At 40.8% G+C, this 57671-nt stretch carries 44 protein-coding genes, 2 pseudogenes and 1 riboswitch; of the genes and pseudogenes, 10 read left to right on the top strand and 36 right to left on the bottom strand.

Going from position 1 to position 57671, the window contains the following annotated elements:
* Positions 1-233: 233 nt before the first annotated feature.
* Positions 234-1631 (bottom strand): sodium-dependent transporter, encoded by a 1398-nt coding sequence (locus OCV60_RS06715; RefSeq protein WP_021944091.1) that lies wholly within the window; start codon positions 1629-1631, stop codon positions 234-236.
* 189 nt (positions 1632-1820) lie between these two features.
* The gene (locus OCV60_RS06710; RefSeq protein WP_262529865.1) at positions 1821-3209 is read right to left on the bottom strand and encodes an MATE family efflux transporter; all 1389 of its coding nucleotides are present in this window, start codon (positions 3207-3209) and stop codon (positions 1821-1823) included.
* Positions 3210-3487: 278 nt separating this feature from the next.
* Here OCV60_RS06710 and OCV60_RS06705 point away from each other — a divergent pair.
* Positions 3488-5185, top strand: a pseudogene (locus tag OCV60_RS06705) (polysaccharide deacetylase family protein).
* A gap of 337 nt (positions 5186-5522) precedes the next feature.
* Here OCV60_RS06705 and OCV60_RS06700 read toward each other — a convergent pair.
* The 5 genes from OCV60_RS06700 to OCV60_RS06680 all read right to left on the bottom strand — a co-directional run bounded on the left by OCV60_RS06700 (position 5523) and on the right by OCV60_RS06680 (position 10067).
* Complete coding sequence (locus tag OCV60_RS06700; RefSeq protein ID WP_021944088.1) at positions 5523-6395, bottom strand: phosphoribosylaminoimidazolesuccinocarboxamide synthase; 873 nt, start codon at positions 6393-6395, stop codon at positions 5523-5525.
* A 105-nt stretch (positions 6396-6500) separates the two neighbouring features.
* On the bottom strand, positions 6501-7418 hold the full coding sequence (locus OCV60_RS06695; RefSeq protein ID WP_021944087.1) for a SufB/SufD family protein: 918 nt from the start codon (positions 7416-7418) through the stop codon (positions 6501-6503).
* A gap of 18 nt (positions 7419-7436) precedes the next feature.
* Positions 7437-8162 (bottom strand): ABC transporter ATP-binding protein, encoded by a 726-nt coding sequence (locus OCV60_RS06690; protein WP_117785816.1) that lies wholly within the window; start codon positions 8160-8162, stop codon positions 7437-7439.
* Positions 8163-8389: 227 nt separating this feature from the next.
* Positions 8390-8770, bottom strand: coding sequence for a hypothetical protein (locus tag OCV60_RS06685; RefSeq protein ID WP_117785817.1), 381 nt, complete (start codon positions 8768-8770; stop codon positions 8390-8392).
* Between the two features lie 157 nt (positions 8771-8927).
* Positions 8928-10067 (bottom strand): serine/threonine protein kinase, encoded by a 1140-nt coding sequence (locus tag OCV60_RS06680; RefSeq protein WP_021944085.1) that lies wholly within the window; start codon positions 10065-10067, stop codon positions 8928-8930.
* 103 nt (positions 10068-10170) lie between these two features.
* Here OCV60_RS06680 and OCV60_RS06675 point away from each other — a divergent pair, with 103 nt between their 5' ends.
* Positions 10171-10614, top strand: coding sequence for a hypothetical protein (locus OCV60_RS06675; RefSeq protein WP_021944084.1), 444 nt, complete (start codon positions 10171-10173; stop codon positions 10612-10614).
* Between the two features lie 15 nt (positions 10615-10629).
* Positions 10630-11268 (top strand): lactate utilization protein, encoded by a 639-nt coding sequence (locus OCV60_RS06670; protein ID WP_117807283.1) that lies wholly within the window; start codon positions 10630-10632, stop codon positions 11266-11268.
* Positions 11269-11428: 160 nt separating this feature from the next.
* Here the strand turns inward: OCV60_RS06670 and OCV60_RS06665 are convergent, their stop codons facing one another.
* The 3 genes from OCV60_RS06665 to OCV60_RS06655 form a co-directional block, all read right to left on the bottom strand.
* Entirely contained in the window at positions 11429-11863 is a 435-nt protein-coding gene (locus tag OCV60_RS06665; protein ID WP_117822011.1) for an Hsp20/alpha crystallin family protein, read from the bottom strand.
* Positions 11864-12040: 177 nt separating this feature from the next.
* Positions 12041-12964 (bottom strand): ketopantoate reductase family protein, encoded by a 924-nt coding sequence (locus OCV60_RS06660; protein ID WP_262529862.1) that lies wholly within the window; start codon positions 12962-12964, stop codon positions 12041-12043.
* Positions 12965-13180: 216 nt separating this feature from the next.
* On the bottom strand, positions 13181-14104 hold the full coding sequence (locus OCV60_RS06655) for a LysR family transcriptional regulator (protein WP_262529861.1): 924 nt from the start codon (positions 14102-14104) through the stop codon (positions 13181-13183).
* 125 nt (positions 14105-14229) lie between these two features.
* Between OCV60_RS06655 and OCV60_RS06650 the strand changes: the two genes are divergently transcribed.
* The 3 genes from OCV60_RS06650 (at position 14230) to thiC (ending at position 17925) form a co-directional block, all read left to right on the top strand.
* On the top strand, positions 14230-14997 hold the full coding sequence (locus OCV60_RS06650) for a DUF4866 domain-containing protein (RefSeq protein ID WP_262529859.1): 768 nt from the start codon (positions 14230-14232) through the stop codon (positions 14995-14997).
* Positions 14981-16324, top strand: a complete 1344-nt coding sequence (locus OCV60_RS06645; protein WP_262529857.1) for a threonine/serine exporter family protein — start codon at positions 14981-14983, stop codon at positions 16322-16324. The genes OCV60_RS06650 and OCV60_RS06645 overlap by 17 nt, the downstream gene beginning before the upstream one ends.
* A 91-nt stretch (positions 16325-16415) precedes the next feature.
* Positions 16416-16525, top strand: a riboswitch (TPP riboswitch).
* Between the two features lie 89 nt (positions 16526-16614).
* Positions 16615-17925, top strand: coding sequence for a phosphomethylpyrimidine synthase ThiC (gene thiC / locus OCV60_RS06640; protein WP_262529856.1), 1311 nt, complete (start codon positions 16615-16617; stop codon positions 17923-17925).
* Positions 17926-18410: 485 nt separating this feature from the next.
* Here the strand turns inward: thiC and hydE are convergent, their stop codons facing one another.
* Positions 18411-19463, bottom strand: a complete 1053-nt coding sequence (hydE, locus tag OCV60_RS06635; protein WP_021944076.1) for a [FeFe] hydrogenase H-cluster radical SAM maturase HydE — start codon at positions 19461-19463, stop codon at positions 18411-18413.
* A 259-nt stretch (positions 19464-19722) separates the two neighbouring features.
* Between hydE and alr the strand changes: the two genes are divergently transcribed.
* Positions 19723-20844: an alanine racemase gene (gene alr / locus OCV60_RS06630; RefSeq protein ID WP_021944075.1), complete on the top strand. Its 1122-nt coding sequence runs from the start codon at positions 19723-19725 to the stop codon at positions 20842-20844.
* A gap of 324 nt (positions 20845-21168) precedes the next feature.
* Here alr and OCV60_RS06625 read toward each other — a convergent pair whose 3' ends face one another.
* Complete coding sequence (locus tag OCV60_RS06625) at positions 21169-23010, bottom strand: B12-binding domain-containing radical SAM protein (protein ID WP_021944074.1); 1842 nt, start codon at positions 23008-23010, stop codon at positions 21169-21171.
* Between the two features lie 221 nt (positions 23011-23231).
* On the opposite strand from OCV60_RS06625, the gene OCV60_RS06620 reads away from it, so the two are divergent.
* Positions 23232-24053 carry a hypothetical protein gene (locus tag OCV60_RS06620; protein ID WP_021944073.1) on the top strand — a complete coding sequence of 274 codons (822 nt, stop codon included), beginning with the start codon at positions 23232-23234 and terminating at the stop codon, positions 24051-24053.
* A 167-nt stretch (positions 24054-24220) separates the two neighbouring features.
* Here OCV60_RS06620 and OCV60_RS06615 read toward each other — a convergent pair whose 3' ends face one another.
* The 6 genes from OCV60_RS06615 to OCV60_RS06590 form a co-directional block, all read right to left on the bottom strand.
* A complete protein-coding gene (locus OCV60_RS06615) occupies positions 24221-25219 on the bottom strand; it encodes a glycoside hydrolase family 25 protein (RefSeq protein ID WP_243863341.1) in 999 nt (332 codons plus the stop codon).
* Positions 25209-26951: an alpha/beta hydrolase fold domain-containing protein gene (locus OCV60_RS06610; RefSeq protein WP_021944071.1), complete on the bottom strand. Its 1743-nt coding sequence runs from the start codon at positions 26949-26951 to the stop codon at positions 25209-25211. The genes OCV60_RS06615 and OCV60_RS06610 overlap by 11 nt, the downstream gene beginning before the upstream one ends.
* An 84-nt stretch (positions 26952-27035) precedes the next feature.
* Entirely contained in the window at positions 27036-28475 is a 1440-nt protein-coding gene (locus OCV60_RS06605) for a DUF6034 family protein (RefSeq protein WP_021944070.1), read from the bottom strand.
* Between the two features lie 89 nt (positions 28476-28564).
* On the bottom strand, positions 28565-29998 hold the full coding sequence (locus tag OCV60_RS06600) for a hypothetical protein (RefSeq protein ID WP_021944069.1): 1434 nt from the start codon (positions 29996-29998) through the stop codon (positions 28565-28567).
* 253 nt (positions 29999-30251) lie between these two features.
* Positions 30252-31808, bottom strand: a complete 1557-nt coding sequence (locus tag OCV60_RS06595) for a DUF6034 family protein (protein ID WP_021944068.1) — start codon at positions 31806-31808, stop codon at positions 30252-30254.
* A gap of 93 nt (positions 31809-31901) precedes the next feature.
* Positions 31902-33506 (bottom strand): DUF6034 family protein, encoded by a 1605-nt coding sequence (locus tag OCV60_RS06590; protein ID WP_021944067.1) that lies wholly within the window; start codon positions 33504-33506, stop codon positions 31902-31904.
* A 314-nt stretch (positions 33507-33820) separates the two neighbouring features.
* Here OCV60_RS06590 and panD point away from each other — a divergent pair, with 314 nt between their 5' ends.
* On the top strand, positions 33821-34204 hold the full coding sequence (gene panD / locus OCV60_RS06585; protein ID WP_117785827.1) for an aspartate 1-decarboxylase: 384 nt from the start codon (positions 33821-33823) through the stop codon (positions 34202-34204).
* 301 nt (positions 34205-34505) lie between these two features.
* Here the strand turns inward: panD and OCV60_RS06580 are convergent, their stop codons facing one another.
* The 7 genes from OCV60_RS06580 to OCV60_RS06550 all read right to left on the bottom strand — a co-directional run bounded on the left by OCV60_RS06580 (position 34506) and on the right by OCV60_RS06550 (position 49960).
* On the bottom strand, positions 34506-35297 hold the full coding sequence (locus tag OCV60_RS06580; protein ID WP_021944064.1) for a hypothetical protein: 792 nt from the start codon (positions 35295-35297) through the stop codon (positions 34506-34508).
* Positions 35294-36820, bottom strand: coding sequence for a hypothetical protein (locus OCV60_RS06575; protein ID WP_021944063.1), 1527 nt, complete (start codon positions 36818-36820; stop codon positions 35294-35296). The genes OCV60_RS06580 and OCV60_RS06575 overlap by 4 nt, the downstream gene beginning before the upstream one ends.
* A 17-nt stretch (positions 36821-36837) precedes the next feature.
* Positions 36838-41013, bottom strand: coding sequence for a vWA domain-containing protein (locus tag OCV60_RS06570; RefSeq protein WP_262529850.1), 4176 nt, complete (start codon positions 41011-41013; stop codon positions 36838-36840).
* Entirely contained in the window at positions 41004-43784 is a 2781-nt protein-coding gene (locus OCV60_RS06565) for a glycoside hydrolase family 3 protein (protein ID WP_021944061.1), read from the bottom strand. The genes OCV60_RS06570 and OCV60_RS06565 overlap by 10 nt, the downstream gene beginning before the upstream one ends.
* Positions 43785-44130: 346 nt before the next feature.
* A complete protein-coding gene (locus tag OCV60_RS06560) occupies positions 44131-46710 on the bottom strand; it encodes a purple acid phosphatase family protein (RefSeq protein ID WP_021944060.1) in 2580 nt (859 codons plus the stop codon).
* 27 nt (positions 46711-46737) lie between these two features.
* Positions 46738-47946, bottom strand: coding sequence for a YibE/F family protein (locus OCV60_RS06555; protein WP_021944059.1), 1209 nt, complete (start codon positions 47944-47946; stop codon positions 46738-46740).
* Between the two features lie 304 nt (positions 47947-48250).
* Positions 48251-49960, bottom strand: a complete 1710-nt coding sequence (locus tag OCV60_RS06550; RefSeq protein WP_243000549.1) for a diguanylate cyclase domain-containing protein — start codon at positions 49958-49960, stop codon at positions 48251-48253.
* 231 nt (positions 49961-50191) lie between these two features.
* On the opposite strand from OCV60_RS06550, the gene OCV60_RS06545 reads away from it, so the two are divergent.
* A complete protein-coding gene (locus OCV60_RS06545; RefSeq protein ID WP_262529846.1) occupies positions 50192-51127 on the top strand; it encodes an AEC family transporter in 936 nt (311 codons plus the stop codon).
* A gap of 304 nt (positions 51128-51431) precedes the next feature.
* Here OCV60_RS06545 and OCV60_RS13035 read toward each other — a convergent pair.
* From OCV60_RS13035 to OCV60_RS06490, 11 genes and pseudogenes are all read right to left on the bottom strand, one after another.
* Positions 51432-51661 (bottom strand): annotated as a pseudogene (locus OCV60_RS13035) (DUF4143 domain-containing protein); the annotation flags it as partial.
* A gap of 72 nt (positions 51662-51733) precedes the next feature.
* Positions 51734-52189: a GNAT family N-acetyltransferase gene (locus OCV60_RS06535; protein WP_021944056.1), complete on the bottom strand. Its 456-nt coding sequence runs from the start codon at positions 52187-52189 to the stop codon at positions 51734-51736.
* 92 nt (positions 52190-52281) lie between these two features.
* Positions 52282-52875, bottom strand: a complete 594-nt coding sequence (locus OCV60_RS06530; protein ID WP_008401980.1) for a DUF3267 domain-containing protein — start codon at positions 52873-52875, stop codon at positions 52282-52284.
* A gap of 11 nt (positions 52876-52886) precedes the next feature.
* Positions 52887-53237 (bottom strand): GNAT family N-acetyltransferase, encoded by a 351-nt coding sequence (locus OCV60_RS06525; RefSeq protein ID WP_021944055.1) that lies wholly within the window; start codon positions 53235-53237, stop codon positions 52887-52889.
* 27 nt (positions 53238-53264) lie between these two features.
* A complete protein-coding gene (locus OCV60_RS06520; RefSeq protein ID WP_021944054.1) occupies positions 53265-53630 on the bottom strand; it encodes a cupin domain-containing protein in 366 nt (121 codons plus the stop codon).
* A 66-nt stretch (positions 53631-53696) separates the two neighbouring features.
* Positions 53697-54473, bottom strand: a complete 777-nt coding sequence (locus tag OCV60_RS06515; RefSeq protein ID WP_021944053.1) for a hypothetical protein — start codon at positions 54471-54473, stop codon at positions 53697-53699.
* 72 nt (positions 54474-54545) lie between these two features.
* Positions 54546-54878 (bottom strand): DUF3784 domain-containing protein, encoded by a 333-nt coding sequence (locus OCV60_RS06510; RefSeq protein WP_117785879.1) that lies wholly within the window; start codon positions 54876-54878, stop codon positions 54546-54548.
* 167 nt (positions 54879-55045) lie between these two features.
* Positions 55046-55630 (bottom strand): hypothetical protein, encoded by a 585-nt coding sequence (locus OCV60_RS06505; protein WP_004851524.1) that lies wholly within the window; start codon positions 55628-55630, stop codon positions 55046-55048.
* 290 nt (positions 55631-55920) lie between these two features.
* Positions 55921-56394 (bottom strand): GNAT family N-acetyltransferase, encoded by a 474-nt coding sequence (locus OCV60_RS06500; RefSeq protein ID WP_004611537.1) that lies wholly within the window; start codon positions 56392-56394, stop codon positions 55921-55923.
* Positions 56395-56491: 97 nt separating this feature from the next.
* A complete protein-coding gene (locus OCV60_RS06495; RefSeq protein ID WP_117785878.1) occupies positions 56492-56908 on the bottom strand; it encodes a YjdF family protein in 417 nt (138 codons plus the stop codon).
* Between the two features lie 201 nt (positions 56909-57109).
* On the bottom strand, positions 57110-57671 hold a 562-nt coding region (locus OCV60_RS06490), incomplete at its 5' end, for a DUF4143 domain-containing protein (RefSeq protein WP_262529840.1).

Raw genomic sequence — 57671 nt, 5'->3', positions numbered from 1 at the left:
TCTGTTTCCTTATTATAGCGGAATACTGTTATTTATGCCATGACCTGTTTTTTTCTTATCTGTATTTTTCTATCATTTGAGGTCTGTCTGCCACAGATTCTTCAATATATTTCATATTGCAAAACCGACCGTCGATGCAAGATTTAATATCCGGCTTCCGACGATCGGTCTATATTAGATAATATTCATTTGAAAACTTAATATTGCTGACAAATTATTTATATTTTACAGTTTTAAATAAATGTCAATAAACCTATCGACTTTAAGAACAGGATAAACAACAGGATCGGTGTTATGAATTTCACCATAACCACATACATACCTTTTCTGCTGAATTTTTCTCCGTTCTTCTGCACTTCTTCGATAACCGTCTGCGGTTTGGAGATCCATCCGATCAGGATACAGGTTCCGATTGCTACGATCGGCATCATAATGTTATTACTGATGTAATCCATGATATCAAGGATCTGTGCGATCGATCCGTTTGGAAGCTTTACTTCAAAGTACAGCTTGTTATATCCAAGACATACGATCGTTCCAACAATGATCGCGACAATCAACTCAATAATACCGGCCTTTGCTCTGCTTGTATGGAATTCATCCATGATACTTGCCACGATTGCTTCCATGACAGACACTGCACTGGTAAATGCCGCAAATAATACCATTGCGAAGAACAGACAACCGATCACATTTCCCACCTTACCCATCTGGGCAAATACTTTCGGAAGTGATACGAACATCAAACTTGGACCCTGTGCCATTCCCTCTGTTCCTGAGAATACATATACAGCAGGAATGATCATAACGCCTGCAAGAAATGCTACAACCGTATCAAAAATCTCAATCTGTCCAACTGATTTATTCAGAGCTGCATCATCTTTTACATAAGAACCGTAAGCGATCATAATACCCATGGCAACAGACAGACTGAAGAATAACTGTCCCATTGCATCCAATAATACCGTAAAGAAGCTTTTCACAGTAAGTCCGTCCAGATTCGGAATCAGATATAATTTCAAACCTTCTACACCGGTTCTGACAATTCCATCATCTCCGGTCTTTTTGATCGTTATGGAGAAGATCGCGATTCCTATAACCAGAAGGATCAGCAACGGCATGATGATCTTGGAAAAAGATTCAATTCCTTTATTAACACCACGAAATACGATAAATGCCGTAACAGCAAGAAATATCAACATCAAAATGACCGGTTCGATATCTGATGTAATAAAACCTGTAAAATAACCGTCCTGCGCTGCCTCTGTACCCTTACCGGTTAAAAATGCGAGGAAGTATTTGACAACCCAGCCGCCGATCGTTATGTAATATGGGAAAATAATAACCGGAACCAGACTTGCAATGATTCCAAGGAATCCCCATTTCTTATTCAGCTTCTTATAAGCGGTAAGCGGACTCTGCTTGGTCTTCCGACCGATTGATACTTCTGTCACCAAAAGTGTATATCCAAATGTCAGTGCAAGGATCAGGTATATGACCAGGAACAGTCCACCGCCATCCTTTGCTGCAAGATATGGAAAACGCCAGATATTTCCAAGTCCTACTGCGCTTCCCGCGGCCGCAAGGACAAATCCAAGCGAGCCTGAAAAAGTATTACGTTTCTTTTCCATATTTTGTTTACCCCTGTCTGTATATCACAGACTCTTTCTAATTTATTTGTTATCCTCTTAGATTCTATGGAAGCTTCTCCAAATTCTCTCATAGAACAAACACCTTTTTAATATAGCATACCAAACAATCTTCTGTCATCTGAAAAATTCTACTTTTTTACGAACTTACTCATATTGTGCCGCATACGGTCAGATTACCTTTTTGCCGATCCATCTGCCGCTTAGGTACCGCCGGATGAACAGCACGCCACGTACGAACTGATCCATGATCATAGCGACCCAGACACCAAATACACCCATACCCATATATTTGCCGAGCACATAACTGAACACGATACGGCAGATCCACATCGTACAGATGGATACGATCATGCTATACTTAACATCACCGGCTGCACGGAATGTACATGGAAGCGTAAATGCTACCGGCCAGATCGTAGATGCCGCAATACCATGAAGCATCAGGATCTTCTCGGCAGCAGACTGCGCTTCGTAAGATAGTCCATACGCTTTCATGACCAGAGGAAGAACCGCAAATGTAAACAATACCGTAACTATGATACACATATATGCCATGACCAGAACTTTGATCGTATAATATTTTGCCTGCTCGTAATCTCCTGCTCCCACGCATCTTGATACTACTGTGACCATGGCAAGGGAAGCCGCCATACCAGCCATCAACTGGAATCCGGCAATCACATTACCGACTGCATTTGCAGCGATCGCATATGTGCCAAATGTTGAGACCAGGCTGAGCACAAGGATCTTACCAAGCTGGAACATACTGTTTTCCAGTCCGTTTGGAATACCTACCAACAGAATGCTTTTCAACATATGCCAGTTCGCCCGATAATGCAGACTTTTCTTTATATAAATACGTGTACTGTCCTGCTTCGCCTGTGCACTTTTCTTCGGGATCAGCAATATGATCATGATAACCGCTGCTGCCAGTCTGGAAACCAGAGTAGGAATCGCAACGCCTTCCGTTCCGCATTTGCATACATAGATCAAAATGGCATTTCCCACTACATTGATCCCGTTCATGATCAAAGATACCCGCATGGATATATTAGAATTACCGATGGAACGGAAAATAGCCGCACCGGCATTATAAAGTGCCAGAAACGGAATCGATGCATTTACGATCATCATATAAGTATCTGCATGACCATATACATCTGCTTCGATCTGACCAAACACATGATTTAGGATCAGTCCCTTGCCCGCATACATGAGCGCCATGACTCCGAGCGACAGGAGCATCGAAAACCACACAAGCTGTGTAGCTGCCTCTCCCGCCTTTTCTTTATTCTTCTGTCCAAGATACTGTCCGACCGTAACCGCACCCCCGGTCGCAAGTGCTGCAAAAAGGTTGATGATTAACTGAAAACAACTGTCTACCAGCGATACACCTGAAACAGCCGATTCCCCTACCGAAGATACCATGATCGAATCTGCAAGTCCGACTAACATCGCAAGCATCTGTTCAATGATCAATGGCACATATAATCTGACCAGATCTTTATTTGAAAATAAATATGTACTTGTATCCCGTTTTTTCTTATGTAATAACATTATACTTCTCTCTCATTTCTAACGAAAAGAATTTTTTATCTTTATCATCTTTCAAACAAGCCAATATAGCATTATAAACTTCCCCATCTGTACTTGCAAGCATTATACACCGTGCATCCACAACGATTTGTCAGAAAATACTGTTTAAAAACAAACGATGCATTTATTATCTATATTTAAGATATTTTATATAGAAAGCCATTATCTTTTGTGTTAGTATAATCCATACCCGAAAAATATTATTATGATCAGTTTGGGTATGGAAGGAGTCTGGATTTATGAAAAAATTCTTTTTATTGATTCTTGCCGCTTTGATCCTGATACCAACAGTTTTCTCTTCCGGCATCACAAGTAATGCCGCAGCAAAAAAACATACAACAGGATTTGTAAAGGAAAAAAACGGCACACACTATTATTACAAAAATGGCAAACAGGCAAAAGGGCGCTGTACTATAAATGGTCATACATACATTTTTAACAGTAAGGGTGTCATGCAGAAAAAAGGCTGGTATACGACCAAAAGGGGAAATACCTATTATCTCCGGAAAAATGGTACAGCCGTGAAGGGCAAACAGACGATCAAAGGTAAGACTTATATTTTTTCCAAAATCGGACGTATGCGAAAAGGCATGTACAAAAGTCCTTATACCGGAAAAAAATATTACCTAAATCCAAAGACAGGTGTATTACTTACCAATTCCTGGTTTACAACAAAAAAAGAAAATAAAATGTACTTCGGTTCCAGCGGTGCTGCCTACACCGGAAAGCATACGATTGGAAAACATACCTATCTGTTCTCAGACAAAGGTGCCATGAAAAAAGGCTTCCAGAAATTAAACGGTCATACCTATTATTTCCGTAAAAAAGGCGGGGCTATGGCAACCGGATTTCTCAGAATAAAAGGGAACATGTATTATTTCAACCAGAATGGTATCATGCAGACCGGTTTTCAGACCTTAAACAATAAAACATTCTACTTCAAAGAAAATGGTTGTATGTTAACCGGCTTCCAGAAATTAAACGGTCATACCTATTATTTTACCAAACGGGGTGTCATGGCAAAAGGATTTAAAAAACTGAATGGCCAAACATATTACTTCCATGATAATGGAACTATGGCTGTCGGTGTCCAGAAAGTTGGCAGCAGCAATTATTATTTTAAGGCAAACGGAACCATGGCAACCGGTTTTCAGAAGATAAATGGCAAAACCTATTATTACAAAGAAAACGGAACCATGGCATATGGGATGCAGACGATTGGAAAAGACAGATATTATTTTAAATCAGATGGTACATTACTGACCGGCAGAGTTAAGATCGGCAACTGCCTGTATGTCGCAAATGACAAGGGTGTTATCTACAGAACGGTAGATGGAAATAAGAAAATGGTTGCCTTGACCTTCGATGATGGTCCTTCTCCATACACACCACTGGTATTGGACACACTGGAAAAATATAATGCAGTTGCAACCTTCTTTGTTGTTTGAAACCGCTGCTCCACATACAGTTCTTACCTGAAACGGGAATATGCACTCGGCTGCGAGATCGGTACACATACCTATGATCACGCATGGTTAAACAGATTATCTGCAGACGGAGTCAAAGAAGAGATCAAAAAGGGATCAGATGCGATCATCCGTGAGATCGGAGTTGCTCCTACTCTGATGCGTCCGCCTGGTGGCTGCGTCAATGATACTGTACGTGAGAATGTAGGTCTTCCAATGATCATGTGGTCTGTGGATACCAGAGACTGGGAAACCAGAAGCACTCCTACTACGATCACACGAGTTGTGGATGGCGCTTATGACGGAGCGATCATTCTGATACATGACCTTCACCAGTCAACCGCTATTGCCTCACAGACATTCATTCCGAAGCTGATTGAAAATGGTTATCAGCTTGTAACTGTCAGCGAAATGGCTGAGCTTCGTGGTGTAACAATGAAAGCCGGGCAGTCTTATAATTCATTCAGATAAAATAAACAATACCGATAAAATGGAAAGAAGTCCAGATACAGCATTTCTGCCATATCTGAACTTTTACCAAAACAAGATGGAATCTTACTACCCCATTGTAATAAGATTCCATCTTTTTATTATAATCACCATAAAACCCCTGGTAATTTTTTATCTGTTGTATTTCTTATGAGCTGACTATAGCATGCCATTTTTCAAGCGTCAACCCATAATTGTCAGATTTTACAGACATTTTATCAAATATTCAGAAAATTAATTCAGGCGGTATAAATACAATCCTGCGTACCTATACCACCTAATAAAATTAAGTACTATTCTATTCTTTTTCTATTACTTATTACTTTAAAGGCTTGCCTGTGAGAAGCTCATATGCCTGAAGATATTTGTCAATTGTTTTCTGAACGATCTCGTCAGGAAGCTCCCAGTTGTTATCCGGATTTGCCTTTAACCAGTCACGGGCAAACTGCTTATCAAAGGATGGCTGACCATGACCCGGTTCATATCCCTCCGCAGGCCAGAAACGGGAGCTGTCCGGTGTGAGCATCTCATCACCGAGAACGATATTGCCATTCTCATCCAGACCAAACTCGAACTTGGTATCTGCTATGATGATACCTCTTGATAATGCATATTCTGCACACTTCTTATATAAAGCGATCGTATAGTCACGAAGCTTTGCGCCATATTCTTCGCCCTTGCCAGGAAATCTCTTTTCCAGATATTCAACACTCTGCTCGTATGAGATATTCTCATCATGATCTCCGATCTCTGCCTTTGTGGAAGGTGTGTAGATCGGTTCCGGAAGCTTATCGGATTCTTTTAATCCTTCCGGAAGCTTGATACCGCATACTGTACCGTTTTCTTTGTAGCTTGCCCAGCCACTTCCTGTGATATAACCACGAACGATACACTCAACAGGGAGCATTTCCAGCTTCTTGCACATCATACTATTTCCGTCAAATTTCTCCTGCTGGAAAAATTCAGGCATATCCTTTACGTCAACCGAGATCATATGGTTTGGAAGAATATCTTCTGTCATATCAAACCAAAATTTGGACATCTGTGTCAGGACTGTACCCTTCTTTGTAACAATGTTCTTTAAAATGACATCAAAACAACTGATACGGTCTGTTGCTACCATGATAAGGCTGTCACCATTATCATAAATCTCACGTACTTTACCCTCTTTAATCGGTTTCATTTCCTGCATTTTTGATACCTCGCTATGATTTTATGATTTGTATTTTTTACTCTTACAAACTATCACTATCTACCTTTAATGTCAAATAGGTTATATGATTTATTGTAAACGCTTTTATTTTAAAAATCCATTGATGATCTGCTCTTCCGCTTCTGCCTCTGTCAGCCCAAGCGTCATCAGCTTGATCAGCTGCTCGCCTGCAATCTTTCCGATCGCTGCTTCATGGATCAGGTTTGCATCAATGTTATTTGCCGTCAGCTTCGGACTTGCTGATACGCTTGCGCTATCCATAATGATCGCATCACATTCACTGTGACCCTTACATTCATTATTGCCATTGATTGTGGAGAAAAATTCCTGTCTGGACTGATCTCTTGCAACGGATCTGGATACTACATTTGCACTGCAGCCTTTTCCATTCAAATCCACAACAAAATCAGTCTTTGCATACTGTTTGCCATGTGTCATGATCTTCTCCCTGATCTCTAATGATGCGTTATCCTTCAGATCTCCGCCGGTCTTTCTGACAGTCGAATCAATTCCCTTGATCTGAGTCGTCTCCATCTCCATCGAAGCACCTTCTTCCAAATGCACGATGGTTTCCGGATTCATGATATTCTCGCCATTTCCATCTCCCTCACCATAGTGTCGTTCGATGTATTTTACTTTTGCATTTTTACCAATATAAAAAGTATGGATGCCGTCATGCTTGGAGGTGTCCACACCACAGTTATGGATACCACATCCGGCTACGATCGTAACATCGCTGTCCTCTCCGATATAGAAATCATTGTATACCATATCCTGCAGGCCGCTCTTACTCAAAAGAACCGGAATATGCACACTTTCATTTTTTGTTCCCGGTTTAATGATGATATCGATTCCCGGCTTATCCTCTTTTGTTACAATATCTATATTTGCAGTTGTATTTCTGCTGTCAAGCTGTCCGTTGACACGAATATTAAATGCGCCCTCCGGTACATCATGAAGTCCTGCTACCTGCTGCAATAAACTCTTCTGAATTAAATCCATGTTCTGTTACCTCACAACTTATTTCTGTTTTTCTTCCAGCACCTTGCAAGTGGCTGATTCACCAGTCAGTCTTGGCATGATCACATCTCTGCTTCCGATTGCATCAACATGACCATTTGCGATCACAACGATCTTATCTGCTATATTAAGGATCCGCTCCTGATGGGAAATGATCAGAATCGTTCCGTTAATCTCTTCACGCATCTTTTCAAATACCTTGATCAGACTGTTAAAGCTCCACAGGTCGATGCCTGCCTCTGGCTCATCAAATAATGACAGCTTCGTACCTCTTGCAATGATCATGGCGATCTCAATACGTTTTAACTCACCACCGGAAAGACTTGCATTCACTTCACGGTTCACATAATCTCTTGCACATAATCCGACTTCGGAAAGGATCTCGCAGATCTGTGAAACATTCAGTGTTTTGCCGGATGCTATAGATACCAGATCTTTTACAGTAAGCCCTTTAAAATGAACCGGCTGCTGAAATGCATAGCTGATTCCTTTCTTTGCACGTTCCGTTATATTCAATTCCGAGATATCTTCTCCATCTAAAAGAATCTGTCCGGTTGTTGGCTTGATAATTCCGGCTATGATCTTCGCAAGTGTTGATTTACCGCCACCGTTAGGTCCGGTAATTGCTACGAAATGTTCGTTTACTGTAAGGTTAATGTCTTTTAATATTGCTTTCTCTTTTCCATCCTCATTTACAATATATGAGATGTTTTTTAACTCTAACATAGTTCCTCCATCGCTGTTTGTATTTTTTAAACACACTGTTTTATAGTATATCCTAAAATCCCCTATATTCCAATATTCTTTTAGTATTTTTTCCGGTTTCCGGCGGAAGTATGCGTGGTTTTTCTTCCTATAATCAAAAATAAGTCCATCCGGTTGTGTGGGGGGGATGACTATATTTCCCCACACACAACCGGATGGACTTATTTTTTATAGGTGTTTTATATAAATTAAGAATTTCTCTTCTTTGTTAATACGCCTGCGATTATGAATATAACACCGAATGCTACGGAGATAACGCCCCAGATTACTAAATCAGCATAGGAACCTGCACATATAAGGCCGATCAGACCACCGACTATGTAGAAGCCTGCACTTGTGAATGCACCGCCTGCTCCGGTTGACTTTCTGGTTACAATTCCAACAATTCCTGCAACAAGGAAACAAATTGCAAGTAATACACCTGCAGAGCCTCCGGATTCCCCGTTTTCTTCCAGTGCATTTGATAATCCTGCCGCACAGGACTGAAATGTTACTAAGACTGATAACACGATCGTTATGATCCCTGCTACGAGTCTGAATGTTGATAAAGGTTGCTTTGTCTTTTCCATAATAAATTCTCTCCTCTTTCTGCTGTTATAAGTGTTCTTGCTATTATATTAAAATCCCCCTGTATCAGTCATCATTCAGGGTATTTTGATATAATTACAACCACTGCATATTCTATCTTATAAAATTTTCAGAAAGAGCTGGTGTGCTGACAGCACACTATCGGAATATGTCCTCTACTATAACGAATACAAACATCACTAAAAAAAACCATGCCACCGTATATAAAAACAATCCAACCAGCTTCCATATCTTCTTCGGTGAGCGCACAAGCGGGAAATAATTCCAGACGTCCAGATAATTATTCCAAAAAAACGGAGTAATAATAAACATCATAAAATATACAAAGCGATTTACATATAACCAAGTTCCGGAGAGCGGTTCTCCATGATCTTTTACTTCTACTGTCAGACAGAAATACATCCAAAATATATAATAAATGGCTGCAACAACCATATTCAGGATTTTTCCTTCCCGAAATCCCGGTGGCAGGAAACGAGTCCATGCCGGGCGGGATTTATCATTCAAGGATACTTTATCTGTAGCTTCATCTAAAATCATGCTCTGTTGCATCGCATCGAGCATTTCCTCTGCTGTCTGATATCGTTTCTCCGGATCGATCTGGGTTGCTTTTCGGATGATCTGTGACACTTCCTGATGATCTGCGTAAATTCCATCCCGGATCAATTTTCCACACAACATATAATTTAATAACACGCCAAGTCCGTAGATATCCGTCCGCGCATCTGACTGCGAAAAACCGTATTGCTCCGGAGCTGCAAATCCTCTTGTACCGATCAACTCGGTATCCCGATTCCTTTCTGCGTCAAAAACTCTTGCAGTATTGAAATCGATCAGATATACAGATACAATACCATGTCCCTTTTTGAAATCCCCCTGAAGCATTATATTTGTCGGTTTGATATCCCGGTGTACGATCGGCGGTATATGTCTGTGCAGTTTTTCCAATGTCCGGCAAAGATATTCGATCACTCTTCCGGCAGCATCCAAATCCAGACATCCAAACTGTTCAATATATGTTTCCAGCGTGATCCCCTGTATGTATTCTTCGATCAGATATAACGTACCATCCTCTTCCATACATTCATAAATCTGCGGAACATAAGGGAGTTTTGATTGTTGCAGCCAATCATATATAGATTTATCATATTGCGTCAGCACTTTTTCTACATAAATCTGTCCGGTCTCTATATGCCGCACCAGAGAAATTCCCTTTTTATGCTCTACTTCTTCCAGTCTGCGATAAAAGGACAGACGACTTTGTATTTCTAAATTCATATCATTTTCCTATTGTTTATCTTGAAATTGCTTTATCGACAAGTATAATAAATATTATATGGTACTGATAAAAATTATCAAGGGAAAGAATGCAGGATTAATCATGGAAACGACCAGAACAACAGATCTGCTGAATGAATTATCAACCGATGATTCAAATATACATTTTAAATCATATATAACATCTCATGCAGATGATATGTCCTGTGACAATCTGCAGGATTATTTTAATCTTTACTTTAAAGATCACCCGGAGCTTCTGACCGCCGATGTCATAAAACGAAGCAATCTGGACCGCGGCTATGCTTATCAGATCTTAAACGGCAGGAAACCACATCCCGGAAAATACAAGCTGGTTCTTCTGGCATTATGCGCCGGAATGAATTTGAAAGAGATCCAACGTGCACTTACAATCTCCGGAAATGCCGTGTTGTATCCCAAATTTCCACAGGATGCTGCCCTGATCGTATGTATCAATCAGAACTGTACTTCTGCATTTGAAGTGATGAATTTCTTTGCGGAAAATAATCTGGATTTCCCTGAATAAACGGAGGTATATCAAATGGATACTTTTAGAAACATGAGAAACGACAAACTGGCGAAAGCCATGATAAACAAGCTGGCTGCCAGAAATATGGAAGGCTTCTATGTCCAGACAAAGGAAGAAGCTAAGGAGCTTGCACTGAGTCTGATCCCGGAAGGAAGCTCTGTCGGCTGGGGCGGTTCCATGACCGTAAAAGCAACCGGACTTTTAGATGCTCTTATCGAGGGAAACTACAAAGAGCTGAACCGTGATGCAGCAAAAACACCGGAGGAAAAAGACCGGATCTCCAAAGAATGTTTCTTCGCTGACTACTTCTTAACAAGCTGTAATGCAATCACCGAAGACGGCATTATGGTAAATATCGATGGCAATGGAAATCGTGTAGCTGCCATCGTCTATGGTCCTTCCCATGTTATCGTGATCACAGGAATGAACAAGGTAGTACGGACAGAAGAAGATGCTTTAAGCCGTGCAAGAAATGAAGCAGCTCCGATCAATGCACAGCGCTTCGGACTTTCAACCCCTTGCAGTACAACCGGCGAATGCGCAAACTGTCTGTCACCGGAAACAGTCTGCTGCCAGTTCTTAACCACCCGCTATTCCAAGCACAAAGGACGCATCAAGGTCATCCTTGTAAATGAAGATCTAGGATTTTAGAATAACAGACAAATTTCAGGGGCTGTTTATTATTATTGCGCAAGACACTTTCGTTCTATCCTCAACGCAACGGTACATAAGGTTGCAAAATACGCAACCTAAGTACCGGCGCTCGGACAGGCTTGCTACATAATAATAAACAGCCCCTGAAGTTTGTCCGTTATCCTTCTATCGAGATAATCTTCTTTTCTTCTACTTCCGGTTGGTCGTCGAATTTTGGTACATAGACATACAGAACACCATTTGCAAATCTTGCTTTAATATCTTGTTCACTGACTTTGTCGCCGACATAGAAGCTTCTCTTATAATGACCGGAATACCGTTCCTTTTTGATATAGCTTCCTTCCCTGTCTTCACGATCTTGTCCAGTATAGCTGGCAAGAATTGTCAGGTAACCACCTTTTAATTCTGCCTTGATGCTTTCCTTTGGAAATCCCGGCAGATCCATCTCTATCTCATATCCGTCCTTTGTTTCGAATATATCAGTTGCCATTGTAGTCATGGTACGAAGTCCGGAATGGCTGCCCCAGAAGGAATCATCAAAGAAGCCATTCATCATCTCAAAATTATCTGAAAAAATACTTGGTCTATCCATCCTAATTACCCCATTTCTATCTATATTTCTGATTCTCTTTCATCAGTCATATATTACTGTCATTTTCCTGCATTTTATTAGACTCACACAACTTTCTCTATTATATGCAGTTACTTCATACCATTATTTATAGCACGTTTTGTTAGCACTGTAAACAGTTGAGTGCTAATTCAAATATTATCTTTTTGTAAACTTCTCCTCCAGTACCCGGATACCATGATAGAACATCTCATTAATCGGAGTGGGCACGCCAAGCTCTTTTCCCATCTTTATGACATTGCCGGCAAACATCTCTACCTCGGTCAGCTTCTCCGCTTCCAGATCCTGCAGGGTTGATGGTTTGTTCTCGGGTGGAATTGTCTTTACTGTAACATCCTGCTCCGCTATTTCTTTTTCACCTATATCGATTCCCTTCTTCTGCGCGATCGCAGCCACTTCCCGCATGGCATTGTCACGGATCCAATTCGCACTGTCACTGATACGGAAAAATCCAAATGGGATACCGAGCAACGCACAAGTCATATTTTCCCCAATATTGCACATATATTTAAACCAGAGTCCCTTTAACATATCCGGATCGATCTCATATGGAATATCGGCATGATCAAATACTTCTTTTACAGCAAGTACACGATCTGACAGAACATCATTTTTATTCTCTCCGAAGTGAATCTTGCCCCAGTACGGATCAAAGTCTGCCTTTCCGTCTTTCATAACAATGGACATTCTCATATATGCATACAATACATGTTTTTCGCCAAATGCCTGAATCAACTGTTCCTCACTGTCTACACCATTTAGCAAAGACAGGATCAATGTATGTTCGCCTACCTGATGGCGGATATCTTCTATTGCCTGTGCAAATCCATAGCCCTTTACACCGATCAGTATCAGATCCGCCGGCTCACCCTGTTCTTCGGGTGTCACGATCGGGAATCTATAGTTGACGCCATTGATCGTAACTCCTCTACTTTCCAGGCGTTTTTTACGTTCACCACCTGCAATAATATAAAAATTCTCTCCAAATGCTTCATATAATCTTGGCGCAAAAAATACACCCATCGCGCCAAGTCCGATCAATGCAATTCTTTTGATCTTCATATTTCTTATTCCTCTTTTCCACTATATTGATTCTTTGTTTAACATTCTATCCTGTTTTGGTGTGATTCCACGCCATCTTTTATATGTTCTTATAAAATGACTACAGTCAAACTGTCCTCCTCACAAAACAGTCATACATTTTCTGCAAATATGCCTGGGGGATATTTAATGTATGAATGTTGAACTTGATAACTGCATACCAGACGTTTTCTGTTCTCAATCGATGCCCCGATTGAGGGTGTTTACCTTTTCGCAGTCTTCTTCCAATAATCTGCGAAATGATCTTGCGGCTGTATTCAGTGGATGCTGGCTGTCATATATCATGCAGATATGCCGGTCAGGAATTTTCTCCTTTAGGACTGCCTGTATTACCTCTCCGCGTTCGAGCGCCTCACCTGCCATGGATTCCGGTATAAATGCCAGTCCCAGCTCACAACGGACAAGCGGCAGGATCTGATCTGTTGTCGCAGCCTCCGTATCCGGTGCAAATTCTATCCCGTACGATAAAAACAGCCGTTCATAAAATCGAAATGTCATCGTTTCTCTTCCAAGACTGATCAACGGATAATTCTTTAATTCTTTTAAAGACAACGTCTTTCCCTGCAGCTCTTTAAAGGATTGTCCACCGATCAGGATCTCCCGAAACGATCTCAACATTCTGGTTTCAAGGAGCGAGTCTGCTTCCACCGGTGTCGACACAACAGCAAAATCAATCTTACCGCTCTTTACTGCATCTACTGCCTCCGGCGTGGAATGATTATAGATTCTCAGTCGAATTCCCGGATATGCAGTATGAAATGACCTTAATTTATCAAACAAATATATATTTAACGCTGTCTCGCTGGCTCCGATCGATATACTTCCATGTACCATGCCCGAATAGTCCGCCAGTTCTTCCTCTGCCGTTAATAACTGATGCATAGCTGCCGACACATACATATATAGTTTTTCTCCCTCCGGTGTAAGCTGAACGCCCCGGTTGGTTCTTACAAATAAGGTACTGTGCATCTGCTGTTCCAGACAGTTCATCGCTCTTGTAACATTTGGCTGGCTGCTTTCCAGAACCTTCGCAGCCTTTGTAAAATTATGATATTTTGCCACATAATAGAAAATTTTATAATATTCAAAGTTAATATTCATCTGTCTTCTCCGTTTCTTTTATCATGTCAAATGATTATGTCTATCATATCAATTATATCTTTTACTTATCTTTCTGCCAATAGTATAATTGTGCATAACAGAAAAAGAAAGGAAGTCGGTTAAGCATGAACGAAACTACAATTTTTCCACGAGAAAAAAAAGCAGATTTCTTATTTGAAAAAATCCTGAATGATTCATGGGCATGTGAGAAATTACAGGAAACATTTGCAAATTACCTGTGCTATAACGATGATGCTTACGACGCACCACTTCCGGCAGAAGAATTTGCACAGGCACTATTCAATTCCTATCATAACCGGGATCTGTCTGCATTTCTTATGGCGATCTGCAACAATACCCTGTTTGATCTTCTGCGCAATTCCTTTCTGATCCCATATCGATTCAACGCAGATGGCAAAACAAATCCTGTCATTATGACAGATGATAATGGTCAGTTGCTTCCTGAATACAAAACTTCGATCCGGGAAAAAGAATATCGTCATTTTCATAAGATCTATCAGACACTTAGAAACAATAAAAATATCTATCTAGCCCGCGCATACAGATACAGTCACGATTATGCCGCAAATGACATGAAACCGGAACAGAAGATTCTGGAAAAAAGTGACGGTGTACTGTTGATTTGCGAGCTTCCCGATACTGTAAAGCAAAAGGAGACAGAAGCAGAAGCATATTCTGCTGTATGGGATCTTATGATTGCACTGGAAAAGGAGCTTCCTATGTCCTACATTTTCTACGGGCAGGATTCTCTGGTGAAAAATAATTCCCGATATGATGAAATCGGCATATTTCTTCCAAATTCATTATTCCTGACGAATCTGGAACATCATATTGAAAAAGCGGAGGAGATCATCTATGCCAAAGAACAGTAATTATACAGATATCATGGAAAAAAACCATATGGAAATTCCATGGCATGATTATGTAAAAAACGATAGCAATGTCCTGATCGCCAAGGCGGGGCTGATAGAAAAAGCCTCTGTTATTGGAAGGGTCGGGTTAATTATGCTCTCCTGTGGAACAGGTGCCTGGCGTGTTCGTACTTCCATGAACCGCCTGTCCAAAGAACTGGGCGTAACCTGCACCGTTGATGTCGGATTGATGTCCATTGAATTCAACTGTTTTGATGGAACCGACTGCGTTTCACAGTCTCTGAGCATTGCGAATACCGGTGTAAACACCTCGAAGCTCTATCGGATGGAACAATTCGTTGACAATTTCCCAAAAGAAGAAGCCCATCTGACGGGCGAAGAGATTCACCGGCGTCTTGATCAGATTGAGAAGATCCATACACTTTATTCACCTGCAAAACTGGGTCTGGCTTCAGCCCTCGCCTGTTGTGCATTTACCTTCCTATTAGGCGGCGGTCCTGTTGAAATGATCCTTGCTTTTATTGCAGCCGGTGTTGGAAATGTCATCCGTACCAAAATGATCAAGCACCATTTTACCCTTTTCTTTAACATAGCAGTATCCATATCAGCCGCATGCATGACATATGCCATCTGCTTTCACCTTGCAGAAATCTTCTTCCACGTATCTGCACTCCATGAAGCTGGCTATATCTGCTCAATGCTGTTTATCATCCCCGGATTTCCATTCATAACAAGCGGCATTGACCTGGCTAAACTGGATCTTCGGTCCGGGCTTGAACGTCTGAGCTACTCTGTCATCATAGTTTTAGTAGCCACTATGTTCGCCTGGATCATGGCATTGCTGTTACATTTTCATCCTCAGGATTTCTCCGCTTTGAATCTGGCTGTAGGTACAAAGCTTATCCTGCGGATCATTACAAGCTTCTGCGGAGTCTTCGGTTTCTCCATTATGTTTAACAGCTCGGTTCCGATGGCTGCAACTGCTGCCTGTATCGGAGCAGTTGCAAATACTCTCCGGCTGGAGCTTGTCGATTATACAAGCACCCCTCCGGCTGCTGCCGCATTTGCAGGCGCATTAACCGCTGGTCTTCTTGCCTCCATTATAAAAAGAAATAACGGATATCCAAGAATCTCTCTGACCGTTCCGTCCATCGTTATCATGGTTCCGGGACTTTACCTTTACCGTGCTTTCTACAATCTTGGTATTATGTCCTTAACAGAGGCTGTTTCATGGTTTTCATCTGCGATCATGATCATTATTACCCTTCCCCTCGGTCTGATATTTGCAAGGATTCTGACAGACCGTACTTTCCGGTATTGCACCTGATCTCCGCACCGGATGCGAAATTATATTTTACTTTTATCTTGAAAAATATCATTGAATTATGTCGTATTCTGGCATATAATATTTCCAGATATTTATATATTCAGGGAGCTGACAAATTAGCCGGCTGAGAGGAGAATGAAGTTCTCGACCTGTGAACCTGATTTAGGTAATGCTAACGTAGGGATGTGTATTAGAGGTGCCCTGCGGCATCTTTTTTTATTGCTCTGTGGCAGATCGGGAGCACCACTTTCTGCCACGTAAAATAACATTGGTTGTAGTAGGAGGATAATATGGAAAATTACACAACACAAATGGACGCAGCCAGAAAAGGAATCATCACTCCGCAGATAAAGATCGTAGCGGAAAAGGAACATATGGCTGTCGAGGCGCTCAGGGATTTAGTTGCAAAGGGACAGGTTGCCATCTGTGCAAATAAGAAACATACCTGTCTAAATCCTGAAGGTGTCGGCAGTATGCTGCGTACCAAAATTAACGTAAACCTTGGAGTATCCAGAGACTGCAAGGACTATAACATTGAAATGGAAAAGGTAATGAGCGCTGTTAATATGGGCGCAGAAGCGATCATGGATCTGTCCAGTCATGGAAATACACAGCCATTCCGTCAGAAGCTGACAAGCGAATGTCCTGCTATGATCGGTACCGTTCCGATCTATGACAGTGTTATCCACTATCAGCGTGATCTTGCTGAACTGACAGCAAAGGATTTCATCGACGTTGTCCGTCTTCATGCTGAAGATGGCGTTGACTTTGTAACCTTACACTGTGGAATTACAAGAAAGACGATCGATCAGATCAAGAAACATAAACGTAAAATGAACATCGTAAGCCGGGGCGGAAGCCTTGTATTTGCATGGATGAGTATGACCGGTCAGGAAAACCCGTTCTATGAATATTTCGATGAGATCTTAGATATCTGTGAGGAATATGATGTTACGATCTCCCTCGGAGATGCATGTCGTCCGGGCTGTCTGGCAGATGCGACTGACGTATGCCAGATTGAAGAACTGGTACGTCTGGGCGAGCTGACAAAGCGTGCCTGGGCACACAATGTACAGGTTATGGTGGAAGGTCCCGGTCATGTACCACTTAACCAGATCGCTGCAAATATGGAAGTTCAGAAGACCTTATGCATGGGCGCACCATTCTATGTTCTCGGGCCTCTGGTTACAGATATCGCTCCCGGTTACGATCATATCACCAGCGCGATCGGTGGTGCTGTTGCTGCCATGAACGGAGCTGCTTTCTTATGCTACGTTACCCCAGCCGAGCATCTTGCACTTCCAAATGTAGATGATGTAAAACAGGGTATCATCGCATCGAAGATCGCTGCTCATGCAGCCGACATTGCAAAGGGTATTCCGGGTGCCAGAGATATCGATGATAAGATGGCGGATGCCAGACGTGTCCTGGACTGGGATGCACAGTATGCCTGCGCACTTGATCCTGCTACAGCCAAAGCGATCCGCGACAGTCGTATGCCAGAGGATGACCACTCCGACACCTGTAGTATGTGCGGCAAGTTCTGTGCTGTCCGCAGTATGAACAAGGCTCTCGCCGATGAGTACATCGACATTCTCTAGTACGAATGCATATATAATGGGCACTATGTATTATCGCAACTAAATTTTCTACCAGAATACACATGTCTGATTCACTCATGCTTCTGTACCAACTCGTCCTTCGGACTCAAACAGGCACCCGCATTCGTTGACAATGTGTATTCTGCTGACGAAAATTTAGCAACCGACAATAACATAGCGCCCATTTTATTTGCTGTCTTATTGCAGAATGTACTCCAACTCGCCTTCGGCTCAGACAGGCACCCGTATTTACTGGCAATGTACATCGCATGACGAAATCTTTGCTAATGTCAATATATAGTTAGTCAGTGACAGAAAACCGCCCATTTTATTTGCTGTCGTATTGCAGAATGTAAAACATGCAGTTCTTAATATAATCAGAATGTTTTCCAACATCTTTCTTTCATAAAATCTGCAATAACAAAGATATTTTCACTTTCAGCTAAAAAGCCTCTCCCATGTTTGCATTTCTCCAATATATGCATTCATCTTTTCTTGTCATACAATGGATGGTCGCCGCGATCAACCACAACCTCGTATCCGATTCCCTGCATTCTCCGCATCATACAGCCACAGCACTCCGAGGCTTCTTCCCCAGTGCAGATCTTATTGTCATATAACAGATATTTTTTCCTGACACCGACCGGTGACAGATTCGGCATCACAACATTTGCCCCGGCAAGAATCCCCTTCTCCCTGCCAAGCGGATGGATCGTGCCAAGTGCTGTTGTTGCAGGAAGCAGCACAGTAGGATGGATCAGACGGATAATTGACAGCAGCCGTAAGGTCATCTCAAGTGTTCCGGCAGCCTCTTTTCCAAATGGTGTGTCTGCCTGCGGAATAAAAGGTCCGATTCCGCACATTTCCGGTTCCAGTTCTTTGATCAGACAGAGATCCTCATACAACGTATCGACCGTCTGATATGGTGAACCGACCATAAAGCCACACCCAGTCTGATAACCGATCTCTTTCAGGTCATGCAGGCACCGAATCCGGTTGTCAAATGACATTTCTTTCGGATGAAGCTTCTCATAATGTGCCTTATCCGCAGTCTCATGGCGAAGCAGATAACGTTCCGCCCCGGCAGAAAAATACCGTTCATAGGCTTGCCTGCTTTTCTCTCCGATTGACAATGTGATCGCACAGTCCGGATGCTGATGTTTAATCTCTGATACGATCTCACAGATTAGGTCATCTGTATAAAACGGATCTTCGCCTCCCTGTAACACAAATGTCCGGAAACCGAGCCGGTATCCACTCTGACAACAGTCAAGGATCTGATCTTTGGTCAGCCGGTATCGATCAACATGGCAGTTATCTCTTCTTATCCCACAATAAATGCAGTTATTTTTACAATAATTTGTGAACTCGATCAGCCCACGCATATAGACTTTATTTCCGTATACCTTCTGCGCTTCCGTTCTGGCACATACCATCAATTCTTCAATCATTTCCTGATTGTCTGTTTCCAGCAGAAGCTGAAGCTGTTCCTTTGTAATATTCTGTTTATCGCGAATCTCTGTTATCAGTGTATGCATAAACGGTTTCCATCCTGTCTTTATTTCTAAATAGTTTATCACATTTTACTCTTATACAACATCCACTTTTCCGGATTGCATACAAACGATGCAAAAAAAGTTCAAAGATATTGCATTTCTGTGTCGGTTTTTATACAAAAATGATGCATTTCGAATATATGCTAGATACATCAAATAAATGAATAACCGCTCATGCCCGGGCAGCGAGTTTCGACAACAGACCATGTGTCTGTAGATGACCAATGAGATAAATACTTACATGAAACCGGAGGAACTTGAGGACATGACAACTCTTACAATCAAAACAAATGCACTGGATAACAATATACGGATCATCAAACGTCTGGCAAACGGCGCAAAGGTCATAGCAGTATTAAAGGGAAACGCTTATGGGCTTGGACTTACAAAATTTGCATCGTTCTTACAATCAAAGGGTATTGATAACTATGGTGTAACCGAACTGTCAGATGCTGTCACCTTACGTAGAAACGGCATCACGGGAAATATCCTGTTGATGACTCCTTTATATAACTCAGAAGATATCACGACTGCGATCGATCACGATATCACGCTCAGCATCACCAGTACCGACTGTGCGCATGTGATCGATGAAACAGCCGCCTACATGAACCATCCGACAGTCCATGCACATCTCTGCATTGACACCGGATTTGGTAGATACGGCTTCTTATGTTCCGAAGAAAAACAGATTGCCGATACCGTACAGTCACTAAGGCATGTGCGGATCACCGGTATCTTCTCTCATTTCCATGCAGCTGCATGCAGAAATGAATACTATGTGAAGAAACAGTTTCAGGATTTCACTCACCTCTGTGACACACTCCAGAAAGACGGCATTCCGGTAGGCATCCGTCATATCTCATCTTCAACCTCGATGATAAAATATCCATCCATGAACTTAGATGCCATCCGCATCGGCTCTGCCTTTCTTGGCAGACTTGCGGTTCCAAATGATTATGGTTTTCATGAGGTCTGCAATCTGTCCGCCTGTGTGGACGATATCTATGAACTGCCGGCCGGTCACAACATCGGCTACGGCCACAGCTTCAAGCTGTCACATAACGCAAAGACAGCCGTTATCTCCGCCGGATATTACCACGGGCTTGGCATGGAGCGTCACACCGATTTCCGGACAAATTTCTTCTCTCCGATCCGTATTTATTATAAATTAAAAGGCACTTTCCATAAAAAATCACCGACTGCCAGCTTTAAAGACTGCCGACTTCCGGTGTTAGGTCAAATCAGTATGAACTCCGTGATCGTGGATACAACCGGATGTAATATCTCGGTAGGCGATATGGTTACATTTCCGATCAACCCGATTTTCGTCAACAGCGCTGTTCCGCGGGTATATATGTAACCTGTCTCATGTTATCCGGACGACTGCCGGTACGCGGGTGTATATGTATCCTGTCTCATGTTGTCCGGGCGACTGCCGGTACACTTTGTACTGTCGTTTGCTTTTTTTCGTTATGAGATGCAAATTGTCAGCGAATGTGGGTGCCTGTTTGAGCCTGAAAGGCGAGTTGGCACAGGAGCATGATCGAATCAGACATTTGCAACGAATAGAAAAAAACAAGACATACAAAGTATACCGGCAGTATCCCGGACAACATGAGGCCGAACACATACACATCCGTAAAATAGCAGTATCCCGAGCAACATGAGACAGCCAAACTTTATATCACATGGATGCGACAGGTGTTACTATCATATACCTTGCATCCCCGGTCAGCGGATCACGGCGTTTGTAATCGAATAATATATAGCATACTTCAGACAGACGATTTCCCGTCTCTCTGTTGTAATAAATCTTTTCTATGTGTGTCATTCTGGACATAGATTTCCAGTCACAGCCATGATAGTCTTCTTCCCGAAGGTATCTGTGGTCGTTGGCCTCACGGATGTAGAAGTCCCGGAACAAATCTCTCACACCCTCCTGTTCCGGGGCGAAATCCGGTCGGGTCTTCATATTCTCACGAAGATATAAGTCAAATACCAGCATTTCCCGAATCAATTCTGTCTTCTTAGGGAAGTGTTCTTCTGCAAAATGAAGCAGTACATGATACCGGTAGATTCTCGCCGGTGTCTGAATAAAATATCCCTTTTCATCATAATAAGAAGCAAGGCTCGCATAAAAATCAAACGGGGAATCAAATTCTTCCACCAGGAATGGCAGCGTGTTCTCAAACTGACAGCTGTTATAATAAATCTCTACCATTTCTTCGATCTGCTTTAACCGCAGGATCTCATCATAAGATATCCACTTTGTAAATAATACTTCATACGGCGGACAGCTTGTATACTGTAAACCATATCGTTCTGCATTATCATGCATCTTCGAACCCTTTAGCACCTTTAAAAAACCTAGCTGAAGCTGCTCCGGCTTCATCGCATATACGTCATTAAAAGAATGTGCAAATGATTCATAATCCTCATACGGAAGCCCCGCGATCAGATCCAGATGCACATGCACATTATGTCCCTGATGGATCCGGGCAACAATCTTTGCAAGCTTATCGACATCCATTACACGATCGATCTCCTCTATCGTCTGCAGATTTGTCGACTGCACTCCGATCTCCATCTGTATCGCACCTGGCCGCAGACTGTTGACCAACTCCAATTCTTCCTCATTTAAAATATCTGCAGCAATCTCAAAATGAAAATTCGTGATTCCATTGTCATGTTCTTTGATATACCTCCAGATCGCCATCGCATGTTCATGGGAACAGTTAAATGTCCGGTCTACAAACTTCACCTGTTTTACTTGATGATCCAGAAAAAACTGCAACTCCTTCTTCACCAGATCAAGATTGCGGAACCGAACCCGTTTGTCAATCGATGACAGACAATAACTGCACCGGAACGGACAGCCTCTGCTGCTCTCATAATAAATGATCTTATTTTTAAAAGTGTCCAAGTCATAATACAGAAATGGAAGCTCCGACAGATCGGTAAGTCCTCTTGGCTTCGTACAAAGAATATCTTCTCCTTCCCGAAGCACCAGGCCGTCAATATCCCGAAAACCCCCGGTATCACAGAAATTTTCAATACCACAGGAATTCCCAGTATTACAAGCGTTCCCAATATCATAGGACTTCGCAGTATTATGGATATTTCCAATATCAAGATATCTTCTCAGCACATCATAAAAGGTTGCCTCTCCTTCTCCAACCATAACTCCTGTAAGCTCCGGCATCTCCGCAAGAAGCTGATCGGCATCGTAGGTTACTTCCGGTCCGCCAACCCAGATATCTGTATCCGGAAGGAGCTTCTTTAATTCTGTAATGAGCTCACGGATCATCTCAATATTCCATATATAACAGGAAAATCCAACCGCATCCGGCCTTCTCTTATAGATATCCGCAAGAATCTCTCCTTTTTGATTGTTGATCGTATATTCTGCAATCTCAATATATTCTGCAAGAGACGGCTGTTTCTTTACTGAATAAGAATACAGGGAATAAATCCCCGGATTCGAATGAATATATTTTGTATTTAATGCTGCCAGTAAAAACTTCAAGGAATTCACAACCTCCTACTATATGATTTTCTGTATCTTTGCAGGCTTATTCATAATAATCTCTTTTTCATGTTTCTGATATATGAAATTATTTATCCATTTCAAGGATTATACCACAGATAAGATTTATTAAGCTACAAAATCCGGTATTTGCCTTTACTTTAGGAAACGCGGATGATAGACTGGGTCTGTAGACAAAATTTTATTATAGGAGGGTATCTATGAACAAAAAAATGAAACACTTATTACTGACTTTATGTGTCTGTATCTTTGGTCTGATGATGACCGGCTGCGGTTCTGCTATTAACACAACCGTAAAACTCACCTCTACCACCAAAGCAACCTGTACGATTGAACAGGGTTATGATGATGAAATGTTGGATGGACTTGCCAGCTTGTCTGAAATGACAAAAAAAGAACTCATTAATGAACTTAAGGGATCCGGTGCCAAATATTCAAAAAAGAAGATCGATGGTGTTACCTACCATATGTTCTCCATGACTGTAAAAAACAAAAAACTCAGTGATATCGAAAATTTACTTTCATCTGCAGGTTACACAAATGTATGTCTGACAAAGAATTTCTTCTATGCTACACTTGATCCTTCTACAGCAGGCAGTAATCTTACAATTGCAAAACTTGCCGACGCTGCACAGCTTCAGAAAAACGATCTTACTGACAGCCTGTCATTCTACATGAATGTAAAGGTTTCATTTAAGAATAAGGTTAAGACCACAAACGGTAAGCTTTCAAACAAATCAAAGACCGTTTCATGGACGATCAGGGATGCCAGCAAGAAGAAAAACTTCTACGCATCTACCAGTAAGGTTACAAAAACAGCAAAAACAACAGCCGTTAAGAACAACAAGTCCTACAAAGCCGGCAAGAAGATCACAGTATCCAACAGCAAGAGCCTTGTAAAGATGAAACTGGACGGCAAGGTAGTTAAGAAGAACACAGTCGTTAAGAAAAAGGGAACACATACCCTGACCATTTGGTCAAAGAACGGCAAGGTTCAGAACGTAACCTTTACAATTAAATAAGACGATTTATCACATAAAAAACATCCATACCTTTATTTACAGCATTTATCTGTATTATAAAATATGGATGTTTTAATTTTATCTTTTTATCATAGACAAGAATCCATCTGCTCTGTATTGTTATAAAGCAGATGGATTCTGTACTATAATCATATTCTTAATGTTTTCTATTTCATCCAGACGTCAATATCAACGGATCCTGAGATTCCCGGCACACTTCCCTCACTGGTATACTGCCAGCCGGTAAACAGATATGGGAAATCGGGTACATTGGAATATTGTGCCAGCCAGAGCTGATAATCACCCAATCGATCCATATCCAGATTCTGCGCATACCAGTTTCTATTTGCATAGATCATCGGTGTATATCCGGCATCTTTTATCGTCTCACAAAAACCAACAATGGCATCGGTACGCTCTTCATTTGAAATATCATTTGCGCGGGCACCTTCTGCTTCCATCTTCTCCGTATCAATTACAACCGGATAACTGATCTTATAACCTGCGATATTCTGAAGTACATACTGTGCTTCTTCTACTCCTTCATCATAACTTACTGCCTGTGTATAGAAATATACCCCAACCGGCATTTCTGCTTCCAGAGCTGTTTCTATATTCGTCACATAGCCGTCATCCAGTGCCAGACCACCCTGTGTATATCCACGATATCCCAAACGGATCATTGCAAACTTAATACCAGCTTCTTTAACTGTCTCCCAGTCGATTGATCCCTGATGACTGGATACATCGATTCCAAGCTTTGCATGCTTGATTTTGTCATCCGAATAACTCATATAGCCATTATCATCCAATTGAAACCGTTCCAGATCATAATTATGTCTGGCTACCTTACTACTGATCTTATAAAGCTGTGCAGTTTCTTTATCATCTCCTACGATGATGTAACTCTTCTTGATATAATTCCAGTAATTATCATAGATCAGATTTGCCAGTTCTCCCGGTGTCAGTTCAAGACCATGTTCCATTTCCGTGTACAAGGCAGGTGTCGACCTGGTTGTCTTATTATAATCAATACCAATACAGATTCCTGCAATGATTCCAATTACAATTCCTGCACAGATGCACACTGCATATTTCATTCTTTTTGCTAATTGTTTTCTTCTGTCTGCTTCTCTCATGTCAGTCACAAGCCGTTTATATTTCAATTCGTTCCGTACCTAACCGAAGCTGTATGATCTTATCATATTTTCGTCTGATCGCATGACGATATTTTCTTGCTATATCAGAAGAAAACATCTCTGTGATATCCTCCTGATTCAGGATTGCCCTGTCATACAGTACTCTGTACTTAATATTCCAGTCATACATCAGGCTGGTACAGTTATCGATACTTACTTTTATAAACGAACCTTTCTTCTTTCCTGTTAATACTTTCAGATTTGCCCGTTTTCTGCCAACGGAGTTCTTGACATCAAACAGTACCTCAGCACCCGGAAACCGCTCCCATATCGCATTCAGAAACGCCTGCAGCTTCTTATCCGTAAAATACTTCGTTACATCACAGCATACAAATAAGATTGCTTCACCCGGTTTCTTCTTCACACTGTCAAGCCATGAAAAATCAAGGATTGATTTGCCGATATTCTGCTCCCGGTCCCTGCTCTCCACCATCTTGCGCCGCAGTTCCATGGTCTCAGGCATATCTACATTGTACCATCGGATCCTGCCATTATCCATGCGGGAAAACATGGTATCTAACTCAGCTCCGACATTTACAATAACGCCATCTGCATACCTCATAATAAACTGTTTTACCCGTTTGTCAATCTCTACGATCCGTCCAATCTTAACAAGGCGATCATATTCCTGATACATCGCATTGAAATCCTTATGTGACACATTTAATTTGGCTGCAATCTTAATCGACTCATCATCCTGAAACAGCTTCGGATATCGTTCCGCTACCATTGACCGTGCCCATACTGCACGCTTGATCTCAGGATTTACAAGCTTTGCTTCATCCTTGATACTGTCGCTGATACGATTGATGATCATACGGCATTCCGGCACATGCTGATGCTCAATATAATCATGAGGCATTCCAAAATATTCAAAATAGTGAATCCGGATCTGCTCTTTCTTAAGCTTATCATATAATAATCTTGCATAGCTGTTCAGCAGATCATTTTCTACTGTGAATATGGCGATCTCATCACAGATATCAGTCAGATCCGCATAGATCGGGCAGGTATATTCATTCTGATGATACAGATCCTGAATCCAGTACCTGCTAAGAAATTCCTTAATGCCCAGCCGGTAATAATACTTCCGTACCTCTTTCTTGCGATCAAGCATATGATTGGCGAGATTTCCATCCATAAATTCTGTATCTAATGAAGGTGATAACAACACCAGCTTATCCGGTCTGCGAACACCTTCCTTCCATGCCAGAACTGCCAGTGATAACGCCAGTCCACCGCCTGTGGAATCTCCAACAACAACCAGACGGTCGATCGTCTCCTGCCTGGTCAGATGTCTGTATGTCCCGATCAGCATATCAAAAGTATCCTGTGCATTATGCTCTGGCGCCAGCGGATAGATCGGAACAGCCGCACCATATCCATTTTCCTCGACCACAGTCGCAACAAATTCCCACTGGTTTTTGTTGATTTCCATACAATGACCGCCGCCATGGATATAAAAGAAGAAATTCTTTACCTCTTTCTTCTTTGGTTTCACATAATAGCATAATCCATTCTCTGACTCTGCCTTTGTAATATGAAATGCATCCTGCATCCACTTTGGAGGCGTGCTGCATTCCCGTTTTCTTCCCTTCAGGACTTTTTTAGCAATATCATCCGCTTTCATGCGCTTATCATCCAGCATGACACCTGCAATTTTCTCTTTTATGATAACAAGACTGTTTTGTGTACTCATATAATGTATCCCTTAATATACATATGTAACCATTTTTACCTGCTACCATTTTCACATAACCGGGATTGAATATCAAGTCTAATTTTAATCTGCTGATATCTTCATTGCTACATTCAACATATCGATCACAGATCCATCGGCTGCATCTAATACCACCATCTCACTTGGATAATCCGGATCCGATTTATCATCACAGGAAGAAAAGATCCAGACAGGTTTATATTCAAATTGTCCATCTGCTGCGCCTGCTGTCAGGTAATAGGTCAGGGTCACATCATTAAAATTGATCGCGTTATATTTACATGGATAGGTTTTGTAATATTCCGGTATGGTTTCATTTGCCTTTTCAAGCAGCTCCGGAAATGAAAGGATCTCAGTCTTTGCACTTTCTCCGGTGGACTCCAGATAATCACACCAGTTCGCATTGATGATTCCATTGGAATCCATTGTGATCTCATAGCGTTCAACCGGCACATCATAATATTCCACCTGCTTCTGCAGATTTTCAACCTGATTAAATGCCATCGTTGACACCGGCTGCTTATCAACAGCTCTTACGTAGGTGAACGAATACCCATCCACATCCGTAGCAACAACCGAATTTGTCGCATCTGTATATACCCAGTAAAGATCAGAACTGTCCTGTAAGGCTACATCCTTCGCACCGATCTTCGACAGAAATTCTTCTGCCTTCATCTGTGCTTCCTCTTTGGAATAGCTGCAGGCATTCTGAACTGTATTCTCCTGATCCGCTTCTGTTCCTGTCTCTCTTTCATAGTCAGCCTTTGAATATGGCGTGACATACGTTGCCTTTTCTTTCGGACGATACATCATAAAATCTTCCCGCATATTAAAGGAACGATAAACGCTGTCGGTTTTGTAATACAATTCATATTCCTTCCCATCCACAGTACCAACATAATCATCCGCGGAATAATCTCCGGCAGCCGGATAACTGTCCGGGGCATCTGCCAGTTCCGTTTCCAGATCGCTGATCCATGAATCATAGGAATCCGCAAATACAGGATCCGGATAATTCTCCTTTGCTGTCTGATACTGTGTGATCTCTGCCTGAATGTCCTTTTTTATCCGATGCATGGAATCATATACATAGATTCCCTCATCCTTATCAAACAGATTCTCTGCCACCTGCTTCTTCACTTCATTACTCTCCGGATCTTTCTTCTTATACTGTGCGATCTGAAGGTCAGAGGTATCCGGAACACTGATATCATCATCCGTTACATGGATCTTTGATAAGCCGGTATCTCCAACCGCAATCTCCGTATCACAGGTAAATGGAATCTTATACTTACTCCACAGACTTCCACTATCCAGATCTTCTCCGGATGCAGATGTCTCCGTCTGTCCCAGATCCGCCTCTGTTTGTTTCGGCTGGGTATTATCTACATTGTAGTCTACATTTTTCCTTCCGCATCCTGTAACAGCCGCAGATACTGTAAGAGTTCCTGCAAGAAACAGTGCCATCATTTTTCTTCTTTTTGTAATGTCCATTTTCATCATTTGTATCCCTTCTTACTTAAAGATTTTCCCGTTTTCCCTCATATATCAGATAAAAATGACTTCTTTTATTATCCTTATACCGCCTCCGTTTAATCCTGTATTACACTGCATGTTCCCAGTGCCTTCGATACCTCAAGGATATCAATATAGGATCCGTCGGTTGCATCCAGCACGACCATCTGTTGAGGATCTTCATATGTAACTTCATCAAATTCATATACTTCAACCTGCGATATGATCCATGCCGGCACATATTCAAATTCACCGTCCTGTGCTCCCGGTTTCAGACAATAGGTAAGCTGCATACGATTAAATTCGATCGACTTGTACTGTGTATTATACTTTGCATAATATTCAGAAACAGATGAATCCGCCCGCTTCATCAGTTCTTTAAAAGAAAGCAGTTCTGTTTCCTCTGCCTCACCTTCGACAGACAGATTATTCGTCCAGACAGCTCCGATCACTCCATTATCATCCACCGCAATCTTACAGTAATCTGTAGGTATATCCACACCTGCTTCCTGCTGCACCATATTGTCAACATTCAATGCCTGTAAGCCCTCTCCAAGAGACTGATCCTTTATCATCCGGTTAAATGTAAAATAATACCCATCAATATCACGCTCTATAAGCGTTGATAAAGCATCATCATAGGTCCATGCCAGTGCGGAGGACTCTCCAAGTGTCATATCATTACAGTCGATCTTCTTCAGAAATTCTTCTGCTATCTCCAATGCTTCCTCTTCTGAATATTTACACTGGTTTTTATCGTTCAGTGCCTCCTCTGCACCTTCGGAACCATATTTTATACTGTCATTTAATGACACATAGCCGCCATGATCGATCATCTCCGTTCCATCCTCTGTTCCGTCTGCAGGTCTATATACCATGGCATCCTCCTTCAATGATAAATCATAGCTTAAAATCATATCATCCGGTGTCCTCAGAACAAATTCATATTGACCACATGTTCCAAGGTACTTTGTTGCAGAATAATCTCCGGCAGCCGGATAATCTTCCGGTGCTTTTTCCAGCTCATCCTGAAGCTCTGTAAGCGTATCATTTATCTCCTTAATACGTTCCGCATCGGTTCCCAGCTCTTTTTTCAGTTGTTCATAGGATGCGATCTGTTCTTCTATATCTGCCTTTGTCTGATTGTTCTCATCATAAGCATAGATTCCTTTGCTCTTATCAAATATCGCTTCCGCTATTTTTTTAAGTGCCTCTCCTGCGGTATCATTCTTTGTTAACTTCTCAGTATACATGATTGATGTATCAGGAACCGAGATCTCATCCACCTTCAATGTGATCTCACTCAAACCCGAATCCCCTACTGCTATACTGTCATCATATGACTTTGGAATATCGTACTTATCCTGAATACTTCCGCTGTCCTTTTTTCCGCCAGATCCATCGATATCATAGTCGATATCTTTTTTCCCGCATCCGGTAAATACCGCCGCCATCATCATTGTTCCAAACATCAGCCAGGCGGTTCCTCTTCTCCTGATCTGTTTTCTCATCTTCCTTCCTCCTCATATCGTAAATATATTTTATTTCTTTCCCGATCCCGGTCACTTCTCTGCACTATCTGAAGTATCCGTATCTTCTCCAATTTTTGTATTTTTTCTCCAAATTATCTTACGACTTTCTAATTAAAACACAGGGAAAAATCATTTTCGCATCATAGCTGTATATTTTCTGAATAATTAAAAATGCTCATGTACTGCTTATTACATGAAACAGTACATGAGCATATCTTTTATATTAATATTTTTATTCTTCAGAAGATGTATCTTCGGCAGAAGTGTCCTCAGCGGATGTATCTTCAGAAGATGTATCTGTGTCTGTATCCGTATCGTCTACGTCTTCTGTATCGGAATCGTCTTTGTCATCATATGTATAATATGTGCCAAGTGACTTGGCCAGTTCCAGAAGATCGATCACTGATCCGTCTCTTGCATCGACTACAACCATCTGTGTCGGGCTGTCCTTATCTGTATAATCCTGATATTCCTCATACTGGGATAATATCCATGCCGGAATATATTCAAAGGTTCCTTCTTTGTCTCCTGCTTTCAGGAAATAGGTCAGCTCCATACCGTTAAATTCAATCTTCTTGTAATGAGATGTGTACTTGCTGTAATATTCAGGAACGGTTTCATTCATTTTATCTAACAGATCCTTATAGGAAAGAATCTGTGTTGCCTGTGGTTCTCCATCTGCTTCCAGATATTCGCTCCAGCTTGCACTATTGATACCCTTGGAATCAATGCTGATGGAGCATTCCTCCTTTGGAATATCAATGGATGCATTGTCCTGCTGGATGTTATCGACATTCCATGCATTTACTGTTGCGGTTGGCTGGTTATTGATCGCTCTTGAATATGTGAATGTATATCCATCCACATCTGTTGACTGGTTGTCACCATTATCATCATAATAAACCCAGCAAAGTGCTGATGTATTCTTTAAGGTAACATCCGTACATCCGACTTTTGCAAGGAAATCATCTGCCATCTGTCTTGCTTCATCTTCTGAAAATGTACACTGATTTGTATTTGCATCTACAGAGTCTGACTCGTCTGCACTATACTGCATGTAATCGTCCATGGAAGTTGAATAACATCCGCTTGCTCCATCCTTTGGACGATATTTTAAGAAATCATCCGCAAGATACAGGGAATATCCGGTTGTACCATTTTTCTCGCTCGGAGTGGATACCGTAAACCTTGTATCTCCGATCGAACCAATAAAAGTATCTCCTGTATAATCGCCTGCTGCAGGATATTCATCCGGTGCAGTCGCAAGCTCATCCTTCAGATCATTGATCCAGGAATCATAATAAGATGCCATGTCACTGTCACCTTTTTTCTTTTCGGCTTCATACATATCGATCTCAGTCTGAATATCTTCTTTGGTACGCTTATCATAATCATATTCATAGATACCCTTATCTTTGTCCAGAACTGCCTCTACTGTTTCTTTTTTACTATCATTTGTTGTTTCCTTCTTCTTAAACGATGCAACATACAGATCTCCTGTATCCGGTACGATCACTTCTTCTGCATCGATTGCAATCTTCTGAATACCGGAATCTCCTGTTGCGATCTCGGTATCACAGCTTTCAGGTATTCCATATTTACCCTGCAGGCTGCCACTGTCCGCATTGCTTCCAGAACCACCATTTCCTTCTACATCATAATCAATATCCTTCTTGCCACAGCCGGTAACTGCTGTGCTGACTGCCAGCATACCAACTAACAGGCAGGCTGCCATTTTTTTACGATATACGCGAAATCTTTCTTTATTATTCTTTGTTTTGTTCTGCATATAAGAACCTCCTCTTTTCTTCTCTCATTTATTATAGCTTCTGGATCCGATCCAGTAAATGACATATTATTTTGCGCCATGTTCCGCGACCGATTACTCTTCAGTCGTATCACCGGTTGTATCTGCATCACCCTCTGTGGAATCTCCTTCACTGCCTGTGGAATCTCCGGAAGTGTTGGTATCATCATCTATAGTAGATATCGATGAACTGCCGTCATCAGATACATCTCTTGCGGTTGTATCGGTTTCATAACTCTGATATGTGCCAAGTGCCTTGGATAGTTCCATCAGATCGATCACCGTACCATCTGTAGCATCAAGGACAACCATCTGGGTTGGATATGTCTCATTTGTTGAATCGGTCATATCCTCATACTGTGTCAATATCCATGCAGGTACATATTTGAATGTTCCTTCTTCATCTGTCTTCTCCAGATAATATCCAAGCTTCATAGAATTAAACTCCACTTTTTTATATCTGGTTGGATATGTGGTATAGTATTCTGCAATATTCTTATTTGCTTTTTCTAACAGCTCCTTAAATGATAAGAGTTCATTTGACTCTGTTTTTCCGGTTGTTTCCAGATAGGATACCCAGCTTGCAGATATAATACCATTAGAATCAACATATACCGTACAGGTTTCGGCAGGAATGCTTACCGATCCATCATCCTGCGTAATATTATCAACATTCCAGGCTTCCGGAACATCGGTAGTCTGATTATTGATCGCTCTGCTGTATGTAAATACATATCCATCGACATCAACAGCCTCGGTATTCCCATCTGTTCCATAGTAATACCAGTAAAGATCCTGTGTATCATTCAGGGAAGCATCTGAAATACCGACCTTACTGATAAAATCATCTGCAATGGACTGTGCCTCTTCCTTTGTAAATGTACATACATTTGAGGCTGACACATCTGCATCTGACAGATCATCCCCGCTATCCGGAGTTGAATAATATACTCCGTTCATTCCATCTTTTGGACGGTAGGTGATCAATGAATCCTTCAGACCTACGGAACCACTTCCGCCTTCCTGATCGTCCATATACATAATATATTTTCTTCCGTTGATCTCTCCGATAAAGGCACTACCGGAATAATCATCAGCCGCCGGATATTCATCCGGTGCATTCTGAAGCTGATCTTTCAGGTCGGAGATCATGGAATCAAACCAGGATGCACTGGAATTATCTCCATTTGCTGCAGAATCCTTCTTTTCCTTTTCATACTCATCGATCTGGTCCTGAATATCTGCTTTTGTCATATTGTTATAATCATATGTATAAATACCTTTGTCTTTTTCAAGTACAGCTTCTACGATCTGTTTTCTGGTATCATTTGATGATTCTTTTCTTTTTACATATACGGTCGGAAGATCTACCGTATCCGGCACTGTTACCTCATCTGCTTCTATTGCAAGTTTGCTGATCCCGCTGCTTCCAGCGTCCAGTGTAGTATCACAGGATTCCGGTATTCCGTACTTACCCTGAAGGCTTCCACTGTCCGAGCTGCCTCCGTTTCCTGATTCACCGTCTACACTGTAATCTATATTCTTCTTTCCACAGCCTGTAAGTGCAGTTCCTGTTGCCAAAACTCCTACAATGGCAAGTGCTGCCATCTTTTTATAGTGCATTTTTCTGCTTACCTGTGTTGTCTTATTACCTGCTGTTTCTTTTCTTATTTTCTTCAAAATAATTACCTCCTGCTGTGATCCTACATTTTAACAAACAAAATTAATATGTATATTTTTTCAGCGCTGTAAAAATATTAACACAAACCATCGATTTTGTTCATTAATACGGGTCTATTTTTTTATTAAACTTTCTTAAGCTTTCTTTTCATTTTTCCCGACATATTAAATGTACATGACCACTACATATTTTATGCAATATAGTTGCATCCTTTTTGCATCCTTTTTCTACATTTTCTTGTATTTCTATATTGCATTTTTTCTTTTTATGTTATAGTATGTGCGGTGAGAAAGAATAAAGAGGTGTCATTCTAATGAATATTACCATGTTAAAAAGTAAGATCCACAGAGCCGTTGTTACACAGGCTGAACTGAATTATGTCGGCAGTATCACCGTAGACTCTGAGCTTTTGAAGGAAGCAGGAATTCTTGAATATGAAATGGTGCAAATTGTTGATATTGAAAATGGAAATCGTTTTGAGACATACACGATTGCCGGAGAACCGGGATCCGGTGTTATGTGTTTAAATGGTGCCGCTGCCAGACAGGTTCAGGTAGGCGACCATATCATTCTGATGTGTTATGCTTCTATGACACCTGAAGAAGCCAAAGAATACCGACCAACGGTAGTCTTTGTAAACGAAGACAATTCCATCTCCCGTATCACCAGCTATGAAAAGCATGGCGAGATCGGCTAGACAATATATTGTTAGGACAAAAAGGAAGATAGCATGCTCTGTTATTCCGTAAGACGCTTTCGCTCTAATCCTCGTGCAGCGGTACATAAGGCTGCAAAGGGCGCAGCCAAAGTACCGGCCTCGGATAAGGTTTACTTCATAACAGACATGCTATCTTCCTTTTTGTCTTAAAAATAACACCACTAATTATCGAACAATCGCTTTTCTATCTTTCTTCTTTATTTACTATCCTGAGAATTCGGGCAGGGTTGCTGACTACGACTGCATTTTTGGGGTATATCCTTGGTTGCAACTCTTAAATCTATTCTTTCCCATTCCATTCCTGTTTCATCTCTTGAGAATCTGCTTTGTCTGTTGATATATCTTGACTATTAGCCATCTGATCATATATCTGTGTATTTACATCATAGGCATTTGAAGCATAGCCCTGTTCATCCGCATTATAGCCATTCGGATAATAGCCCTGTGCATTTGCCTCATATCCATTCGGATAATAGCCCGCATCCGCATTATAGCTATTTGGATAATAACCTTGCGTATTTGCTTCGTAACCGCTCGGATAACAGCCTTGTGCACTTGCTTCATAATCGTTCAAAGCATAGCCCTGCGCACTTGCTTCGTAGCCGTTCGGAACATAGCCCTGCCCACTTGCTTCGTAGCCGTTTTGAGCATAGCCCTGCACATTTGCCGCATAGCCATCCGGATAATAGCCTTGTGCATATGGTTGCTGCATATTCTGAGCATTTACAGGCTGTATATATTCTGATGTAGTTTTTTTCTGCTTCTTCTGTTCTCTGGCAATCTTCTTCTCATTTTTCTTCTCGGCTTTCTTCGCCAGACGTTCTTCTCTGTGTTTTACCCTGTATGCCCGAACGATCAGAATATATACGATCCATAAGATAAGCAGGGAAACGATCGCGATCCCGGCATATAACTGCCACCGATGATAAGACGTCGCATAACGATAACCAAGCTCACTGTCAAGCGTCAGCAGCTTATCTCCCGATACCTGTATTGTCAGATAGATGCTGTAACCGATCACACCCGCACCTGCAAGTGTAAGAAGGATCTGAATAATAGTATATACGATCATGACTGCTTCCTCCTTTTCCTGCCCTTTGCGAATACAATGATATAAAGGATCAACAGTACAAGAACTAATCCGCCAAGTGCGATATATTCAAATATCCGCTTTACTGTTTTTGCCGATTCATAGGTGATTGTCGCTGAATATACCGACTGATTTCCAACAGCATCTTCAGCAATTAAAGTTATCGTATTCTCACCACCTGCCAGTGTTATCTTCTTATTAAAATAATTCTGTGTCAATTCAACCGGTTCTCCGTTTAATGTAAGAACAGCACCGGCCTCTGTATATCCGTTCAAATAGATACTTCCTTCTGTTACTACTTTTCCATTTATATCTTCGGATACAGATAATTGCGGAGGAACCGTATCTACATAAATATCTTTTGAAAATTCGGCTGCATTTCCTGTTTCATCTGTCACTACAAATGAGACCGTGTTATCACCATCTTCCAGATTCACACGATACATGCCGGATTCTTTTTCTCCCTCCAGAATTTTCCGTTCTCCCAGATATACATCAAATGTGCTGTTAGTATCTAATGTCATCGTTGCATTTATGAAACTGTTTTTTGTCGTATCCGAATCCGTATCAAAGGCTACATCTGCCGATACTTTTACTGCAGAATCTGCAGTGATCAGATCATACATACAGCTCTCATTTGTTCTCACAACTGCCAGATATACTTTGGAAGCATCTTCTGAAAAATCTCCATAAAACGTTTCTGCTGTTCCAACATCTTCTTCCTTTATCAGGTTATGGTTCTCATCCCAGACAAGGACTGTATAAGCTTCATTCTCTGCTGCCGTCCATGAAATATAATAACCATCGTTATAGGTTCCGCCTTTTACGCCATTTACCTTCTGTGAATCATTTGGATTCTGATAGCTGACAAATCCATCACCGTAAGCCCGCTGATAGATTCCATCCACAGATACACGGATATAAAAATGATATTCACCACTGGAAAGGCTGTTCAGATCAAAAGAAGCAGTCCCCTTCTTATCCATATATTCACTATAAACACAGGTTCCGTCAAATCCCTCAGAATCTGTATCTGCAAATATTTCTACATAGATCTCATCCGGACTGTCCGTGATCTTATAGTCTGCGGTAACGCTTCCATCTGTATTCTGTGTTACCGCAAATTTGCTGATCACTAAAGAATTCGGAAGTTCACCGACTGTTACATCTACAGTTCCTATATTGTCGCCGCTCACCACAACCGTCCAGGTTCCTTCTTCTCCTTTTCCTACATTGACGATTGCTTCTCCATTTGCCTCATATACCTGATCCGGTGTCTTATCCTTACTGTAGACTTTACCGGATGGTGATGTCAGCTTTACGGTTCCTGCCTGTTCATAGTTTTCCCATGTCACATAGAAGACCGCTTCTGTATATTCACGACCCAGATCAATCGTTACCTCTGTCTCTGCTGCATGAACCGGAAGTACCAGCCATCCTGCCACAATAGCCACCATTAACAGCCATATACATATTCTACTTACTATTCTTGTCTCTCTTTTCATATGCTTCTGTTACCCCCTTAGTTGGATGATGCATGAACTTTATCCCACAGGAAGAGTTCTCCATTATCTTCATACCAGATAGATGCTTCTTTCTCTTTGCCGTTATTCCCACTATAATTCAATGTTACCTTGGCTTTATTAAAGTCCCAATCCCAGTCAACGGCAAGCTTCGAAGCTCCCTTTGCATGAACATTAGCAGGTGCCATATCCACGTTACCATTTACACCAAGCTTGATATATCCACCGGTCAGATTGCCACCAAGATTTGCATCAGCACTTCCGTTTACCTCACAGCCAAAGCCTGAGATTCCAAGTTCTACAGAAGCAGATACATCCAGACCATCTTTATTTATCTTTGCTGCTGCCTTCGCCTTTTCTGATCCAAGCAGTGACAGATCAGCCGAGATTGCAAATTCTGGATCACTGAAATTAATCTCTACCTTACCATTTGCTTCACCGATCTCACCCCATGACTTGAACTTCTTCATCAGGGCATTATTACCGTTAAACGAAGCAAACAGGTTGATATCTGCACCCGCAGTTCCTGCAAGTATAATATCCTGCTTATCATATAAAGTATTATCAAGACCGGTACCGATAATATTATATGTTTTCTCCGGGATCACTGATTCGTACAGATTTAAGGCGATCGTACTCATACCCTGCAATTCTCCGCCAACCTGATTGATGTCAATGACTTTATAAACCGTTATTCCCGGATCTAATGCTGCTCCGATCGTTACTTTATCCGGCAGCCAGTAATAGGAAGAAAACGAGCCATCAAATCCGGCGATCCGACTGTCAAAGAATCCCGGTATGGATGTTGCCAGATCGATCTTTCCACCGATCTTCCAATACTCGTAATCAGGATCCAGGGAATTTAATTTTAGTGACAATTCATTGATCCCAAAGGTTCCAAAATTAATCTTATCATCTACAGATAATGTTACTTCTCCACCAAACTGAATGCCATCCGGTGTGATCGCCATTGATAAGGATCCATCTAAGCCTCCAAAGAATTCTTTTGCTCCAAACTGCTTTAAGCTGCTCCGTTTCGTGACAGGCTCCGACTCCTTATTCGCTCCGGTTTTATGTTGAAGTGATTTCTTTGTTGAATCAATAATTTCATCCAGCCGGAATGATGAAATATCTACCTGTAACCGGTTACTGTGCAGATTTACCTCTGCAACATCGATATCCATGATAAACGGCACGGAAAGATTCAGACTGGCAATCGTCTGATCAAATGATATATCAGATCCGCTGACCGTTACATAATATCCATTTTTACCAATTACATAATCTTTATTTCCCATGACCAGACCGGCGAAGCTGCCATTGGCCTGTTCCATCTCTGCGTAACTGACATAGAGTTTTCCATCTCCCTGAACCTTACCGGAATCACCGACCTTGATCGTCTTATTTGCCACAAGGGAAAGATCCGGATCCATGTCGTCCACAATGATCTCCATATCACCTGAGCTGTGAACAAATCCGTTGATCATGACATTTCCACTGGCCGCCAGGCGATCATCTGCTGTCTGACCAATGGCATCCGCCGTGATCGTCATATCACCAAGTCGGATTGAGGTTGTTGTTCCTGCTTTGAATACCTTAAACAGAGATTTTCCTACAACCAGACGACCATCTGTTGTCTTTACTTTGACATCATAGATACCGGCAGTCAGTTCGCCATTTAATTTGCCTGTAAGACTTGTTTTATCTGCTACCTGTATATCTGTTAATGCCAGATTGCCAACCGTCACACTCGCAATATCAGAAAATCCCCCGCCATTTACAGTCAAGGTGATACCATTCTGTACATCCTTTACAGATACATTTCCCGGCGTTACCGAAGATACTCCGAGTGTATTCTCATCTACCTTCCGGATAAATCCTGCATCATCTGAATCCTCCGGTTTATTCTCTTCTTTTAAATAGTAATTCTTTGTCGCTGTTGCATTATATTCTGCGATATCAACAGTAAGAAATCTAGGATCTACATCCGGATTCTTTGTTACCGTATATGATATGCTGTAATTATTTACGATATATTTCTGAAGATACAAATAGATATCCGACAGCTCCGTTGATGCAGATGCCTTTACGAATTTACCACCGGTTGCTTCTGCGATTGCCTGCATATATGCGTCATCACATTCGCCAAATCCAACCGTATATACACTGATTCCAAGTCTTGCTGCCCGGTCAGTTGCAGCCTGCATATCTTCTTCCGAACCTCCGTCCTGTCCGTCAGACATCAGGATAACTGCTCTGCTGCCTTTTTCCGCTTCCAGATTATCAAGTGCAAGATTTAGACCCGCAGATATGTTGGTTCCACCACCATCTGAAATAGCTGCTATAGAGTTCTTCAGCGTTCCGCTTCTGGATGTCAACGATTGCTCCAGATATGCCTCATTATCATATGAAACAATCATCATTTTCTCTGAGGTTATATGCTCTACCGCTTCTGTTGCGGCCTGCTTTGCGTTTGCAATCGCCGCACCTTCCATACTGCCGCTCTTATCCATTACGATACCGATACTGACAGCTTCACTCTCTGCCCCGCTGTTCAGTGTAAAATCCGTGATCTCATACTGCGTATCGATCACCGTAAAATCTTCCTTTGTAAACTGATCTGCCAGTTCTTCTTTGGAGTCCTTTGTTCCATTGATATTAATGTATGCCTGAATGGATGGATATGCCGAAGTATCGATACGGCTGATATGAATGTTGATCCTGTCGTATTTTAATGTGGTTGCAACGTACGAATTAAATGAACCATTTATGGTTTCTTCCGATACAGGAACAACCTGACTGCTCTGTTTATCTACCATATCGTTAACGGCAGCATTCAGTTCTGCATTATAACTGTCATCGGAGATCTGATTGTACTGTGTCACAACTTCATCAATTGCATCTTTTAATAATGATGAATCACTGATCTTGGCACTGTTATCAATGACATTATGCAGATGCTCGTTTGCTGTATCTCTGTCATCCATTGCCAGATACAATTTGGACAACTGCAGTTCATAAAATCCCGTATCGTCTCCACGATACGGTTCCTGTACAAGAACATAATTAACTGCACGCTTGACCGGTACATAACTTGCATCCTTATAATAGGAATCCGCTTCCTCCAGCAATTCATTTATCTCATCTGCATGTGCTCCATCATAACCTTCATCATCAATCAGCTTCTGTGCCTTCTCTTTCGCGCGCTCCGCCTTCTTCACCAGACTCTTGATCTCATCATCCTTCATATCAAATGAGTCTTCCGTATAGTTCTGATCTCTGGTATTTCGATATACTTCTTCGACTATTACATCCGTATATATAACCGTATTCTCCGGACTTTTAAAATTCTTGTTCAGTTCAGAAGCTATATCCTTTGCCTTATCAAAATCATTCTGATATACATAATAACTGATCTCCCGCCGGAGTACTTCTTCTGTCTCACCGTATGTATGCTTCAGATCCCTGATATCATCCTCTGTAAGATCAGCAACTGCCACGCCATGAATCTTATTGTCAAGCTCATACGCTTCTTCAAACTCCCGCTGTTCTTTTCTGGTAAAATCTAGATCTTCGATATAAGCAGTCAGTGAATCCGTCAGTGTTCCATTTGATGCATTCCCCGTGTCATCTGACTCCCCACTCCATGCAGTCTCCTGAACTCCATCTTCTTTTTCCAGATCAGACAGATAAGATTCATAATCTGTATATGCCTTTTCTCCTCCGGAGATCATTCCTAGTTTCCCGGAGCAATAGTCATCAAGAGCCGTCAGATATGCCTTTCCTGCCTTACTGAGCCCGTTTTGTTCTGATAACTCCTGAAGTTTAAAATGGCCGTTAATATAATCTCCGTTCATGACATCACATGCCACACTGAGCAGTTCTTTTTCTTCAAAAGAACCTGCAATGTCGTCAAGAAGGATTGCCGCCTGATCGATATTGCCCTCTTTCATATAACAATACGCCATATAGATATTCTGATCATTTGTATCTGCGTCCGTAAAATATGCCCGGACGCCAAGAAAGGTAGTCCCGGCAAAAGCCAGAACTACCCCTATCGTGAGCAGCCATTCCGGGACATTTCTCTTTGTCTTAAAGATGAAATGTCCGCATATATCAACGACTGTAAAAAACAGAAAGATAATTGCTATCTTCAGTAAAATATTTAATTCCAAATTTTGCCCTCCCTTAAATATCTGAATCTGATCTGTTTTAAATGAAGACCATTTTTACCGACATTCAGACGCATAACTGAAAATCTGGTATGCAGATCAAATTCTTTTTTGATAACCATGTCTTCCCCATTTGTTCCATGGAATGTGAAACTGAGGCTCGGTATATTGGTATAATACAACGTACATGGCATTTGGGCAAGTTCTGAGAGATTGGAACTTCCGATCAGTTCGATCTCATAAATTCCTTTTTTTTGTACATCAAACGGAAGTACATAATTTACACCGGCTTTCGACTCCTTGGTATCAAGTCGTAATTCATAGTCGCCATCTAATCTGACAAATTCAACTTCTGACAGATCAACATCATCCGGTTCCGCCGGACGATTGATGATCGATACCTCTGTCGGGCAGCCCATTGCTCTTCGCATTGCTTCTGTATCAAGTACAAAGCCACAGATGTTCGCTGCATTTCTCTGAAGTTCCGCGCGCTTCAGCCGTCCATCTACGAGTGCTGCGACTGTATTGTCTCCGCTGGCATTTGTTGATCCATCCGGACATACCATATAGATATCATTCTGCGCACGTGCCATTGCCGCAAAATTAATCTTATCCGGCTCCTGTCCACGCTCATTGATGGACGCCCACCAGTCAGTCATGACGATACCTTTAAATCCCCATTCTTCTCTGAGGATTGTCGTACAGAGATCATAATTTCCGGCTGTCCATACTCCGTTTACCGGCCCGTATGTCGTCATGATCGCATCGCAGACACCACTTTTTACGATCATCTCAAAGCCTTTCAGATAGATCTCCCGAAGTGCACGTTCTGATACAACAGGATCTGCAAAATGTCGTCTCATCTCCTGATTATTTGCACAGAAATGCTTCGCTGCCCCTGTTACACCTGCTGCATGCAGACCTTCTAACACCGCACTGGCAAAGCATCCTGTCACATATGGGTCTTCCGAGAAATATTCAAAGTTTCTTCCATTTAACGGATGACGGTGAATATTCATACCGGGTCCCAGTAAACAGTCAACCTTCTGTGCGATCATCTCATAACCGGTACAGGTGTAAAGCTCTTTTACAAGCTCTGTGTTAAATGTACATCCGATGATCGTTCCGTTTGGCAGACTGAATGCTTTCACGCCACAGTCTAACCGCATACCGGACGGTCCATCACTGCAGCATACCGAAGGGATTCCATGACGGTTGATCAGTGACTTGGATACACCGCCAAATGCTGCTGCCGTTCCCGGTGTTACAAGTGAACTTCCCATGCCTTCTCCTCGAATGATACAAGTAAGGTCATCGTCTGTCAATTCTGAAATAAATTTATCCATTCCGATCGAACCATATGCCACATCGGATAATGTATGAGTACCCATCGTCTGACGGATCTCCTGTGGAAGATGATCCTGTCTTCTCTGCTTCTCGTTTGATGCATGATGTGGTGCTGCTTCCATCATGACCTGATATCCGTTCTCTGTCTCTGCTGCCTTCATTCTGTCAAATGCTTCTACCGGAGCAAGTGCAGAGCAGAGCTGTTCGATCACAAGATCATCTGCAAGCTCAAACGCGCCTGCACATTCTGCACTTCTGACATTTTCGCCGGCAAATACATGATATGTGCCTGCTTCTAATACAAATGCATAAGCATGTCCTGTAATACCGGAGTCGTCATAGGAAGCAAAGCGGCTGTATGGAACGGTAATATCCAGTTCTTCTGATTCACCCGGTGCAAGCTCCTTCGTCTTTGCAAATCCGACAAGAACCTTATCTGCTTTTCCAAGCTTACCCTGCGGAGCTTCCACATAGACCTGAACAACATCTTTTCCTTTCTTTAAACCGATATTTGAAACAGTTACATGAAGTGTAAACTGCTGTTTCTCCGGCTCATTTGCAAATACAACGACTGCCTTTTCAAATGTTGTGTAGGACAGACCATATCCAAACGGATATCTGACGCTGTCCTTTGCGAAAGTCTCAAAATAACGATATCCGACATAGATATCTTCACTGTAATAATTCTTATCCGGATCACCAAAATATGGTGTAGAAGGATAATCAGCAACTTTATATGCGATCGTGTCTGTCAGATGACCGGATGGTGAAACAGCTCCTGTTAATACATCTGCCGTTCCAAGTCCGCCGACCATGCCGCCCTGCCATACATACATAACGGCTTCCGGCTGGTAACGGTCTGTAAAACTCATATCGAGCAGGCCGCCGACATTTAATAAAACTATCATCTTATCAAAGTTCTTTCTTACTTTTGTGAGCAGATCTTCTTCCACATCTGTAAGCTGATAAGAGCCCTTGGTATCACTTGCATCCTTATCCTCGCCTGCTGTACGTCCGATGATCACGATAGCTGTCTCTGATCGCTTGCCGGCTGCTTCCACAACCTCATCGGTCAGCTCCATTTCTTCCTGACACCACGGTTCATTTCCCCAGCCTTCGCCTTCATTAAATGGATGTGTCTTTTCCCAGTCCTGATAGATCCTGATCAGCTCCTCATCCAGGATGACCTGACCACTCTCACGCAGACCATCTACGATTCCATAGACCTTTGATACATTTACCATTCCTCCTGAACCGGTTCCGCTCTTATAATAGTGATTCTGGATTCTTCCAAATACTGCCACCTTCTCATCTTTTACAAGTGGAAGTGCCTGATCTTTATTCTCAAGCAGAACACAGCCTTCTGCTACTGTCTGTCTTGCAAGTGCTACATACTGATTCCAATCCAATACTACCTGATTCTTCATATCCATCATACTCCTTTTCCTGATTTTATTCGTTCGTTTGTTTTATCTCATTTATGCAGTTGCTTTTTCCGTCTCTCTGCATATGAATATTCTTCTTTTCTGCCTTTCGGCAAATTCTATTCTCGTTCTTTTACTCTAAATGTATGATAGTATGAATACGATTTTTATAATATAATAAAAACGATATTTATATCGTTTTTTCGACTATTTTAAAATCGAAAAGACTGTTGTTTGAATTATTCAAACAACAGTCTTTTTCCAAATCTTATGCTTATTATACCACAAGAATCCCGCCCGGCATACACCAAATGGGATTCTTATATTTTTCTGTATAACTGACACTTTACTATTTATTCTTTCTGCTCTTTGCGAACACACAGCCTGCTCCAACAAAGCATGCACAGATTCCGATAACAGCTACATAAATGATCGGTGTTGTATCACCTGTCTTTACGAGCTTAGAATCTTTACCGGTCTTATCCTCGGTTGTACCTGTATCCTTGCCAGCTCCAGAAGCCGTTGTTGATTCTGTATCTTCCATTTCTCCGGTCATTGCCTCTGTTGTCTTGTCTATGGTTGTATCCTCTTCGGTTAACTCTGTAGTCGGCTCTGCTGTTACATCTCCGGTCGTCCGACCATCTTCTGTCGATACATCCTCGGTTGTTGCTTTCTGAGTTGTCTCGGTTGTAGCGTCCTCGGTCGTAACTTTTTCTGTCGTTTCTTCTGTCGTTTCTTCCTCAGTCGTCACATTCTCTGTTGTCGTCTCCTGTATAACCGGTATAGCAGCTGTCTCCACTTTACCACAAACAGTACATTCATGCTTCTTTATTCCTGTAGCAGATGTTGTGGCTGCTGTTACAACCTGCCATGCGCCATACTGATGACCCTTTGCCGCAACTACTGTATCAAGAAGTGTGATTTCCTGTTCACCGTCTGCATCACGGAAATATTTGCCGCATTCATCGCAGTACCAGTATGCGATATTTCCTTCATCCAGACAGGTGGCTTCTCCGGCAGATACTGCCTTCATATTATGTACATGCTTCTTATTGATTGCAAATGAATCAACCACGCTCATATCACTGGTTCTGTATGTTGTTACCTTAAACTGGCTGTCTGACACATCTACTCTTGAAATGTTTGGAACATTTTCCTGATTCATCACTCTGGAATATGGGAAGCTTGCATTCTTGATCGTGTAGAACTTGGAACCAGATGCAGAGTTTAATGTCACATATAAGATTCCTGTTGGATTTGTGATCGATGAATAATCGGCATCATCATAGATCGATGCATCTGTCATCGGATCAAGTCCATCCATCATGTAGGTTCTGCAATATACATGGTCATGTCCCATAAGAACCACATCGATATCAAGATCCTTGAATACCGGAACCAGTTCCTCTCGTCTTGTCAATATGCCGCTCTCCAAAGAATGGCTTGCTACGGAATAAATGGAGTGATGGAATACAACCACCTTCCATGTAATATCCTGACCTGCAGTTGCCTGTATTGCCTGTTCCATAAATGCCTTATGCTCGGCTGTCGATGTATTGTTACTGTTCAGTGCAAGGAACAGTACATGATTGTATACGAAATAATAGTCTCCGCCTGCTGCAGTCGTTCCATAGCTGCTTTCATTCGGATTGTTAAAATGCTGATCGTACGCCGCAGAACCGGAATCATGGTTACCTACCACTGTTGCGGTTGGAAGATCAAGTAAAGTATCATGCTCCAGATATCCGTCGTACTGATCTTCATTTGATGCTGTATTTACCTGATCACCGGCTGATAACAGGAAGTCCACACCATCAAATGCACTGTTGCCGGAAATCAGCTTCAGCGTCTTCTCCCATCCGTCTGTATCGTTTACAGAACTGCCACTTGCACCGATCTGTGGATCACCTGCTGCTGCAAATGAGAAAGAGCCTGTTCCACCGGTTGTAAAGGCACGGATCTCTGACTTTGTCTCTCCATTTACCAACTGATAAGCATATGTCGTATCAGCTGACAGTCCGGTTGCTGTCGTCTGATAGTTGTAGTAACCGGATTTGTTGGATGCAGTTCCATTTGCCGTGAAGCTCTTTGCATCTGCCGGCATCTCGTTTCCACTGACTTCTGAATTCTTAGCAACCAGAAGTGTGCCTGTTCCATCAACATCTGCATACCAGGTTACATTGATCTCAGACGCATCCTTACCAACCGTCCATGAGATATTCTTCTGTGTATATACCGGTACGGATACTGTCGTCTCAAATGTAAGAGTCGGCATATCAAAATAAATATCCGAGCTGGATGAGCGTCCCTGATGAAGCTCTACTGCTATAACATTTTTTCCATCCTTCACTGCCGCAAGTGCTGCCGGATCACTGGTACTGATCGTTCCGGTCTTTGGATCGCCGGCATTGGAACCGCCATACTGAAGATTGCCTGTTATGCTGTCATCATCAAAGCCTGCAATCTTCACACCATTTACATATACGGTTGCTGCATCATCATAGATCACACTTCCTGATATCTTCGTTACCTTAGAAGCATCCGGTATCGTTACATCCGTACGGAAGAAAAACGCTTCAATATCGGTTGTTCCATCTGCCTTGTACTGTGTTAATAATGTCTTTGGTGTACATCCGCCACCCAGATCATTGATTTTTCCTTTCTTTGCTCCAAAAGGACCTGTCGCTGTCTTCCATGCAGATATGTCATAGTCATCCTTGGTCCAGCTTGTCCGGTCATAGCCTGCTGTTGTACTGTCGCCTGCCGGGTCGCTTCCATCATCCAGATAACTCCATGTTACATTTCCATCCATTGTTACATCATTCTCTGCTGCCCTTGTCTGAAAAAGGGGCTGTGCCATCGTTGCTACCAACAATAATGACAAAAGTGCAGAAAGTCTTCCTGCTGTCTTACGTCTGTGTTTTTTCATTCATTTTCCTCTTTTCATTTTTTCATTTTATCTATGTGAAATGCGCATTGCTGCGCAGATTCCTGTCGTTATCGGTACGGTAAGGATCACTCCGATCGTTGCACACAATCCCTGTGCAAGCTCGATCGCCAGGTAGTCCGATGATATGAACTGTGTCCGGCTCACTCCATAGGCGGTTAATACCAGCATCGTATTGAGTGCCGTTCCCGCAAATGCAAGAATCAGCGTATTGCTCATGGTTCCGATCATATCTTTTCCGATATTAAATCCCGACTTCATAACCTGTCGAGCGGTTACCGAAGGATCTACAACGACCAGTTCCATAAGCGCTGCCGTAAGGGAAACTGCCACATCCATAACGGCTCCAAGGGAAGATACCAGAACGCCTGCGATCAGAAGTGATCGAACCGAAAGTCCTGTCGCTCCCTGAATGACCAGTAGTTCTTCCGCATTGTCACTGTTAAATCCTGTAAGATGTAAGGTTTTTGAACTTATGTAAAAAATAATTCCTGTTACTGCAACTCCAAGTACAGTAGCAAGTGCGGATACAGCCGTCCGTCTGCTGCAGCCATTTAACAACAACAGGCTGACTGCTGTTCCTGTTAATATGGTCAGGATTGAGACAATTACAGGAGGAAATCCGTGGTAGATCGCCTGAACCATAAACAGTACTACCAGAAGAAGTGTAAAAACGACACCGGCTAATGCCCGTAAGCCTTTTCCTTTTCCCACAAACAACATTACCGCGGCAAATACCACCACAAGGATGCCAAGTGGCAGGCACCTGTCATAATTGAATACTGTGTAGTAGGGAGCTACTCCCTCCGGCATATCTGCACATACGATTATTTTCTGATTAGCGTTTACATAGATGTTATGTGTCTGCGACAAATAATTATCAATCGATACTTTGTCGCCTTTCTGATCTCCTTCCAAAATCAGAACTGTAAGTTCCTGTTCTCCAAGATATCTGGAATGATCATATGGATCTGTCTCCAGCCGCTCATTATCGACAGATACTACCCGCCCTCTTACGAATGTCCTGCTGTCGTTGTTGTACATTGTATAGCTGTTGATCCGATTCCAGTCAAATGAACCTGCCGCCAGAAGAAAGGCTGCTCCAATCAGGAAAACCGCGATATATACTGCGTTTCTTCTCACAAATAAAACAAGATGCCCATCTGCTTTTTTATCCGTTTTCCTTGTCGTTTTGTCTTTTCTCTCTGTCTCTTTCATTTCCGGCTGCCTGCTCCTTATACATATGAGGCGAACCTGCCTGCTCCTTGAGGTGGTCTCACTTCATTTCTGTATTTATTATAGATATGCCTGCATGTGCCTGCTATCACACTTCCGTAAAGATTGCAATGGTTGTATATTTCTTTTGTAAAATTCACGAAAAAAGCAGGCAGTCTCGTTATAAGACTGCCTGATGATTATTTTTATATTGTATTGTTTTCTATATCTCATATATCACATAGGATATACCTGTATCTTCATGAGAAAATCGTTCTCCAATAACTGTTTCTGCTGATGACTTACTCTATCTGGAAAAGCCATCATAAAAAGATTCAACCAAAGCACAGTCCATGATAAGAACATAGAACACATTTCCATAGTAACGGTTTTCTACAATTCTTCCATGATCAAGAACAGGGCGGTAGGATCCATCTTTTTTTGCAAAATGGAATCTTACATAATCATTATTTCCACTGGTCTTTGCATCAATCTGTTTCCAGATACTGGTCTCCACAGAATCCCGTTCATCCGGGTGAATAAGATTCTTGAACCGCTGCCCGGTATAATCCAGAAAATCATCAAAATCCTTGCAACCTGCAAATTCTATCAATTCACGATTTGCAAATAAAATACGATCATCCTCCGGATCAGCTATATATATCAGGAAAGCTCCCGGAAGATTTTTTGACACATCCTGAAGTGCAAACCCAAGCTGACTTCTATTCTGTATCTTATAATCACTGCGATAAGGACTGCAACTATGCTTCCCATGTAGTTTTACCGCATAAAGTGCCATATCTGCGCATCTGATAAGCTCCGAAACATCGTCACAGTCCTTCGGATATTCTGCGTATCCAAGAGAAATATAAAAAGGATGCTCTTCACCATTATATGTTATATGCCTTGGCTTAAGGGTAAAACTCTCTATTTTACTCTTTGCCTCTTCCTCTGTTGTTCCAATCAAGATAACAGAAAACTCATCGCCGCCATTTCTGCATAGAATGGCATTTACACCAAAACTATCTTTCATGTCCTGTGCAAGACTTTTCAGTGCGGCATCACCAACAACGTGTCCATACATGTCATTTATAAATTTAAAATCATCAATATCCATCTGTGCGCCCACACAATGAATACAATGATCGTCCTGTATCATCTTTTTAAGCTGCTCATCAAAACCTTTGCGGTTCAAAAGACCGGTTAACGGATCTGTTATCGCCATTTTTTTTAATATTTCACGATGTCTCTCAACCACAAGAACGATCACCGTTAATCCCGTTAAAAGCAAAATAATACTAATTCCAAAAACGAGCTGCGGGAGTATATTCCATCCGTGGTTCCAACCATCAGTTGGCATTACCTCTAAGCCAAATGTGCTGCCACAAAATTCAAACTCAAATGTAATCGGCTCCTTCAAAATATTACCTGATGACGATACCACCTCTGTATCATCCGACAAAGGAGAAACTGTCTTTGTCAGACAGTAATCATAACCAAATTGGGTAAGTGCCTGAACCGATTTCTCAAATACCTCCGGAATACGGATAATTACAATAGTGAATCCCCAGAACGCAGAGGTTCCATCCGGGCACTCCAGATATACGGGATTTCTGATTGCAATGCCCCGGCCTCCTTGTTTTAAGTCAAACGGTCCCTGCATAGTAACTATATTTTTATCTCTCCCGTAACGGCATATCTCTCCACGGCTTTCGTCATGGATCAAATCTATCTTTCCTGCTTCATTTCCCGCCTCCGGATATATATCTGTAACAACACCGTCAGGTGCAACCTGTATGCTCTGAACAAAATCTGTCATCAGATTCCCTGCAACTTTTTGAAAATTATCAATTTTTCCATTTTCACTGAGTACTATTTCCTCAAGTGTATCTGTAATCGCAACTCCACGGTTCATATCATTCTGCAACCGTTCTGCATAGGTTATGGCATTAAGTTCTGTGACAGCCCGAACCTGTTTTAAATTCGTTCTGTATGAATGATATAAAACTGCTGCCAAGGCCAGACAACCTGCCAGGAAAATGAGAACCGGCAATATGAGTTTTTTGTTATGGATTTTCTGTGAATGCATAACTTGTCATCTCTCCTTGTTCTAAATCCAACTAAACAAATTCCTGTAAATTGCACATATTCTATCGCATTCTTTTATTTTTGACAAGCCACCCATTGTGGGATATTCCTTTTTTTGTAAAATGGGATTATAATACAGGAGCGAAAAGAGGTAATCAATATGCAGATAAGTATAATTTTGCTCGGAAAACTTGTTAACTTTTTTATTATGATCCTGCTTGGTTTTATTCTTGTCAACAAACATATATTAAATGCTTCTGACAGCAGGATCCTGTCTATCATTGTAGTATATCTGGTGATGCCCTGCGCCATAATAAATTCATTTGAAATTGGCTTTACAAAAGAAAAACTGCAGGGACTATTATTTTCCGCTGTTCTTGCAACCATTATACATATTCTTCTATTGATTTTTATAAATATCGGAAGGAAACTCTGGCACTGGAATACAGTTGAATGTGCCACTATCATGTATTCCAACTCGGGAAATATGATAATCCCACTTGTAAATGCTATGCTGGGTACCGACTATGTACTGTATTCATGTGCATTTATGTCTGTACAGCTGATATTTCTCTGGACACACTGCAGCACCATGCTCGCCGAAAAGCCACATATGGAATGGAAAAAGATAATAACCAATATAAATGTAATAGCCATAATAGCCGGACTCCTACTCTTTTTCTGCCAGATAAAACTGCCATCTGTCATACTCACACCGGTAAAAGACATAGGAAATATGCTTGCACCTCTCAGCATGATAGTAACTGGCATGCTGATGGCTGATTCGCCGATCCGCGACAGCCTGAAAAACGCAAAACTATACATTTTCTCTGCCATCAGGCTCGTCATCTGGCCTGCTGTTTTACTGCTTATAATGTATGTAAGTCATGTATATGCCCTTATTCCAGAAGGAAGAACTTTACTCCTCATAGTATTCCTTGCCTCCATCACACCATCCGCTTCAACAATCACCCAGATGGCTCAGGTATATAACAAAGATGCTACATACTCCGGTCTTTTAAATGTATTTACTACCTTGTTCTGTATCATAACCATGCCTTTGGCTGTCATATTGTTTTCACGGCTGATTCTTTAAGGACATTCCTTGCGACACACATGTTAATCTGGTTTCCATAGGCATCCTTTTGAAATACATAATCCGTTGACGGAGTACTTCATAAAAAGTTTCTCCAGTCAATATACTTTCCCTGTGCCTCATCCACCAGAAGTCTGAGATAATCCATTTTTATCATATCAAGAGCTCTCCTTTTTTGTATCAATGTAATAGGCATTTGCGAAACGCCACAAGCCGCATAAATACGGCATTTTTTTGTTACTAAAATCAAAAGTCTCCTCACGATTTGTGATATAATGGAGTTGTTCAGAAACCAATTAACCACCAAAATAAAATCTATTTCATAATTATGTTCGGATTTCTGATTCATAATCGTATAATAAAATAATTCATTTCCATTAGCTGCCAAACACTGAGCTACAATATTTTCATATAAATATCCCAGATTAACACTTAATTTAACAGCTTCTGATAGATTTCATTTTCTGTGAAATCCTTATCCTTAAACATCAAAGTTACAAACAAACCTGTATCATTTAAAAATAGTTTGAATCTTTTAGTTCTGCAATAAGTTCTTTGGTTTCTTTTGATGCTCTTGAAACATCAATCAATATATAGCTGTCATATTCATTTTTCTAAAACAAATCGTGCTACTTTAACATTTCCATCCATTTCCATAGACACTATATTAAATCCACATTTTTCTGTATAAAACTTTACATTTTCCTTTTTATCTATGGGTGTAACTAAGGTAATTTTATCCCAATCCCTATAGTGTGATGTTACAAATCTAATTGCCTGCGTTCCAATTCCTTTTCCTTGAAACTCTGGGACAACACACAAACACCCAACTTCATATATTCCCATTTCCACTTTTTTACAAGAAACACAACCGACCGGTTCACCATTATATAAAATTATAAATTTTGGATATTCTATTATAGATTTTTCCATCATCTCTTTAGTCTTTCCATACGCCGGACATTCACCATATTTAATATAATCACTATAAAATGCAAAATTATAAATATCTATTAGCAATTCTGAATCCGTAATATCTGCTTTTCTATATTCAATCTTCATAAACAATACCTCTCCAAATTTCGATTTTTCTTTCCCGTATTAATTGCTATATGTTTTCACTTGAATAATTAAGCATTTTTCCAAACAAAAATTTAAGAAATCTTATACATATCATTCTTGTAGAACATTATTAAATCGCTTTTTTCAGAATTTCTTAGAACGACAAGGACATTAAACACATCTGGGAATGGCGAAATCATCCCCATACATGCCATGCCAAAATTCAATCCATTTAATACTCTAAATTCAGCAGGACTAATTACAAATAATATAAATGGAACTAACCCAAGAACAAATGGCAACAGGCACATCAATATAAACCGATCTCGCCTCAATGGATATGATGCTAATGCAACAAATGTTGCCTTTCCTTTTATTCTGCCTATTGTTACATCTGCTTCCTTAGGATAAACAATTCCATGTAACCACTCATGAATTATCAACAGTAAAAAACCGAAAGCAAATCCGACCAGAATAAATATTGGCGAGATTACAACGGTCTTGCATATTATCGTTTTACAAAGCATAGCAATAAAAAGGATAACACATAAAATTACAGCAATTGGCACTGCTTTTTTCATCAGTTCACCAACACTCTGCGGTGTTTCTATCTTTACTGCACCATCCAGCAAATTTCCTGTTTGATATTTATTTATATCGTTTATTGACCACACAATTTTTATCATATTAAATCCCTTTATTCATTACCTCCTGAACTTTTATCAGAAAAGCCGCTAGAAGTTTTCTTCTCCATCACATAGTTTTTAAGTGTAATTCCCATCCCCTGATAATTTATATGGACATACAGCCTAGCCAGATAGCCAGATCGATCAATATCTCCAAATCCAACAACCTCATCATCCTCCACTGCAACCACTGTTTTATGATTTAAAAAAGAGTGGTTCCATTCTTGTAAATCTACGCTACCGGTTGCCCATGCATTTAACTGTTCTTCTGTATAATTCTTTACATTTACGCTATATACCGTATTGTAGAACAATTGCGCTATCTGCTCACAGTCAGTTGACTTGTATTCTCTAAGTTCCATCTTTTATCCTCATAAACTGAAATTTGTCTATTTTTCATCCTTATATGCATATCCAAAGTTTATTGGTGGTGCAGTCACTGATACATACACAAATTCTTCATTACCATCATTCAATAAACCATGAACATCTTTATCTGCAAATCTTACAACATCCCCAGCAGTAAACACTTTTTCTTGTTCATCTGCAAGTAATAGTTTACCCGTTCCTTTTGTTGCATACCAAATTTGTTCTGACACATCATGTGTATGTCTTGGTTGGCAAGCACCTATTTCAAGATGAACCTCTGTAATTGTCACTCTTTCACTTGATGAATTTTCAGGATTTAATAGTTGTCTTGAAACAACTCCTGGATTTGATAATTCAACTATCTTCTCTTTACTTATGAATTCCATACTATACCTCCACAACTTCAAATAAACAGGTGCTTTCAACATTTTCAGTAGACTAAAATTAATCTCTTACTCGTTAGACAACTGATTTAATTTATCTTTTAAAACTTGTTGTCTATCATCTTCTGCGTAACCTTGCTCAATAGAATAAATTGCTTTTTCTATATCTCTATTTTTTGCATACAAAAACGCTCTGATATGACACATATACGGAACATATATATGGTGTAAAGTTACTATTCTCTGATTAAGAACACCAATGGCATCATCAACCGTTTGTACATTATTTACCCACTCTCTTATCAGTGGGATATTTTTATCTATCACACTTTTTATATATTCCAATGCAAATTCCATATCGGACGTGTAGGTAGGTATTTGATATTGAAAACTTGTGCATTTCCTTGGATTATAAAATTCTTCCTTTGTATATCCACAGTCTTGTTCTCTTTCATCCTCTATGTGATTATACCAAGCATCAGCAATGTGTATTTTTACAGAACTTTCTGTCCGATGCCATGTCAACTTATTTTTACTATTGATATCAGGGATAAAATCATAATTATATCCCCAGCGTAAGTATATGTGATTTCCTCTTGGATAACATAATTCAACCACCAAACGCCGATTATCACTCCATTCAGAGTGCCATTTTTTTATCTTTTCATTATATTTCAACCCGAATTCTTCTGACAACCTTCGAGATATGTATTCGTCATAAAGTTCTCTTTTGATATAGTCCTCACCATGTAAAAACTTATCTTTATACTCTTCTTGTGATAATATTTCATTTGATTGCCTTTTTTTTGAACAAAAACCCTTACTCAATACATCAAATAGACTCATAAGTAACCTCCGTTATAGCAAATCATCTCTCGCGAAAATTCCGATTTTCTCAATTCTCCAAACTTGAAGTTATTACTTTCTGCATAGTGTGTTTCCTAAAATGATAATTACCACGGCATCAACCAAAATAATCCCCAATGCAATATATACAAAAAATGCAGGCAAAATATTTTCAAACAAGCCCATAGTTAATGCAAGAATTGCTATAATAGACATTCCAATTCCCATTGTTCTGCATAACTTCTTTTCATCATATTTTTCCTTTTCTTCATTTGAAGCTGTATTATATCCAGAAATGAACCAGCTTCCATGTCCAGAAAGTAAAATAATAGAAAGTACAGCAAATATCGCAAAGACAATCCACACTATCCAATCAGAGCCTGTTGCTAAATCTGCTAATTTCATTTACATACTCCTCCTTAAATTCCATTTTTTTAATTTTATAAACTTGAATTATATATTAATTTTTCTTATTTAGTCTAATATGGAAATCGTTGGCTTTAGAACATTCTTCATATGTAAGATTAGTTTCATTCATTAAAAACTTAACGGCTTCCTCCTTTGTATTGTAATTAGATTTTTCTTTCATATATCTTAACAAATTGGTCATATATATTCTTCCGTACTTCTTCTGACAAACCGGCGTATTTTGTATCCAACACCTTTTTTACGGCTTCGTACTTCCTATTTTTATCTTCTATATCCGGTCCACGGTCATAATTAAACCTCACATCATAAAAAATGTGTTTCATATCGTTACTTAAAGCTTGTAACACTCGAAACCCTTTCATAGAAAACTTTCCTTCTTTTATACCATTCTCCACACAGGGCTGTCTCGCCCAATCCATCATAAACCAATTCTCCATTGGCATATTTACACCATATCCGGAATCTGACAAAAAGTCATTTATCTCATTCCAATTTATCTGTAACGGCAAATCGTTTTCTTTCGCAAATAAATAGTCATCACGCTGTAATTCCTGTTTTTTTCGCTTTCTTGTATTTCTTTCATAAACAATCCAGTATATTACCATTGCTGCTATAATACACACGCTAAATATCTTTGTAATCATGGTATTTCCTTTATAAATAATCAAGTATACTACGGTTACTACCGCAATACTTATGCTGAGTACCTTTATAATCAAACCATTCATTGTGTATCTCCCTATCACTAAAAATTGGAAATTAACAAGTCGACAAATTCCGATTTCACAGTCGTTAAAATCAAAGTATTACAAACACTGCTACCAAACATGCAACTAATCCCATGAACCAAGGTAATATAAAAGATAGAAAATTTGCCTTATTTTTTCGAAGCAGAATCATTGCGGTTATCATTATGGCTAACCATGCGAACATAATAAAATATCCAAGCATATTTTTTTGATTACATTGTTCAAAATAAACACCTCCAAACAAAAGATAAACTGGAAGTTGAAAGTTCCTATAATTTACAAATCATAATATATTCTTCATCATTTTCATCAACGATTTCAAATCCTACCTTCCTATACATACGGACAGCATAATTCATCTTCTGAACAGCTAATGATGCCTGTTTATATCCTTCTAGTTTTAATTTCATTAGCATCTGTTTCATTAATTCTGTTCCGATACCATAGTTTCTATACTCTTTAAGAAGTGAAATTGCAAAAGACGGTGTTTCATTATCTATATGCCCGTAATCATTCATAATCCGAACCCATACAGCACCAACAATCTCATCCGCAACTTGAGCAACCAAACATAAGTCTCCCTTGTTCTCACCAAAGTCTTTTACATATACCTGCAAATCTGGTTTGTTAATGATATCTTTGGACGGTACAGGAACACCTTCAGGAATAAAAATCGCCTCGTACAAAAAAGTATCTAATATCTTATTTTCATCTCGTTTTAATTCTCTTATTGAATAATTCATATAAACCTCCGATTTATTTTTATTTATAAATCAGTTGTCATTCCACACATAATGATTCCTCCGCTAAATATCGAATTGTGCAAAAGCCCAAGGGACTTTAATGCCCCTTATGCTTTTTTCTTTTCTTTTGCTGTTTCAACTCAAACATTCGCTGTTCTTCCGCCTCTTTTTTCTTGCGGTTTCTCTCTTTACGCTCCTGATTGTTCTGTTCCTGTTGTAATTTTAATGCCTGCTGCGATTTTGTGCCGATGCCTGTTTCCATCGTCTGCTTTTTTGCTTCTCGTTGCATACGCTTTGGATTTCTTTTTATATCCTTTACAACAGTTTCAACAGCCGGACTGAATTTCAAACTAAAATAGTATTTTTGAATATATTCCTGCACTTCGTAATCCTTTGGTTCTGCACCAAATGTTACCTTCGCCACAGATAGTTTACCATCTTCAATACGTTCAAATACGCCTACCCAAAATGTTTCTTCAAAATATACCGTCAGTTTTTCACTTGCTTTTTCCATAAGAATCCCTCCTAAAATGAATTGAACAAAGAATGGACAACCCGGAGGGGCAGGTTACTTACCCTATTTGCATAGGACGGCTGGGCTACCTACCAGCTCTAGTACATTTTTAATGTACATTGCGTTTTTATCTTTGTATTTATAATCAAGCCATATGGCACGATTAACTTATTCGGTCAATTCCGATTTACCAGTTACTTCTTATAGTTCCAACGAATCTGCATTCAATAAAAAATCATATACATTCATGATTAAAATTCCCTGATCGTTATAAAAGGGTTTTGGTATATTAGATGTAATTACAATCTTCTTAAATGAATCATTTATTTTCAAAAAAGGGCGAATTTCTTGTGCCATTTTTGTTTCCGTCTCCAGCATATACGCTGATTGGATATAATATTTTTTAGAACCCTTATTACAGATAAAATCGACTTCCAGTTGCTTTTTTATCGGTTTTGCATCCTTCCCTTTTTCAATAACAGTCAGATTACCAACATCCACATGAAAGCCTCTCATTCTTAATTCATTGTAAATGACATTCTCCATAGAATGTGTCACTTCCAGTTGCCTGTAATGAATTCTTGAATTTCTAAGTCCCATATCCATAAAATAGTACTTCATTGGCGTACCGATATAGGACTTTCCCTTAATATCATATCTGCTCGCCTCTTCAATTAAAAAAGCATCCTCCAAATATTCAATATATTTCGTAATCGTTGTTGCTGTAATTTTCGAATTGTTTACGCTTTTAAATGTTTTCTGA

Source organism: Coprococcus ammoniilyticus (assembly GCF_025567345.1).
Classification (GTDB): domain Bacteria; phylum Bacillota; class Clostridia; order Lachnospirales; family Lachnospiraceae; genus Coprococcus; species Coprococcus ammoniilyticus.
This window is presented reverse-complemented; position numbering and strand designations above follow the sequence as displayed.

What these genes read in the sequence shown, in the direction of transcription:
- OCV60_RS06715 (WP_021944091.1), bottom strand. Translation starts at nt 1,631, where the DNA reads ATGGAAAAGAAACGTAATACTTTTTCAGGCTCGCTTGGATTTGTCCTT.
- OCV60_RS06710 (WP_262529865.1), bottom strand. Translation starts at nt 3,209, where the DNA reads ATGTTATTACATAAGAAAAAACGGGATACAAGTACATATTTATTTTCA.
- OCV60_RS06700 (WP_021944088.1), bottom strand. Translation starts at nt 6,395, where the DNA reads ATGCAGGAAATGAAACCGATTAAAGAGGGTAAAGTACGTGAGATTTAT.
- OCV60_RS06695 (WP_021944087.1), bottom strand. Translation starts at nt 7,418, where the DNA reads ATGGATTTAATTCAGAAGAGTTTATTGCAGCAGGTAGCAGGACTTCAT.
- OCV60_RS06690 (WP_117785816.1), bottom strand. Translation starts at nt 8,162, where the DNA reads ATGTTAGAGTTAAAAAACATCTCATATATTGTAAATGAGGATGGAAAA.
- OCV60_RS06685 (WP_117785817.1), bottom strand. Translation starts at nt 8,770, where the DNA reads ATGGAAAAGACAAAGCAACCTTTATCAACATTCAGACTCGTAGCAGGG.
- OCV60_RS06680 (WP_021944085.1), bottom strand. Translation starts at nt 10,067, where the DNA reads ATGAATTTAGAAATACAAAGTCGTCTGTCCTTTTATCGCAGACTGGAA.
- OCV60_RS06675 (WP_021944084.1), top strand. Translation starts at nt 10,171, where the DNA reads ATGGAAACGACCAGAACAACAGATCTGCTGAATGAATTATCAACCGAT.
- OCV60_RS06670 (WP_117807283.1), top strand. Translation starts at nt 10,630, where the DNA reads ATGGATACTTTTAGAAACATGAGAAACGACAAACTGGCGAAAGCCATG.
- OCV60_RS06665 (WP_117822011.1), bottom strand. Translation starts at nt 11,863, where the DNA reads ATGGATAGACCAAGTATTTTTTCAGATAATTTTGAGATGATGAATGGC.
- OCV60_RS06660 (WP_262529862.1), bottom strand. Translation starts at nt 12,964, where the DNA reads ATGAAGATCAAAAGAATTGCATTGATCGGACTTGGCGCGATGGGTGTA.
- OCV60_RS06655 (WP_262529861.1), bottom strand. Translation starts at nt 14,104, where the DNA reads ATGAATATTAACTTTGAATATTATAAAATTTTCTATTATGTGGCAAAA.
- OCV60_RS06650 (WP_262529859.1), top strand. Translation starts at nt 14,230, where the DNA reads ATGAACGAAACTACAATTTTTCCACGAGAAAAAAAAGCAGATTTCTTA.
- OCV60_RS06645 (WP_262529857.1), top strand. Translation starts at nt 14,981, where the DNA reads ATGCCAAAGAACAGTAATTATACAGATATCATGGAAAAAAACCATATG.
- thiC (WP_262529856.1), top strand. Translation starts at nt 16,615, where the DNA reads ATGGAAAATTACACAACACAAATGGACGCAGCCAGAAAAGGAATCATC.
- hydE (WP_021944076.1), bottom strand. Translation starts at nt 19,463, where the DNA reads ATGCATACACTGATAACAGAGATTCGCGATAAACAGAATATTACAAAG.
- alr (WP_021944075.1), top strand. Translation starts at nt 19,723, where the DNA reads ATGAAACCGGAGGAACTTGAGGACATGACAACTCTTACAATCAAAACA.
- OCV60_RS06620 (WP_021944073.1), top strand. Translation starts at nt 23,232, where the DNA reads ATGAACAAAAAAATGAAACACTTATTACTGACTTTATGTGTCTGTATC.
- OCV60_RS06610 (WP_021944071.1), bottom strand. Translation starts at nt 26,951, where the DNA reads ATGAGTACACAAAACAGTCTTGTTATCATAAAAGAGAAAATTGCAGGT.
- OCV60_RS06605 (WP_021944070.1), bottom strand. Translation starts at nt 28,475, where the DNA reads ATGATGAAAATGGACATTACAAAAAGAAGAAAAATGATGGCACTGTTT.
- OCV60_RS06600 (WP_021944069.1), bottom strand. Translation starts at nt 29,998, where the DNA reads ATGAGAAAACAGATCAGGAGAAGAGGAACCGCCTGGCTGATGTTTGGA.
- OCV60_RS06595 (WP_021944068.1), bottom strand. Translation starts at nt 31,808, where the DNA reads ATGCAGAACAAAACAAAGAATAATAAAGAAAGATTTCGCGTATATCGT.
- panD (WP_117785827.1), top strand. Translation starts at nt 33,821, where the DNA reads ATGAATATTACCATGTTAAAAAGTAAGATCCACAGAGCCGTTGTTACA.
- OCV60_RS06580 (WP_021944064.1), bottom strand. Translation starts at nt 35,297, where the DNA reads ATGATCGTATATACTATTATTCAGATCCTTCTTACACTTGCAGGTGCG.
- OCV60_RS06575 (WP_021944063.1), bottom strand. Translation starts at nt 36,820, where the DNA reads ATGAAAAGAGAGACAAGAATAGTAAGTAGAATATGTATATGGCTGTTA.
- OCV60_RS06565 (WP_021944061.1), bottom strand. Translation starts at nt 43,784, where the DNA reads ATGAAGAATCAGGTAGTATTGGATTGGAATCAGTATGTAGCACTTGCA.
- OCV60_RS06560 (WP_021944060.1), bottom strand. Translation starts at nt 46,710, where the DNA reads ATGAAAAAACACAGACGTAAGACAGCAGGAAGACTTTCTGCACTTTTG.
- OCV60_RS06555 (WP_021944059.1), bottom strand. Translation starts at nt 47,946, where the DNA reads ATGAAAGAGACAGAGAGAAAAGACAAAACGACAAGGAAAACGGATAAA.
- OCV60_RS06545 (WP_262529846.1), top strand. Translation starts at nt 50,192, where the DNA reads ATGCAGATAAGTATAATTTTGCTCGGAAAACTTGTTAACTTTTTTATT.
- OCV60_RS06535 (WP_021944056.1), bottom strand. Translation starts at nt 52,189, where the DNA reads ATGAAGATTGAATATAGAAAAGCAGATATTACGGATTCAGAATTGCTA.
- OCV60_RS06530 (WP_008401980.1), bottom strand. Translation starts at nt 52,875, where the DNA reads ATGATAAAAATTGTGTGGTCAATAAACGATATAAATAAATATCAAACA.
- OCV60_RS06525 (WP_021944055.1), bottom strand. Translation starts at nt 53,237, where the DNA reads ATGGAACTTAGAGAATACAAGTCAACTGACTGTGAGCAGATAGCGCAA.
- OCV60_RS06520 (WP_021944054.1), bottom strand. Translation starts at nt 53,630, where the DNA reads ATGGAATTCATAAGTAAAGAGAAGATAGTTGAATTATCAAATCCAGGA.
- OCV60_RS06515 (WP_021944053.1), bottom strand. Translation starts at nt 54,473, where the DNA reads ATGAGTCTATTTGATGTATTGAGTAAGGGTTTTTGTTCAAAAAAAAGG.
- OCV60_RS06510 (WP_117785879.1), bottom strand. Translation starts at nt 54,878, where the DNA reads ATGAAATTAGCAGATTTAGCAACAGGCTCTGATTGGATAGTGTGGATT.
- OCV60_RS06505 (WP_004851524.1), bottom strand. Translation starts at nt 55,630, where the DNA reads ATGAATGGTTTGATTATAAAGGTACTCAGCATAAGTATTGCGGTAGTA.
- OCV60_RS06500 (WP_004611537.1), bottom strand. Translation starts at nt 56,394, where the DNA reads ATGAATTATTCAATAAGAGAATTAAAACGAGATGAAAATAAGATATTA.
- OCV60_RS06495 (WP_117785878.1), bottom strand. Translation starts at nt 56,908, where the DNA reads ATGGAAAAAGCAAGTGAAAAACTGACGGTATATTTTGAAGAAACATTT.